At 46.5% G+C, this 54,839-nt stretch carries 60 protein-coding genes and 2 tRNA genes (2 of these 62 cut by a window edge); 41 read left to right on the forward strand and 21 right to left on the reverse strand.

Annotated elements, in window-relative coordinates; all coding sequences use genetic code 11:
- A protein-coding gene (locus ICN34_RS08775) for a DNA/RNA non-specific endonuclease (protein WP_216122074.1) crosses the window boundary here: on the reverse strand, positions 1-375 show its start. The gene continues 648 nt to the left of window position 1, outside the view; 375 of the gene's 1,023 nt are visible here — the first part of the coding sequence; its start codon is at positions 373-375; its stop codon lies beyond the left edge, outside the window.
- A gap of 508 nt (positions 376-883) precedes the next feature.
- Between ICN34_RS08775 and ICN34_RS08780 the strand changes: the two genes are divergently transcribed.
- Positions 884-1,876, forward strand: coding sequence for a transglycosylase SLT domain-containing protein (locus ICN34_RS08780; protein ID WP_072583985.1), 993 nt, complete (start codon positions 884-886; stop codon positions 1,874-1,876).
- Positions 1,877-1,956: 80 nt separating this feature from the next.
- Here the strand turns inward: ICN34_RS08780 and ICN34_RS08785 are convergent, their stop codons facing one another.
- A complete protein-coding gene (locus ICN34_RS08785) occupies positions 1,957-2,304 on the reverse strand; it encodes an FKBP-type peptidyl-prolyl cis-trans isomerase (protein WP_072583173.1) in 348 nt (115 codons plus the stop codon).
- Between the two features lie 87 nt (positions 2,305-2,391).
- Here ICN34_RS08785 and ICN34_RS08790 point away from each other — a divergent pair, with 87 nt between their 5' ends.
- Positions 2,392-3,408 carry a DUF6352 family protein gene (locus ICN34_RS08790; protein ID WP_072583172.1) on the forward strand — a complete coding sequence of 339 codons (1,017 nt, stop codon included), beginning with the start codon at positions 2,392-2,394 and terminating at the stop codon, positions 3,406-3,408.
- Positions 3,409-3,431: 23 nt separating this feature from the next.
- On the opposite strand, the gene ICN34_RS08795 is transcribed toward ICN34_RS08790, so the two are convergent.
- Positions 3,432-4,601, reverse strand: a complete 1,170-nt coding sequence (locus ICN34_RS08795) for an MFS transporter (RefSeq protein WP_216122076.1) — start codon at positions 4,599-4,601, stop codon at positions 3,432-3,434.
- Between the two features lie 236 nt (positions 4,602-4,837).
- Here ICN34_RS08795 and ICN34_RS08800 point away from each other — a divergent pair, with 236 nt between their 5' ends.
- The 5 genes from ICN34_RS08800 to ICN34_RS08820 all read left to right on the forward strand — a co-directional run bounded on the left by ICN34_RS08800 (position 4,838) and on the right by ICN34_RS08820 (position 10,103).
- Positions 4,838-7,072: an NADP-dependent isocitrate dehydrogenase gene (locus ICN34_RS08800; protein ID WP_216122078.1), complete on the forward strand. Its 2,235-nt coding sequence runs from the start codon at positions 4,838-4,840 to the stop codon at positions 7,070-7,072.
- Between the two features lie 100 nt (positions 7,073-7,172).
- The gene (locus ICN34_RS08805; RefSeq protein WP_216122080.1) at positions 7,173-7,580 is read left to right on the forward strand and encodes a BLUF domain-containing protein; all 408 of its coding nucleotides are present in this window, start codon (positions 7,173-7,175) and stop codon (positions 7,578-7,580) included.
- Positions 7,581-7,635: 55 nt separating this feature from the next.
- Positions 7,636-8,598, forward strand: coding sequence for a protein-methionine-sulfoxide reductase catalytic subunit MsrP (gene msrP, locus ICN34_RS08810; protein ID WP_216122082.1), 963 nt, complete (start codon positions 7,636-7,638; stop codon positions 8,596-8,598).
- A 2-nt stretch (positions 8,599-8,600) separates the two neighbouring features.
- Positions 8,601-9,161, forward strand: coding sequence for a lipocalin family protein (locus ICN34_RS08815; RefSeq protein ID WP_216122084.1), 561 nt, complete (start codon positions 8,601-8,603; stop codon positions 9,159-9,161).
- Positions 9,162-9,179: 18 nt separating this feature from the next.
- Positions 9,180-10,103, forward strand: coding sequence for an MBL fold metallo-hydrolase (locus ICN34_RS08820; RefSeq protein ID WP_216122086.1), 924 nt, complete (start codon positions 9,180-9,182; stop codon positions 10,101-10,103).
- A 29-nt stretch (positions 10,104-10,132) separates the two neighbouring features.
- Here the strand turns inward: ICN34_RS08820 and ICN34_RS08825 are convergent, their stop codons facing one another.
- Positions 10,133-10,930, reverse strand: a complete 798-nt coding sequence (locus ICN34_RS08825) for a hypothetical protein (RefSeq protein ID WP_255538623.1) — start codon at positions 10,928-10,930, stop codon at positions 10,133-10,135.
- 56 nt (positions 10,931-10,986) lie between these two features.
- Here ICN34_RS08825 and ICN34_RS08830 point away from each other — a divergent pair, with 56 nt between their 5' ends.
- The gene (locus ICN34_RS08830; protein WP_216122088.1) at positions 10,987-11,757 is read left to right on the forward strand and encodes an SDR family oxidoreductase; all 771 of its coding nucleotides are present in this window, start codon (positions 10,987-10,989) and stop codon (positions 11,755-11,757) included.
- Here the strand turns inward: ICN34_RS08830 and ICN34_RS08835 are convergent.
- A complete protein-coding gene (locus ICN34_RS08835; RefSeq protein WP_216122089.1) occupies positions 11,754-12,296 on the reverse strand; it encodes a DUF2889 domain-containing protein in 543 nt (180 codons plus the stop codon). The two genes, ICN34_RS08830 and ICN34_RS08835, sit on opposite strands and share 4 nt — an antisense overlap.
- Positions 12,297-12,396: 100 nt before the next feature.
- Between ICN34_RS08835 and ICN34_RS08840 the strand changes: the two genes are divergently transcribed.
- Entirely contained in the window at positions 12,397-13,122 is a 726-nt protein-coding gene (locus ICN34_RS08840) for a pseudouridine synthase (RefSeq protein ID WP_072583162.1), read from the forward strand.
- A 12-nt stretch (positions 13,123-13,134) separates the two neighbouring features.
- Complete coding sequence (locus ICN34_RS08845) at positions 13,135-13,425, forward strand: 4a-hydroxytetrahydrobiopterin dehydratase (protein ID WP_083564246.1); 291 nt, start codon at positions 13,135-13,137, stop codon at positions 13,423-13,425.
- Here ICN34_RS08845 and ICN34_RS08850 read toward each other — a convergent pair whose 3' ends face one another.
- Entirely contained in the window at positions 13,426-13,641 is a 216-nt protein-coding gene (locus ICN34_RS08850; protein WP_072583161.1) for a hypothetical protein, read from the reverse strand.
- Positions 13,642-13,783: 142 nt separating this feature from the next.
- On the opposite strand from ICN34_RS08850, the gene ICN34_RS08855 reads away from it, so the two are divergent.
- From ICN34_RS08855 to ICN34_RS08870, 4 genes are all read left to right on the forward strand, one after another.
- Positions 13,784-14,281 carry a (2Fe-2S)-binding protein gene (locus ICN34_RS08855; RefSeq protein ID WP_072583160.1) on the forward strand — a complete coding sequence of 166 codons (498 nt, stop codon included), beginning with the start codon at positions 13,784-13,786 and terminating at the stop codon, positions 14,279-14,281.
- 10 nt (positions 14,282-14,291) lie between these two features.
- Positions 14,292-16,523 (forward strand): molybdopterin cofactor-binding domain-containing protein, encoded by a 2,232-nt coding sequence (locus ICN34_RS08860; protein ID WP_216122091.1) that lies wholly within the window; start codon positions 14,292-14,294, stop codon positions 16,521-16,523.
- A gap of 82 nt (positions 16,524-16,605) precedes the next feature.
- Complete coding sequence (gene msrQ / locus ICN34_RS08865) at positions 16,606-17,211, forward strand: protein-methionine-sulfoxide reductase heme-binding subunit MsrQ (RefSeq protein WP_072583158.1); 606 nt, start codon at positions 16,606-16,608, stop codon at positions 17,209-17,211.
- Positions 17,212-17,241: 30 nt separating this feature from the next.
- Positions 17,242-17,568, forward strand: coding sequence for a hypothetical protein (locus tag ICN34_RS08870; RefSeq protein ID WP_255538624.1), 327 nt, complete (start codon positions 17,242-17,244; stop codon positions 17,566-17,568).
- On the opposite strand, the gene ICN34_RS08875 is transcribed toward ICN34_RS08870, so the two are convergent.
- Positions 17,565-18,185, reverse strand: coding sequence for an SOS response-associated peptidase (locus tag ICN34_RS08875; protein WP_216122093.1), 621 nt, complete (start codon positions 18,183-18,185; stop codon positions 17,565-17,567). The genes ICN34_RS08870 and ICN34_RS08875 overlap by 4 nt on opposite strands.
- A gap of 84 nt (positions 18,186-18,269) precedes the next feature.
- Between ICN34_RS08875 and ICN34_RS08880 the strand changes: the two genes are divergently transcribed.
- Positions 18,270-19,112 carry a peptidylprolyl isomerase gene (locus ICN34_RS08880; RefSeq protein WP_255538625.1) on the forward strand — a complete coding sequence of 281 codons (843 nt, stop codon included), beginning with the start codon at positions 18,270-18,272 and terminating at the stop codon, positions 19,110-19,112.
- Positions 19,113-19,158: 46 nt separating this feature from the next.
- Here the strand turns inward: ICN34_RS08880 and ICN34_RS08885 are convergent, their stop codons facing one another.
- The 4 genes from ICN34_RS08885 to fdxA are packed head-to-tail and all read right to left on the reverse strand — an operon-like array spanning position 19,159 to position 21,889.
- Positions 19,159-19,647, reverse strand: coding sequence for a dihydrofolate reductase (locus ICN34_RS08885; protein WP_216122095.1), 489 nt, complete (start codon positions 19,645-19,647; stop codon positions 19,159-19,161).
- Positions 19,648-19,658: 11 nt separating this feature from the next.
- Positions 19,659-20,453: a thymidylate synthase gene (locus ICN34_RS08890; protein WP_072583155.1), complete on the reverse strand. Its 795-nt coding sequence runs from the start codon at positions 20,451-20,453 to the stop codon at positions 19,659-19,661.
- 45 nt (positions 20,454-20,498) lie between these two features.
- Positions 20,499-21,545, reverse strand: coding sequence for an FAD-dependent oxidoreductase (locus ICN34_RS08895; RefSeq protein WP_216122097.1), 1,047 nt, complete (start codon positions 21,543-21,545; stop codon positions 20,499-20,501).
- 20 nt (positions 21,546-21,565) lie between these two features.
- Complete coding sequence (fdxA, locus tag ICN34_RS08900) at positions 21,566-21,889, reverse strand: ferredoxin FdxA (RefSeq protein ID WP_216122099.1); 324 nt, start codon at positions 21,887-21,889, stop codon at positions 21,566-21,568.
- A gap of 119 nt (positions 21,890-22,008) precedes the next feature.
- Between fdxA and ICN34_RS08905 the strand changes: the two genes are divergently transcribed.
- A complete protein-coding gene (locus ICN34_RS08905; RefSeq protein ID WP_216122100.1) occupies positions 22,009-23,022 on the forward strand; it encodes a D-glycerate dehydrogenase in 1,014 nt (337 codons plus the stop codon).
- Between the two features lie 65 nt (positions 23,023-23,087).
- Here ICN34_RS08905 and ICN34_RS08910 read toward each other — a convergent pair whose 3' ends face one another.
- The 5 genes from ICN34_RS08910 to ICN34_RS08930 all read right to left on the reverse strand — a co-directional run bounded on the left by ICN34_RS08910 (position 23,088) and on the right by ICN34_RS08930 (position 29,146).
- The gene (locus ICN34_RS08910) at positions 23,088-23,381 is read right to left on the reverse strand and encodes a hypothetical protein (protein WP_072583151.1); all 294 of its coding nucleotides are present in this window, start codon (positions 23,379-23,381) and stop codon (positions 23,088-23,090) included.
- Positions 23,382-23,393: 12 nt separating this feature from the next.
- On the reverse strand, positions 23,394-24,710 hold the full coding sequence (gene glp / locus ICN34_RS08915; RefSeq protein WP_216122101.1) for a gephyrin-like molybdotransferase Glp: 1,317 nt from the start codon (positions 24,708-24,710) through the stop codon (positions 23,394-23,396).
- Positions 24,707-25,312 (reverse strand): molybdenum cofactor guanylyltransferase MobA, encoded by a 606-nt coding sequence (gene mobA, locus ICN34_RS08920; RefSeq protein ID WP_216122102.1) that lies wholly within the window; start codon positions 25,310-25,312, stop codon positions 24,707-24,709. Before mobA ends, glp begins: the two co-directional genes overlap by 4 nt.
- Positions 25,312-26,427, reverse strand: coding sequence for a GTP 3',8-cyclase MoaA (gene moaA / locus ICN34_RS08925; RefSeq protein WP_072583148.1), 1,116 nt, complete (start codon positions 26,425-26,427; stop codon positions 25,312-25,314). The genes mobA and moaA overlap by 1 nt, the downstream gene beginning before the upstream one ends.
- Positions 26,428-26,521: 94 nt before the next feature.
- A complete protein-coding gene (locus tag ICN34_RS08930; RefSeq protein WP_216122103.1) occupies positions 26,522-29,146 on the reverse strand; it encodes an Rne/Rng family ribonuclease in 2,625 nt (874 codons plus the stop codon).
- A 463-nt stretch (positions 29,147-29,609) separates the two neighbouring features.
- Here ICN34_RS08930 and ICN34_RS08935 point away from each other — a divergent pair, with 463 nt between their 5' ends.
- Genes ICN34_RS08935 through sppA form a run of 3 tightly spaced genes read left to right on the forward strand, consistent with a single transcriptional unit; the run spans position 29,610 to position 32,275 of the window.
- Complete coding sequence (locus ICN34_RS08935; RefSeq protein WP_216122104.1) at positions 29,610-30,626, forward strand: RluA family pseudouridine synthase; 1,017 nt, start codon at positions 29,610-29,612, stop codon at positions 30,624-30,626.
- A gap of 8 nt (positions 30,627-30,634) precedes the next feature.
- Complete coding sequence (locus ICN34_RS08940) at positions 30,635-31,315, forward strand: HAD-IA family hydrolase (protein ID WP_072583145.1); 681 nt, start codon at positions 30,635-30,637, stop codon at positions 31,313-31,315.
- A gap of 12 nt (positions 31,316-31,327) precedes the next feature.
- A complete protein-coding gene (gene sppA / locus ICN34_RS08945) occupies positions 31,328-32,275 on the forward strand; it encodes a signal peptide peptidase SppA (protein ID WP_072583144.1) in 948 nt (315 codons plus the stop codon).
- Positions 32,276-32,310: 35 nt separating this feature from the next.
- Here the strand turns inward: sppA and ICN34_RS08950 are convergent, their stop codons facing one another.
- Together ICN34_RS08950 and ICN34_RS08955 are read right to left on the reverse strand one after the other, a co-directional pair.
- A complete protein-coding gene (locus tag ICN34_RS08950) occupies positions 32,311-33,081 on the reverse strand; it encodes an SAM-dependent methyltransferase (RefSeq protein WP_072583143.1) in 771 nt (256 codons plus the stop codon).
- Positions 33,082-33,122: 41 nt separating this feature from the next.
- Positions 33,123-33,731, reverse strand: a complete 609-nt coding sequence (locus tag ICN34_RS08955) for a Maf family nucleotide pyrophosphatase (RefSeq protein WP_072583199.1) — start codon at positions 33,729-33,731, stop codon at positions 33,123-33,125.
- Between the two features lie 42 nt (positions 33,732-33,773).
- On the opposite strand from ICN34_RS08955, the gene ICN34_RS08960 reads away from it, so the two are divergent.
- The 17 genes from ICN34_RS08960 to nagZ all read left to right on the forward strand — a co-directional run bounded on the left by ICN34_RS08960 (position 33,774) and on the right by nagZ (position 49,112).
- A complete protein-coding gene (locus tag ICN34_RS08960) occupies positions 33,774-34,349 on the forward strand; it encodes a DUF177 domain-containing protein (RefSeq protein WP_216122105.1) in 576 nt (191 codons plus the stop codon).
- A 105-nt stretch (positions 34,350-34,454) separates the two neighbouring features.
- Positions 34,455-34,634, forward strand: a complete 180-nt coding sequence (rpmF, locus tag ICN34_RS08965; protein WP_011902241.1) for a 50S ribosomal protein L32 — start codon at positions 34,455-34,457, stop codon at positions 34,632-34,634.
- Positions 34,635-34,717: 83 nt separating this feature from the next.
- A complete protein-coding gene (gene plsX / locus ICN34_RS08970; protein WP_072583198.1) occupies positions 34,718-35,731 on the forward strand; it encodes a phosphate acyltransferase PlsX in 1,014 nt (337 codons plus the stop codon).
- Complete coding sequence (locus ICN34_RS08975) at positions 35,728-36,714, forward strand: beta-ketoacyl-ACP synthase III (protein ID WP_072583141.1); 987 nt, start codon at positions 35,728-35,730, stop codon at positions 36,712-36,714. Before plsX ends, ICN34_RS08975 begins: the two co-directional genes overlap by 4 nt.
- A gap of 59 nt (positions 36,715-36,773) precedes the next feature.
- Positions 36,774-37,709 (forward strand): ACP S-malonyltransferase, encoded by a 936-nt coding sequence (gene fabD / locus ICN34_RS08980; protein WP_216122106.1) that lies wholly within the window; start codon positions 36,774-36,776, stop codon positions 37,707-37,709.
- A gap of 26 nt (positions 37,710-37,735) precedes the next feature.
- Complete coding sequence (gene fabG, locus ICN34_RS08985) at positions 37,736-38,479, forward strand: 3-oxoacyl-ACP reductase FabG (protein ID WP_215359376.1); 744 nt, start codon at positions 37,736-37,738, stop codon at positions 38,477-38,479.
- Positions 38,480-38,580: 101 nt separating this feature from the next.
- Positions 38,581-38,820 carry an acyl carrier protein gene (acpP, locus tag ICN34_RS08990; protein ID WP_011902246.1) on the forward strand — a complete coding sequence of 80 codons (240 nt, stop codon included), beginning with the start codon at positions 38,581-38,583 and terminating at the stop codon, positions 38,818-38,820.
- Between the two features lie 21 nt (positions 38,821-38,841).
- Positions 38,842-40,089: a beta-ketoacyl-ACP synthase II gene (fabF, locus tag ICN34_RS08995; RefSeq protein ID WP_216122107.1), complete on the forward strand. Its 1,248-nt coding sequence runs from the start codon at positions 38,842-38,844 to the stop codon at positions 40,087-40,089.
- Between the two features lie 51 nt (positions 40,090-40,140).
- Positions 40,141-41,589 carry a DegQ family serine endoprotease gene (locus ICN34_RS09000; RefSeq protein ID WP_216122108.1) on the forward strand — a complete coding sequence of 483 codons (1,449 nt, stop codon included), beginning with the start codon at positions 40,141-40,143 and terminating at the stop codon, positions 41,587-41,589.
- Positions 41,590-41,725: 136 nt separating this feature from the next.
- On the forward strand, positions 41,726-43,531 hold the full coding sequence (lepA, locus tag ICN34_RS09005; RefSeq protein WP_072583136.1) for a translation elongation factor 4: 1,806 nt from the start codon (positions 41,726-41,728) through the stop codon (positions 43,529-43,531).
- A complete protein-coding gene (gene lepB, locus ICN34_RS09010) occupies positions 43,531-44,337 on the forward strand; it encodes a signal peptidase I (protein ID WP_216122110.1) in 807 nt (268 codons plus the stop codon). Before lepA ends, lepB begins: the two co-directional genes overlap by 1 nt.
- 5 nt (positions 44,338-44,342) lie before the next feature.
- Positions 44,343-45,134 carry a ribonuclease III gene (gene rnc, locus ICN34_RS09015; protein WP_072583134.1) on the forward strand — a complete coding sequence of 264 codons (792 nt, stop codon included), beginning with the start codon at positions 44,343-44,345 and terminating at the stop codon, positions 45,132-45,134.
- 44 nt (positions 45,135-45,178) lie between these two features.
- Positions 45,179-46,072, forward strand: coding sequence for a GTPase Era (gene era / locus ICN34_RS09020; RefSeq protein ID WP_216862561.1), 894 nt, complete (start codon positions 45,179-45,181; stop codon positions 46,070-46,072).
- 5 nt (positions 46,073-46,077) lie between these two features.
- Positions 46,078-46,812: a DNA repair protein RecO gene (gene recO / locus ICN34_RS09025; RefSeq protein WP_072583132.1), complete on the forward strand. Its 735-nt coding sequence runs from the start codon at positions 46,078-46,080 to the stop codon at positions 46,810-46,812.
- A 12-nt stretch (positions 46,813-46,824) separates the two neighbouring features.
- Positions 46,825-47,568 carry a pyridoxine 5'-phosphate synthase gene (gene pdxJ / locus ICN34_RS09030; protein ID WP_072583131.1) on the forward strand — a complete coding sequence of 248 codons (744 nt, stop codon included), beginning with the start codon at positions 46,825-46,827 and terminating at the stop codon, positions 47,566-47,568.
- A gap of 41 nt (positions 47,569-47,609) precedes the next feature.
- A complete protein-coding gene (acpS, locus tag ICN34_RS09035; protein ID WP_072583130.1) occupies positions 47,610-48,002 on the forward strand; it encodes a holo-ACP synthase in 393 nt (130 codons plus the stop codon).
- 30 nt (positions 48,003-48,032) lie between these two features.
- Complete coding sequence (gene nagZ, locus ICN34_RS09040) at positions 48,033-49,112, forward strand: beta-N-acetylhexosaminidase (RefSeq protein ID WP_072583129.1); 1,080 nt, start codon at positions 48,033-48,035, stop codon at positions 49,110-49,112.
- A gap of 67 nt (positions 49,113-49,179) precedes the next feature.
- On the opposite strand, the gene efp is transcribed toward nagZ, so the two are convergent.
- Both efp and earP read right to left on the reverse strand, forming a co-directional pair.
- Positions 49,180-49,740, reverse strand: a complete 561-nt coding sequence (gene efp / locus ICN34_RS09045; protein ID WP_072583128.1) for an elongation factor P — start codon at positions 49,738-49,740, stop codon at positions 49,180-49,182.
- Positions 49,741-49,827: 87 nt separating this feature from the next.
- Positions 49,828-50,898, reverse strand: coding sequence for an elongation factor P maturation arginine rhamnosyltransferase EarP (earP, locus tag ICN34_RS09050; protein ID WP_216122112.1), 1,071 nt, complete (start codon positions 50,896-50,898; stop codon positions 49,828-49,830).
- Between earP and uvrC the strand changes: the two genes are divergently transcribed.
- The 5 genes from uvrC (at position 50,897) to ICN34_RS09075 (ending at position 54,286) form a co-directional block, all read left to right on the forward strand.
- Entirely contained in the window at positions 50,897-52,807 is a 1,911-nt protein-coding gene (gene uvrC / locus ICN34_RS09055; protein ID WP_216122114.1) for an excinuclease ABC subunit UvrC, read from the forward strand. The genes earP and uvrC overlap by 2 nt on opposite strands.
- Positions 52,808-52,840: 33 nt before the next feature.
- Entirely contained in the window at positions 52,841-53,416 is a 576-nt protein-coding gene (gene pgsA, locus ICN34_RS09060; protein WP_215359402.1) for a CDP-diacylglycerol--glycerol-3-phosphate 3-phosphatidyltransferase, read from the forward strand.
- A 116-nt stretch (positions 53,417-53,532) separates the two neighbouring features.
- A tRNA-Gly gene (locus ICN34_RS09065) sits at positions 53,533-53,608 on the forward strand.
- 49 nt (positions 53,609-53,657) lie between these two features.
- A tRNA-Cys gene (locus ICN34_RS09070) sits at positions 53,658-53,731 on the forward strand.
- 93 nt (positions 53,732-53,824) lie between these two features.
- Positions 53,825-54,286: a hypothetical protein gene (locus tag ICN34_RS09075; protein ID WP_072583124.1), complete on the forward strand. Its 462-nt coding sequence runs from the start codon at positions 53,825-53,827 to the stop codon at positions 54,284-54,286.
- Between the two features lie 69 nt (positions 54,287-54,355).
- Here ICN34_RS09075 and lexA read toward each other — a convergent pair whose 3' ends face one another.
- A protein-coding gene (lexA, locus tag ICN34_RS09080) for a transcriptional repressor LexA (protein ID WP_216122116.1) crosses the window boundary here: on the reverse strand, positions 54,356-54,839 show its 3' portion. The gene runs 236 nt beyond the window's last position; only the last 484 of its 720 coding nucleotides appear in the window; the start codon falls outside the window, past its right edge — the gene reads right to left on this strand; the stop codon is at positions 54,356-54,358.

Here is a 54,839-nt window from a genome sequence, read left to right on the forward strand (position 1 = left end):
TTGAGCCATTGAGCGTTCGTTACTCATGTCGCCTGCTGGGGCGTTATGACCCCTATCAAAGCCGCTTCCGCGGTAATCTGAGAGCAGGGCCCGTTCGGAGAAGGGTAGTCTGGCTTCTTCGTAAAACTGATTACCTCTGCGCGGGTGCGGGGCGGAAAGCTGCTCCCGATTAAGCTTCTCAACGGTATAGATTGGCTTTTTATCCTGAGGAGAGTAGTAGATGGCAAAACTATCAAAGCATAGGTCATGCCCAGCTTGTGGACTTGTGGGTATTTGCTGGGCCGGAAATAGATCCTTGCAGTCTTCAAAAGCCGCAAGCGCATTTAATGAGGCGCAAATTGCTACAAGTGCAAGAAGGTTACGGATGAATTTCATGGGCTCTTAGTGTATGACCTCCACCTCCCATGAGCCCATATTTTTCATCTTGGGCTAGCTCCACAGCTAATAAGAATCAGAACTCTTGCGATATTTTTTTGTATATCAAAGTGCATGTTTTCTTGAAGAAGGTCTTGTAAATACTGTCTTGCAATAACATCTGCCTTGCCACTACCCCTAGAAAATTACAGACATGAAAGCACTAGATATATGATTTTTTGGTTTGAATTTTTGGCCAAAAACACAAAAAAGTCCTGTTTAAGCCAATTTTTTATAGAGTGAAATTAGTGCCCCCTAACTTACATAAGCTATTGATTTTATTGACTTATATATGTCTTTAGCTATCTGTATACGGGATCTCCCGGATTCCTAGATCAATAAGTTATTGATTTCCACTTCTTTATTCTTGACTTGATATAAGAAACTTCTTAGGATGACCCATGTTTTTTAAATATTGCAATGCAGCATAAAACGGTAGTCTAGTTTTTTGAGGCCTTGCAAACAATGAATGAGTAAATGTTTAGTTAACAATTTGAGCGATATGCAGAATGCACAGTCAAGCGCTTTGACTGCTAAAGAGCTGCTGGCGCACGCCATGTCTCCGGTCTATAGAGTCATTAATGGCCTACTCGTTTTAACTGTGTTCATGGTTGTTGGTTTTTGGCTTTCAGGCAACGGTACTAATGCCGGCGCTTTTGATCTTGCACGCATTCTTGTTCCCGATGAGGCGCGCCATATGGTTTGGAGCAGCGGCTTTGGCATACTCAATCAATACAAAGAATCTAATGAGGTAGCAGCCGCACAAACCGCTGATACTGAGATTGCCGCAGTAATCTATGGCAAGTCTAAGATTCCTGCTTCAATTGGTTTGACTAGCGCCAAGCAGCAGACCGTAGCTTTGTTAATGCCCTCTGTGGCGCAAATGCAGGTGAAATCGATTTCTCATCTGTCTGACCGCATCCCAACATCAAAGATGGACCCCCAGGCTTTAGATAGCAACTTAATGGGTTCGATTCAGAATCAACGTGCCGTAGCTGACTTCTTTGAGAAGAAATACAGTCTTGATCGTTCGAAGATTGAGGAGTATGTTTCAAACACGATTTTGATTGCAAAAGAAGTCAACATCGACCCAGTGCTTTTGTTGGCAGTAATCTCGGTGGAATCTAATTTCAACCCAAACACTAAGAGTCACGCCGGTGCTGAAGGTCTCATGCAAGTAATGACTGCAGTACATAAAGATAAATATGCAATCTTTGGCGGAACTTCTGAGGCTGCTAAGCCAGAAGTCAACATCCGTGTTGGCGCCTATATCTTGAAATACCTTATCGCTACAGCTGGTTCATTGCGTAATGGTCTGAAGTACTACGTTGGTGCTGCGAATGCCGAGGATGATGGCGGCTACGCGGACAAAGTGATGGCCGAAAGAAATCGTCTGATTGGTTTATGTCAAAATCGTTCGTCTAATCGCTTGACATTGAACGGCAAGGATCTGCGCTCTTAAGTTTTTAGATCTTAAGTAGATCAAAGTATATAAAAAGCCACCCAAGGGTGGCTTTTGTTTTGCTGCCGAATACGCGCGTCTTAGTTAACGCCGTGGAGCTCCACATCAAATACCAGGGTGGCATTTGGAGGAATAACGCCACCCGCACCGCGAGGACCGTAGCCCATCTCAGAAGGAATGATGAGTGTGCGTTTGCCACCAATTTTCATGCCAGCTACGCCTTCATCCCAGCCTTTGATCACATGACCAGCACCCAAGGGGAAGCTAAAGAGTTGGCCACGATCTAAGGAGCTGTCAAACTTTTGACCTTTATGGTCAGCAGCCTTCTCGTCATAAAGCCAGCCGGTGTAATGCACATCCACATGATTGCCTGCGGCAGCTTCTTTGCCTTCGCCCACAACAGTATCGATTTTTTTGAGTTCACTCATGATGTTTTCCTATTTCACACAAATTGATTGGCTAGTATATTCTGAGCTCTGTAAATCTCTTTGGTAATGATGCTTTAGCTAAAACGTATGACAAATTATTGGCCAAATTCTGCATATAGCACCCTGACCATCAGTTCTGATGATCAGTTGTTGGTGACGGATGACTTTTTGCGTACTTATATGGAGAGGCCGGAGCTCAAGCTGGTTCCCGAATCTTGCGCTATCGAACGTTCACTCCATCAGCGTTTAACTGACAACCCTCGTACAGATGTTGCTGATGATGAAATCTCGGCGATGGCTGATGAGGATATTCAGGAGAACTATCGCGTTTGGCTGCGCTACCGAAAGCGTTTATTAGCGGCAAGCTCCCTAGAGAACTTTTATATGAGTTTATTTAAAGGTGAGGGAGTGGACGTACCGCCTTTATTTATTGCTCAACTCGCCCAAATTTTCATTAGACATATCCTGGGTAACGATGCGCATCCACTAGAAGCCCGTATGGGCGAGCTCTTTTTCAGAACTCAGAAGATTACTGTTATCGAGGATGGCATCGTGATGGGCGCGGACGATGAAGTAGTTGCGCGCAATGCTCAGGCTAGCGATACGGGCAACATTATGGATTTGCTTAAAGGCAAGTCAATGACGATGCGTTCAGCTGATCTAGATGTGCTGCATGAAGACAATGCTGATACCTATTGGACTCGAAACGAAGATTTTGATTTAGCGGTTCAGCTCAATTTTGGGCATGAGCCTATTAATCATTTTTGTCGCGTTTTAGAGAAATGGATCAAACATTTCCTCGGAGTGAGTGTGCGCATTACCCCCATGCAGCAAATTACGGATCCTAAGTGGTCATGGCATGTTGGCTTAGATGCAGCCGCTACTGAAATACTGAATAAGCTTTACAACAAAGAGTTGGTAGAGGCAGATGAGTTGCAAAAGGTGATTTGTTTATTTCGCTTAGACTTTATCGATGAGGCTGCTGTAGCTCAAGCGCAGGCTGGTAAGCCGGTATATATGGCTATTGCCATGAACGACCAGCAGCAGCTGAAGTTAAAGCCACAAAACCTTTTGTTTAACTTGCCGCTAGCTAAAACTTCTTAGGCCGTCACTCGAGATTTTCTCCGTTACTGAGCAAGCCAGAAAATTGCCAGACCGCTCACTACAACAGGGATGAGTGATCCCCAATTGAGGATGCTCCAACCATGTGAGGTGACTAGGGCACCTGACCCAAAAGAAGTGAAGGCCATAGTTCCGAAGACGAAGAAATTAATGGCAGCCTGTGCTTTGTCTCGCTCATTGGGTTGATAGGCAGTCATCGCTAGAGAGGTGGCGCCAGTAAATAAAAAGTTCCAACCAACACCGAGTAAAAATAAAGCGATAAAGAATTGATGGAGATCGGTTCCGGTAAGCGCGATTGCAATGCAGATGAAGTTCAGAAGCACCCCAGTCCCCATCACTTTTAATACCCCAAATCGTTGGATGAGTGATCCTGTAAAAAATCCGGGAGCAAACATGCCAATCACATGCCACTCTAGAACTAAAGCGGTGTCCGAAAATGGTAGCCCACAGATTTGCATTGCCAAAGGTGTGGCGGCCATGAGTAGATTCATGACCCCATATCCCAATGCTGCACCAATGATGGCAACCATAAAGACTGGCTGCTGGAGAATGATTTTCAGTGGGCGTCCATCAGTAAGGGCATGCTGAGTCTTTAGCTCTTGTGGAAACTGAATGAATTGCATCACGAAGATGCCGATGAATCCGGCAATGGATAGAGTGAGATAGGCCCCTAGAAAGGCGGTATCAAACAGATCTCGAGTCCAGGAGGCTAGATTGGGTCCAATGACTGCACCGAGGATGCCGCCAGCAAGCACCCAAGAGATCGCCTTATCGCGTTGACTCTGTTCTGTCAGTTCTGCTGCGGCAAAGCGATAGAGCTGCCCATTAGCGCTGTAATAGCCTGCAATAAAGGTCCCCAAGACCAACAGCCAAAAGTTTCTCGTGATGGCGGCGTAGGCGCATAGCAGTGCTGAGAGCATTGCTACTAGCAAGCCCAATTGGAATGAAACTCTGCGCCCAAAGTAGTTTTGAGATTTAGCCACAATGGAGGTAGAAAAGGCGCCCCCGACAACATAACCCATGACGGGTAGGGTAGCCATCCAGCTGGCTGGCGCAAGGCTGAGCCCAACCAGCCCATTGATAGCGATAAAAGTGACGTTATTGGTGAGGAATAGTCCCTGACAAATGATCAGCAGCACCAGATTTTTGTTGAGTAGAGGATGTTTGCTGGTCATGGCTTGCAGTGTACGGTGAATTTGAGGTCGAAGTTGTCTCGGTGGATTCCCTTAAATTGCCCTTTATTAGGCGCTTTAGGGTGCAAAACCACCATTTTTGCCAAGTCCGATGATTTAAAATGGAAAACTCGCCTCATTGGCAAAAGATGCGCTAAAAGCGACTTGCAAAATGTGGATTTGAGGGCGACAGGGTAAAAACCTGACTCTGTAATTTTTTCAATATTGAGGAAACATTCATGGCTTCAGAGAAATCAAAGATTATTTATACGCTGACAGATGAGGCGCCACTTTTGGCTACTCGCGCATTTCTGCCAATTATTCGTACTTTTGCAGCTCCTGCTGGCGTGGAGATCGTGACGAGTGATATTTCAGTTGCCGCTCGTATCTTGGCTGAGTTTCCTGAATGCTTGACCCCTGAACAGCAAGTTCCTAATAACTTGGCTGAGCTAGGCAAAATGACTTTATTGCCTGATACCAACATTATTAAACTGCCAAATATTAGCGCCTCTATTCCTCAGTTACTCGCAGCCATTAAAGAGTTGCAATCCAAAGGCTACAAGATTCCTGATTTCCCTGAAGATCCAAAAACGGATGAAGAAAAATCCATTCGCACTCGCTATTCCAAATGCTTGGGAAGCTCAGTAAATCCTGTATTGCGCGAAGGTAACTCTGACCGCCGTGCTCCCCCTGCTGTGAAGCGTTACGCTCGTAAAAATCCACACTCGATGGGGGAGTGGAGTCAGGCGTCACGCACTCACGTATCTCATATGCATGGCGGCGATTTTTATGCTGGCGAGAAGTCCATGACCTTGACTAAGGCTTGTGATGTGAAGATGGACTTGGTGACAAAGAGCGGTAAGACTATCGTCCTTAAACCAAAGGTCTCTTTATTAGCTGGCGAAATTATCGACAGCATGTACATGAGCAAAAAAGCGTTATGCGAGTTCTATGAGAAAGAAATCGAAGACGCTTATAAGACCGGCATGATGCTGTCCTTGCACGTCAAGGCAACCATGATGAAGGTTTCTCACCCAATCGTGTTTGGTCATGCGGTAAAGATTTTCTATAAAGATGCTTTTGAAAAGCATGCCAAGCTGTTTGAAGAGTTGGGTGTGAATGCTAATAACGGTATGAGCAGTCTCTACGAAAAGATTAAAACTTTGCCAGAATCTAAGCGCGAAGAAATCATTCAAGACTTGCATGCCTGCCACGAGCATCGTCCAGCATTGGCGATGGTGGACTCTGCTAAAGGTATTACCAACCTTCATTCTCCAAGCGATGTGATCGTAGATGCTTCTATGCCTGCAATGATTCGTGCTGGCGGAAAAATGTGGGGTGCTGATGGTCGTTTGCATGACACGAAGGCAGTGATTCCAGAAAGTACCTTTGCCCGCATCTATCAAGAAATGATTAATTTCTGTAAGACACATGGCAACTTTGATCCAACGACGATGGGTACAGTGCCTAACGTCGGCTTGATGGCCCAACAGGCTGAAGAGTACGGTTCACATGACAAGACTTTTGAAATCCCAGAAGCTGGTGTAGCGCGCATCGTTGCCGATGATGGCACTGTATTGCTTGAGCAACATGTGGAAGAGGGCGATATCTGGCGTATGTGTCAGTGTAAAGATGCGCCAATTCGTGACTGGGTCAAGTTGGCCGTAAATCGCGCGCGTCTTTCTAATACTCCAGCAGTATTCTGGCTCGATGAGTACCGTCCGCACGAAGCTGAATTGATCAAGAAGGTGCATACCTACCTCAAGGATTACGATCTCACTGGTGTAGATATTCAAATCATGTCCCAGACTCGTGCAATGCGTTACACCTTAGAGCGCGTGATTCGTGGCAAGGACACGATTTCTGTGACGGGCAATATTTTGCGTGACTATCTCACTGACTTATTCCCAATTATGGAATTAGGTACTAGTGCAAAGATGTTGTCCATCGTGCCTTTAATGGCTGGCGGCGGCTTGTTTGAAACTGGTGCTGGCGGATCAGCTCCTAAGCACGTTCAGCAATTGGTGGAAGAAAACCACTTGCGTTGGGATTCACTTGGTGAGTTCATGGCTTTAGCTGTATCTCTTGAGGATATCGGCGATAAAACTGGCAACAACAAGGTAAAGATCTTAGCCCGCACTTTGGATGAGGCGACTGGTAAGTTGTTGGATAACAATAAGTCACCTTCGCCACGTACTGGTGAGTTGGATAACCGCGGTAGCCAGTTCTACTTAGCAATGTACTGGGCTGAAGCATTGGCCGCTCAAACAGAAGATAAAGAATTGCAAGCGCACTTTGCCCCTTTGGCAAAATCTTTACTTGAGAATGAGCAAAAAATTGCGGATGAACTTAAGGCGGTTCAAGGTAAGCCAGCAGATATTGGTGGTTACTTTATGCCCGATTCTGAGAAGTTTGAAGCAGTAATGCGTCCTAGCGCCACTTTGAATGCAGCTTTGAAGGCGGCAAACGCATAATAGGTATAAGCGGTAAGTATTTAAATTTTAAAATAGCTTTAGTATTTAAAGGCAAACCTTCGGGTTTGCCTTTTTTATTTATTAATTCCATTTCTAAGTGATGCCTAAACCAAAAGACCTGGTTGAATTGAGTTATCTGAGTGAAGCTATCTCGGATATGTCTTTTCTTGGCTTAATGCGCTTGCTCGAGTCGGCGCGCGCGTTTAATCAAAAAAATGGTGTTACCGGAATTCTCTTTTACGATAACCAGCAGTTTGCTCAGGTGATTGAAGGTGAGCGTGCCAACATTATGAAGGTATGGAAGAGAATCCAGGATGATAAACGGCATCATCGTATTGAGTTGTTAGAAATTCGTGAAATTACTGAACGCAACTTCCCGGATTGGTTGCTACGCTTTTATGGCGGAGAGACCCTCACTCGAGACTATCCGGCCCTCGCTGATATGGTTGGGGGTATGGATAAGCATAGTCTAGCTTTAATGAACAAAATGCGCGCAAGCCTATCTTAAGCAAGAAATTCCCATCGGTAGCAAAATAGGTTTATTACATTCATGGGAGCGCAACATGCGTTTTACTGATACGAGCATTCTGACGAGTGATATCACTCCAAAAACTGTATTTGAAAACCGCCGTAACATTATCAAGACTGCTGCTGCAGGGGGTTTTGGAATGGCGCTGGCGCCCTGGTTCTCTAGAGAGGCTCTTGCTGCCAACCCAGAAAAGCTGGTAGCTACATTGAATCCCGCCTATGCAAATAAGGATGATTTGACTGCCCTGAAGTACGTCACCAGTTACAACAATTTTTATGAGTTCGGCACTGATAAAGCTGACCCAGCTGCGTATGCAGATACCTTGCAGACAAGGCCATGGACTATCTCAATCGAGGGCTTGGTAAAAAAACCAATGACGCTCGATATCGATGCGCTACTCAAGTTAGCTCCAATGGAGGAGCGAATTTATCGGATGCGCTGTGTTGAGGGTTGGTCTATGGTCATTCCGTGGGATGGTTACTCGCTCTCCAAGCTCATTAATAAAGTAGAGCCACTCGGGTCTGCAAAGTATGTGGAATTTATTTCCTTGGCAGATCGGAAACAAATGCCCGGAGTGAAGAGCAATATTATTGATTGGCCTTATCGTGAAGGCTTGCGCATGGACGAGGCGATGAATCCATTAACACTGCTGACTTTCGGCTTATATGGAGAAGTCTTGCCAAAGCAAAATGGCGCCCCAGTTCGCATAGTGGTGCCTTGGAAGTATGGCTTTAAGAGCGCAAAGTCGATTGTCAAAATTCGCTTTACAGAAGAGATGCCTAAGACCAGCTGGAATCAGTTCGATGCACGTGAGTATGGGTTCTATTCCAATGTCAATCCTCAGGTGGATCATCCACGTTGGAGTCAGGCGGTTGAGCGTCGTATTGGTGATCCCAAAGGAATGTTTGCACCCAAGATTAAAACCCAAATGTTTAATGGCTACGGTGAGCAAGTGGCAAGTATGTATACGGGGATGGATCTGAAGAAGTACTATTAGCAATGAACAAAATTTACCCGGTATTTTTTAGTGCCTGCATTTTATTGTTTCACTTTTCTGCTTACGGGCAGGGAAGTGAAACACCGCTAAGGACGATTCCATCTCTAGATGTGCAGCGTTATTTAGGTACCTGGTATGAGATTGCTAAATACCCTAATTGGTTTCAGAAGAAGTGCGTTAGCAATACCAAGGCAGTCTATACGGCTAGAGCCGATGGCACACTAAAAGTGTTGAACAGCTGCAAAACGGCTGAGGGCGATGTATCAGATGCTGAAGGTACTGCAAGGCAGATCGGGGCAAAAGACTCTCCTAAACTAGAAGTACGATTTGCACCCGCGTGGTTGGCTTTTATCCCTTTGGTATGGGGCGATTATTGGGTGATTGATCTAGATGCTCAGTATCAAGTGGCTGTCGTGAGTGACCCTCGCCGTGAATATCTTTGGATTCTGTCCAGAACGCCAGAGTTAGACAAAAAAGTCTATGAAGATACCTTGGCGCGTATACAGACGCAGCAGTTTGATGTGCGTAAGTTAGAGCTAACTACTCAAGCAACTACAAAGTAAGTACAAAGCAACTCAGTTATGACTACGCATTTGCTGCCTCCTGGGATTGAAGTCTTTGAAAGGGGCTGGCTCTCCGCCAATAATATTTTTCACTTTGGTGAAAGTGATGTTTCCTTGGTGGACTCGGGATATTGTGCTCATCAAAATTTGGCTATTGGTTTAGTTCAGAATGCTTTGCAAAAGCATCGCCTACTGAAATTAAATAAGATGGTCAATACCCACCTGCATTCAGATCACTGTGGCGGCAATGCTGCTTTAGTTGAGGCTTTTCATTGCGAGGTATACATTCCAGCTGCTGAAGCGATAGCAGTTAAAAACTGGGACAGCACTTTATTAAGTTACGACAACTTGGGACAGGAGTGCCCACAGTTTCCGCATCACGGTGTATTAGTTCCGGGCGAGGAAATATTGCTAGGAAGATATCTTTGGAAGATATTGGCGGCACCAGGGCACGATCCACACTCTGTCATGCTGTATCAGGCGGATCATCGCATCTTGATTTCAGCAGACGCCCTATGGGAAGAGGGTTTTGGGGTGATTTTCCCGGAGCTCTGGGGAGAGGCGGGTTTTGAGGAGGTAGCGCATACCTTGGATCTAATAGAGACCTTGCCAGTCAATCTGGTGATTCCAGGGCACGGCGCACCTTTTGTAGATGTTTCTAAATCTCTTGCCACAGCAAGATCAAGATTGGATTACTTGGCATCTGATCCAGATCGTAATGCCCGCCACGGCGCTAAAGTATTGCTGAAATATCGTCTCTTGGAATGGCGCAGTCGTGATCTTGCGCAAGTGAATGAATGGATTGTGAAAACGCCGGCGTTAATGAGCGCAGCAAAAATGCTCAATATGAATATAGATGAATTTACGCAGTGGCTACCTAAGGCCTTGGTCAAATCTGGCGCAGCAAAAATAGAGAATGAGATCTTAATTGACCTTGGCTGATCTTGGCTAATCTTTTTTCATCACCCGCTTCAAAAGCTCAGTGAAATTTTTCCGTACACAGTCCAGTTGTAGAGTTGATACGTTTGCACAACTTGTTTAGCTCCACCAATGGCGATGAGAAGGTTTTTGTTAATGCGTTGAGTCACCATAGCGTCGATTGGTACAAACCAGCCGCCACCTGCTGAGTTATATACAGCGCCATTTTCATCCCAGAAGCGAAGCTGGGTGCTAGAGCTCAAGTTTAGACCTACCGTTGGATAAAGCTCAAGATGATTATCAACTGGAGGCAAACTAGCACTGGTGGGCGCCTTACGATTGAAGCCCATCATGTATCTGGCTAGAGGCGAAATATCCGAAAGAATGTTTTGGCTGCCACCTGCGGGTTTAAAGGAGGTGCTTACCTGAGGCCCTGCTAGCCATTGACCCGTGTTGCCGAGCGGGGCTAATATCCTGGCTCCCACATTTGCAAACCAATCAGCTTGACCACCCCAAATTGTGAGCATTGCATTGTTGGGTGAATAGGTGCCGGTGGATTGTGCGGCAAGCGTTGGCCCATAGACGGCGGTATATGCAGTATCTAACCTCATCGTGCCATGCCAGCTACCAAGATTTAAGGGGTTGTAATAGCGTAATTTAAGCGTATCAGCATAATTTCCGGCTCCCTGGGCAGCATGGTAGTCCCAGAACTCCAGTATGTGATCTTGAGATCTTTCCTGGGATGCATTAACAAGCCCTAAAATAGGTGTGGAAGGGGGTTGCTCCGTGGCGCACGCTAGAGCGGTAGGAATGCATAGCAAGGAGAAGGTGAGTGCACGCAGGAATACCATATAGGCATTAATATTAAATTACAAAACACTATTTACTAAAGATTTGAAGAGGAAGTATGGAACATACCGTATTAGTTACTGGTGCAACCGCTGGATTTGGAGAGGCAACAGCCCGACGTTTTTTGGCTCATGGCCACAAGGTGGTTGCAGTTGGCAGAAGAGTGGATCGATTAGAAGCTCTAAAGAACTCTTTGCCTGCTGAGCAGCAGAAAAAACTTCTCACCATGGTAGTCGATGTATGCAAAAGCGATCAGGTCGATTCTCTGGCGAGTGCGCTACCAGCAGAATTTTCAAAGGTAACTGTTTTGGTAAATAATGCCGGACTCGCTTTGGGGTTAGAGCCTGCCCACAAAGCATTTTTGACTGATTGGGATCAAATGATTGATACCAACATCAAAGGACTCGTTCATATGAGTCGCGCCTTCTTGCCGGGTATGGTGGAGCGTAAATGTGGTCATGTGATTAATTTGGGTTCTGTTGCCGCAAATTATCCTTACCCGGGTGGCAATGTATATGGGGGCACCAAAGCATTTGTTAAACAATTTAGTTTAAATTTGCGCGCTGATTTGATTGGTACGCCAGTGCGAGTGACTTGTATAGAGCCTGGTATGTGCGCTGGCACAGAGTTCTCTAATGTTCGCTTTAAGGGCGACGATGACAAGGCGGAGAAGGTTTATACCGGAGTTCAGGCTTTAAGTGCCGACGATGTGGCTGAGGCAATTTATTGGTCAGCCACTCTACCAAGTCATATGAATATTAATGTCTTAGAGGTGATGCCAGTTCAGCAGGCATTTAATGCGTTTAATGTGCACCGCGGAGAATTTTAAGTTTTAGCTTTATTCCACTGATAAAACTTGGGATACACGCGCATCACTACAGGGCCATCAAAGTCCCAAGATTTGCAGGTGCCCAAGTACAGTGGCGGCTTATCGCCATTCGGATCAAAGAATGCCCCCGGAATGGATTGATAAGCTGCAGTAGCAAGGTTAAAGAGAAGCTCTCGCAAATGCGTGCAGCCTTTGATTCCACCGAGATGGGTATCAATCGTTTTGCGCCAACCCTTACCTAGTCGCTCTCCAATCAGTGAGTCCATCGGTGGAATAGCTGCTGTGCATTCTGCATGGGGCTGTCCATCCATTACCGCTTCAATTGCCTTAATGACAAACTCTTTATCAAGCGTGACTCGAACCCACATGTCATGAAAGGCTTCGCCTGGTTGCCAGGTCTTTGCACTTGTTTGGAATGGGTTTGTTTTGAAATCTTTGAGATGACCCTCGATATCCCATAAACCATCTTCTCGTGTGTAACCCTGAAAAGTAATTTCTCGAGTATGTAATAAGGAGCGTGATTTTGGGGTGGATAGCATGGGGATAGGACTATTAATTAAGGTTATCTAATGATAATGAATTGCAGTACAAACAGGCCCAACTTCATGCGGACCCTCTCTGTAGTATCCTCTGCAGCATATGGCAAAACCTATTTCCCTAGAAAAAATTCTTTTTAGCCAAGGCTTTGGTACCCGTCGCTATTGCAGTGATTTGGTATACGCCGAGCTGGTTAAAGTAAATGGCATGTTAGCTGAAGATCCAGAAGAAAGAATTTCCACAGAAAATCTGATGCTGAACGTAGAGGGTAAAGACTGGGAGTATCACGAGAAAGCTTACCTTGCTTTTAATAAGCCAGCCAATTACGAGTGTTCACATAAAACGACACACCATCCCAGTGTCTATAGCCTACTACCTAGTCCCTTTGTTGAGCGAGGGCTGCAATGCGTAGGGCGCCTAGACTATGACACCACTGGGTTGCTCTTGATCTCAGATGACGGTCAGTTTATTCACAAGATGACAACCCCGAAGAAAAATATTGGTAAGGTCTATGAAATCACCACACCAGAGCCTATTACACAAAAACAAATCGATCATTTAATGAGTGGCGTTGTGCTCGATGATGATCCAAAGCCTTGCTATGCCACAGCATGCAAGCAAATTTCTGATCATGTGTTAGCGATGACAATTGTTGAGGGACGTTACCATCAGGTAAAGCGCATGATGGCGGCAGTTGGAAATCATGTTGCCAAATTACACCGCACTGAAATTGGCGCATACCAAATGCCTACGGACTTGGCCGAGGGAGAATGGCGCTGGCTCTATCCAGAAGATTTCAAGCAACTCTCCCAAAGCGTCTCCACTTAAAGGCAGTCCATCTTGATAGTTAATGGTTTTGATTTAGAAAAAGAAATTCCCTTATGGTCTTTAGAGCTTGAGAGTAAGGCAATAGCACGCAAGTTTGTTTTTGCGGACTTTCAGCAAGCTTTTGAATTTATGACGCTATGCGCACAGTACGCTGAAAAAATAGATCACCATCCTGATTGGTCCAACTCTTGGAATACGGTTTCAGTCAAGCTCACTACCCATTCAGCTGCTACCTTAACTACATTAGATATTCAGTTGGCAAAGGCAATGGATTCCTTTGCTTCCCAAGTGAAGCGCGACTAATTAGTGCTCTTCACCTTCGTGTTCTTCCTCATTCATGCTCATGAGGATGGTGGCTAGCAAGCCATAGACTACTTCGGTGGAGATCATCCCGTCTTCATCTAGATCATCAATTAAGTCATTTAGACGATCCTCGGTTGGCTCGTTAAGCAAGGTCATTGCGCACTCGCACCCATAGTCAAAATCTTCATCATTCTGGGTTTGGTTTTCTTCGGTCATATTTATCCTTAATTGAGCTTTCAGGATAGCAAATTACAGCCCAATTCGATAGGGTTTTGCCCTAGACCGAGACATTTATGTGCGAGCGCAAAAAGTCCAGAATGATTTATAGTCTTTTTAAAAGAAAACCATAGGAGACAACATGCAATTAGACATTAATGGTCAGGTTCAGAATATTGATGTGGAGCCAAATATGCCTTTGTTGTGGGCTATTCGGGAGGTGGTAGGACTCACTGGCACGAAGTATGGCTGCGGTATTGCGCAGTGCGGAGCTTGCACTGTCTACCTTAATGGCGAGCCAGTTCGCTCTTGTTCAATTCCAGTATCTGCGGTTGGTAAAGCCAAAATTACCACTATTGAAGCGCTCTCTAAAAACAATACACATCCAGTACAGCAAGCTTGGGTTGCACTCGATGTTCCTCAGTGCGGTTATTGCCAATCAGGTCAAATCATGGCAGCTGCCGCTCTCTTAAAGAGAAATCCAAAACCCACTGATGCCGATATCGATAATGCCATGGGTAATCTATGCCGTTGTGGAACGTACCAAAAAATTCGGGATGGAATTCATGTTGCTTCTGGACAAAAGAAATTGGCAGATGTCTTGGCGCAGTACAACGCTACTCCTGCGACACGTGGTTAAGGAGAAGAACATGACAACTATAAATTTAACTCCCAATTTAGAAAACACCTCCCGTCGTGATTTCATCATCAAAGGCACTATGCTGGGTGGCGGACTCATGCTGGGCATAGGCGCCTTGCCTGATTTAGCATTTGCTCAAGCAGGCTCTAAATACGATCCAAATACACCGCTGCAAGCAGGTGAAGCTGAAGTCAATGCTTGGGTCAGCATTAAACCGGACGATACCGTCTATATCAGAATTGCTCGCTCGGAGATGGGTCAAGGAACCCGTACGGGCCTTGCTCAACTGGTTACTGAAGAGCTCGAGTGCAATTGGAAAAAGGTAAAAACTCAGTCAGCTACTCCAGGACAAAGTTTGGCGCGTAAACGCGTGTGGGGTGAGCATGGTACTGGCGGTAGCCGCGGTATTCGAATCTCTGAGGACTATGTGCGCCGTGGCGCAGCAGCGGCTCGCATTATGTTGATGCAGGCAGCGGCCAATCAGTGGAATGTTCCTGTTGCAGAGTTGACAGTAGACAAGGGTGTGATCACTCATAAAGCAACGGGTCGCAAAACGACCTACGGCAAAGTAGCTGAGCTAGCATCTGCCTTAACTCCGCCTGATCCAAAGTCGATTACCCTGCGAGATCCTAGAGAATGGAAAGTTGCTGGACAGCCTTATGCGCGTATCGATACTGCCAATAAGGTTAATGGATCAAAAATATATGGCATTGATTTACAGTTTCCAGGAATGCTTTGTGCTTCTGTGAAGGCCTGCCCTGTATTTGGTGGCAAATTGGTTAGTTATGACGAAGCCAAAATTAAAGAGATACGTGGTGTAAAGGGTGTGGTTAAGATCGATGACAGCACTATAGCGGTAGTCGCTGATACCTGGTGGCATGCAAATACAGCGCTTAATGCGTTGCCTATTGTTTGGGATGAGGGTAAAGCGGCCAGCGTCTCCCAAGATGGCATTAATAAAATGTTGCGCGATGGTTTAGATGAGGAAGGTGACTTTTGGCAGCGTAAAGAGGGTGATGCACCTGCCGCCATCAATAGTGCCGCCAAGAAAGTGGAAGCTATCTATTACACGCCTTATCGGGCTCATGTCACGATGGAGCCTATGAATGCCACTGTCAAAATCACTGGTGATCGTGCAGAAGCTTGGGTGCCAACTCAAAATGGTGAGGGTTCTCACGCAGCTTTATCTGAAGCTACTGGCTTACCACTCGCAAATTGTGAAGTGTATAAATTAGATTCTGGTTGCGGTCTGGGTCGTCGTGGTTCTACGCAAGACTTCACAACCTTTGCTGCTAAAGTGGCGCAAAAATTTCCAGGAGTCCCGGTTAAAGTCATTTGGAGTCGTGAAGAAGATATGACTCATGATTACTATCATCCGATTGCTATGGCAAAGATGACTGCTGGTATTGACGGCTCTGGCAATGTCACTGGTATGCACATCAAGGTTGCAGGTCAGTCGATTAATGCCACATTAGCACCTCAGGCCATTAAAAATGGTAAAGATGAACGTCAGCTCCAAGGCTTCTATGAAAAGGGTCCTGATGCGCAACTTGGCTATACCTTCCCGACGCTCTTAACCGAATATGTGATGAAGAATACCCATGTGCCAGTTGGCCCATGGCGCGGCGTGAACACGAACCAAAATGGCATCTTCATGGAATGCTTTATGGATGAGTGTGCCAAGGCGGCAGGTAAGGATCCTGTGAAATTTAGGCAGGCCCTCATGCAAAGTCATCCAAAGCATTTAGGCGTACTGAATGCTGCTGCCAAAAAAGCGGATTGGGATAAACCATTGCCAGTAGGGACCTACCGAGGCGTTGCTCAGTTCATGGGCTATGCCAGCTACTCTGCTTGCGTTGCCGAAGTGACCGTGCAGAATAATGTGGTGAAGGTTACACGCTTGGTATTTGCCTTAAATTCTGGGCATGTTGTTAATCCCTACTTAACCCGAGAGCAAATTGAAGGTTCTGTAGCGATGGCATTAGGCGCAATCTTCTTGCCGGAAATCTCTGTAGAAAAAGGTCGCATCAAACAGCAGAATCTGGATGTCTACCCGCTGTTGAAGTTATCAGCTACACCAAGGATCGAAACAGTCTTGGTCCCTAGTTTTGATTTTTGGGGTGGAGTGGGTGAGCCAACAATCTGTGTAGTTGGCCCCGCTGTTGCGAATGCCATTTCTGCTGCGATAGGTAGACCGGTTCGAAATTTCCCGCTGAGCAAGGAGGGGCTGAGTTTGGCTTAGTCTTAGCTTAAGCACGAACCACACGGCAATTGATTAAACGACCCCATTGATTCTGAATCGATGGGGTCGTTTAATATGGCTTATGAATTTGATTAAGACATCGGTCTTCTTGTTTTCTTTACTGCCGCTAGCCCGCTTATTTTGGCTTGGCGACCATGAAGGTCTGGGTGCTAACCCAATTGAATTTATCACCCGATCGACTGGTACTTGGGCATTGGTTTTTCTGTGCATTACTCTGGCGATGACCCCTTTACGCTTGATGACGGGATTGACTGTTTGGATAAAGTTGCGTCGCATGTTAGGACTCTTTTGTTTCTTCTACGCTTGCATCCACTTTTCGATTTGGTTTTGGTTAGATCAGAATTTAAATCTTCAATCGATGTGGAATGATGTTGTAAAGCGCCCCTTCATTACGATGGGCTTTCTGACTTTGGTATTACTTGTCCCATTGGCAGTGACATCAAATCATTGGGCAGTTCGTCAGCTTGGCAGGCGTTGGGCTGTATTACACAAGCTTGTATACGTAATTGCATGCACTGCAATCGTTCATTATTGGTGGCACAAGGCGGGTAAAAATGATTTGGGAACAGTCTCGATTTATGGGGCAGTTATTTTTCTATTGCTGATCTGCCGTATCCCAGTCATCAGAAATATGCTTCAGGGTATTCGAAGTAATTTGCTTGGATGAGGGATAGGCTGCTGCCATACAATGAGTCTCATGAATACATTCTTTTCGAGGCTGAGCCTATTCCTGTTATTGATGGGCCTTGCAGCTTGCTCCCAAACCCCTCCTTTGCCCCCTGGGTCAACGACTTATTCCCCTTATACTCATGGGCAGGTTCAGGAATTCAATGGGCAAGCCTTGTCTCCGGTTGAAGGGCCGTTTGGTCCAGTAGATCCAAGAGCAGAAGATGCCCGTATAGCCAAAGAGCGTGCAATGGATTCAAAATTTTATAACCAGCCACAGGGTGAAGAGGAGGCTGAGGCTATAGAAACCCAGTCAGCTGACCCTTATCAGGCCACCAAGCCTGTTATTACTTTCTAGGCTAGCGTTAGCTCAGGAATAGAGTCTATTTGCAATAGCGCTTGCGCTTCCTCTGGTGTGGCATTGAGCCATGCTTTAAAAAGTTCAGGTCGCAAGGGAACCACAGTACGTTTCTCATCTTCGACTTTATGCATTCGTTGCATCACTGGGTGATCACTAGCATCGATAGTGAGCATAGAAAATGACACAATCAGCTCGCCAGTTTCTGGTTCAGTCCAGGTATCCCAGATAGAGGCAATGGCCATTGGTTCGTGATTGGCTTGCTTGATAGTAGTTCGGACTGCTTTTCCAGATCCATAACAAGGCTCATAAAAAGCATCCGCCAAGGCTAAGGCGTAATGTCGCTTAGTCCAGGCAAACTTGTAAGAGGGTTTTTCAGCTACTGTTTCTACTCTCGCGTTATAAGTTTTTCTGCCGAAGGTTTCTTCTTTAGCCCAGGATGGTAAAAGACCAAAGCGTGCTAAACCGATTGCGGTACGGTCAGTATTATGACTTTTGAGGATGATGGGTCCCGGATAGCTTGGGAATACATCATGAGCCATTGATATGGGTAATTCGAGGTCAAAGTGGGTTTTTACCCAATCAACATTTACGGTAGTGAGATATTGAACACACATAAAGCTATTTTACTGCGCCTTATTGCTGTTGGCCCCATGCCTGCTGGTAGTATTGAGGCTAAATTTTAGAAAGATATCTTCCTTATGAAACCTTTTGTCTCTGTTTTGAATCCAATGATCGTTCGTTTAATCGCTGCAGGCTTGTTGACCGGTGCACTTGTTGGCGGTGCTTATGCCCAGCAGAGTGGTTTACCCATTAATGCTGCAGCCTCTGTTAATGGAATCATTATTACTAATGATATGGTAGAGCAGGGAATTAAAGTGGCGCTTTCACAAGGGCAAAAAGATTCTCCAGAGTTACGCAAAGTGGTGATCGAGAAATACATTGAAGTACTACTGCTTTCACAACAAGCAGAAAAAGATGGTTTAGCAAACTCAGAAAAAGCCAATACACAACTGATGATGATTCGTCAAAATTATTTGGCAGATTTAGAGCTGTCAACTTATATGGCTAAAAATCCAATCACCGAAGCAGATGTTCAGGCTGAATACAACAAGGAGATTGCCTCCTTGGGCCCTCAGGGCATGATTGCCGAATATAAAGTGAGTGATCTTGCAGTAGCTAGCGAAGCCGATGCTCAAGCTGCCTTGGCACGTATTAAGAAAGGCGAGCCATTTGATAAGGTTGCCAAGAGTGTTTCATTGGCCCCAAACAAAGTACAGGGCGGTGCAGTGGGCTGGGTTCAGCCTGGTCAAGTGACTCCACAATTAGCTTCTGTATTGGCAACCCTTTCTAAGGGCCAGGTTTCACCAGCGCCAATTCAGATGCAACAAGGTTGGTATTTAATCAAGCTGGAAGATAAGAAATCAAGCAAGCCACCAACATTCGAGCAAGCTAAGGCGGGTATTCTTGCCGGCATGACACAAAGAAAGCAGTACGAATTCTTGGGCCAGATTGCAAAAGATGCAAAGATTGTGGTTCAGTAAAAGCGGCAATGCTTTAATGTGAAGAAGGACTCCAAGGAGTCCTTTTTTATTTCCGTTCTAGTGTAATGAAGCTAAAGTTAACATCACCTTCGGATCCAGGGGTGCGCTCTACTTCTTTCCAATCCGATTCATTGGGAACTTCAAAAAAGGTATCGCCACCCTCAATATCCATATCGATCTCAGTAATATAGAGTCGATCTGCTTTCGGAAAGGCCTGCGTGAAGAGTTGCTCACCGCCAATGACAAAAACACGTGGGAACTCACTTAAACTCTTTAAAGCTTCATCGAGTGATCCGACTAATTCGCCACCAGTAGCTTGATAACTTGCATTGCGGCTCACTACGATGTTGCGACGTCCAGGAAGTGGGCGTCCAATGGATTCCCAGGTCTTACGACCCATGATCACAGGGTGCCCCATGGTCACGCGCTTAAAGAACTGCAAATCAGCCGAGATCTTCCAAGGCATTTGATTGTCGCGGCCAATGACGTGATTGCGTGAGCGCGCAACAATCATAGAAATAGCAGGTTGAGTCATAAGTAGGATTCTTAAATGGCTACAGGAGCTTTAATGTGAGGATGAGATTCATAGCCGACGATTTCGAAGTCTTCAAACTCATAATCAAAGATTGAATCAGGCTTGCGCAAAATATTAAGCTTAGGTAAGGGGAAGAAGTTCCTCGATAACTGAAGTTCCACTTGTTCTAGATGGTTACTATATAAATGACAGTCACCACCCGTCCAAACAAAGTCACCCACTTCCAGGTTGCATTGTTGCGCCATCATATGCGTTAGCAATGCATAGCTGGCAATATTAAAGGGCACGCCCAAGAAGATATCCGCACTACGTTGATAGAGCTGGCATGACAACTTGCCATCGGCCACATAAAACTGAAAGAAGGCGTGACAAGGTGCTAAAGCCATGCGAGGAATATCAGCCACGTTCCAAGCAGAAACAATAATGCGACGCGAGTCTGGATTCTTTTTAATGGTCTCTACTACTTCTGAGATTTGATCGATATGCTGACCATTCGGCGCAGGCCATGAGCGCCACTGATAACCATAGATAGGACCCAAATCACCATCGGGTGCTGCCCATTCATTCCAGATGGATACGCCGCGTTCTTTCAGCCAGTTATTGTTCGTGCTGCCTTTGAGGAACCAGAGTAATTCATAGATGATTGACTTCAAGTGAAGCTTTTTGGTGGTCACCATGGGGAAGCCATCGGCTAAGTTAAAGCGCATCTGGTGGCCAAATACGGAGACCGTGCCGGTTCCGGTCCTGTCGGACTTTTGAACCCCCTTGGCGAGGACTTCTTTCATGAGATCGTGATATTGACGCATATAGATTGGCTAAAAGTGGTTATGTATTAATGAATTAAGGATAGCTTACTCGAATGTGGGCGACTTCACTCCCAAGGCTTTGTGAAGCTTGGGGGAGGTGGTTGTGTACTGGAGTTGAATCTGTTTTTCGGGGTTTAGGTATGCTGCCGCAGCAAAGGCGGCAAGAGCTGCCTCATGAAATCCAGACAGGATCAATTTTTTCTTACCGGGGTAGACATTGATATCGCCAACAGCGTAAATCCCAGGAGTACTGGTTTGAAATTTCTCGGTATCAACGCAGATTTGTTTGCGATCGATATTTAGACCCCATTCGGCGATCGGGCCTAACTTAGGAGAGAGTCCATAAAATACCAAAAGATCATCTAGGGGAATATGTCTAGATTCGCCACCAATGTTGGTGAAGACTATTTCAGTGAGACGACCCTCTTTTGCTTCGAAGCCGGTCACTTGTCCGATGAGAAGGTGCAGCTGTTTATTAGCGCAAAGTTCGCGCATTCTAGCAATCGATTTTGGCGTAGCCTTGAAGTCATCACGACGATGAATTAAGGTAACGCTAGCCGCAATTTCAGAAAAATGAATTGCCCAATCTAAAGCCGCATCTCCACCACCACAAATCACAATTCTTTTCCTCGCAAATTGCTCGGGATTTTTAACGTGATAGAAGAGTTGTTTGTCCACAAAGGCATCAATGCCCTCAAGGTTGATGGTACGTGGCTGAAAGGCCCCAACACCACCAGCAATGAATACAGATCTACTTAGAAAGTGATTGTCTTGCGAGGTGCTAATGAGAAAGCGGCCATCGGCTTGGGGTTCAACCTTGGTAACCTCTTGACCCAAATGAAATTGAGCGCCAAAGGGTGCAATTTGCTTTAGTAAATTGTTGGTGAGTTCGCGACCAGTACAGACTGGTATCGCAGGAATATCGTAGATGGGTTTATCTGGGTATAACTCAATGCATTGACCACCAACCTCTAGGAGTGAATCAATCACATGAGCTTTAATTTCTAAGAGGCCTAATTCAAAAACCTGAAAGAGACCCACAGGACCGGCGCCAATGATGACGGCATCAGTTTCTATAGGTTTATTCGACACCAATTTCTTTGGCTAGAAAATTACTTTACTAGCTGATCAAGTTTGTTTTTAACATCTTTCCATTCTTCGGCATCCGGAAGAGCTGCTTTGGACTTAGTAATCGAAGTCCAAGAAGGGGAAAGTTCAGCATTGAGTTTGATGAATGCCTGTTGGTCACCAGGGACATCATCTTCAGCGTAAATAGCGTTAACAGGACACTCTGGAACGCAAACTGCGCAATCGATGCATTCATCTGGATCAATCACTAAAAAATTAGGACCTTCGCGAAAGCAGTCAACTGGGCAAACATCAACGCAGTCGGTGTATTTGCAACGGATACAGGCTTCGGTAACAACGTAAGTCATGGTGGTTTTGTTTCAAGAGCCCCAAAAAGCCGGGTGCTGAGTTATAAAACCTCAATTTTAGCTGAAATAGCCTATTTTTCAGGCGAAAGGGTCTATTTAGTTGAGGTAAAGTTCCCACTATGAATACACAGCCCAATAGCCTAGTTAATCAGCAAAAACCCAAGATTTTGGTGGCAAGAGCCATTTTTCCAGAGGCATTAGCCAAATTAGAGGAATCTTTTGAGGTGAGATCCAATCAGGAGGATCGGATTTTTAGTCCTGAAGAGTTACAAAAAGAACTCTCTGGGGTTGTAGGGGCTTTAGTTGCAGGTAGTGAAAGAATTGATGCAAACGCCTTAATGCATGCCAAAGGTCTGAAAATTGTGGCCAATATTTCTGTGGGATATAACAATTTTGATGTGCCAGCAATGACTGCTGCTGGTGTGTTGGCAACGAATACGCCAGATGTTTTAACTGACACAACAGCTGACTTTGGCTTTGCTTTATTGATGGCGACCGCAAGGCGTATAACTGAATCTGAGCACTGGGTGCGGGCAGGACAGTGGGACAAATGGTCGATTGTGAATAATCCCCTTGGCATGGATTTGCATCACAGTACAGTAGGCATTATTGGTATGGGCCGAATTGGTCAAGGCATTGCAAAGCGCGCATTGGGTTTTGGGATGAATGTGATTTACCACAATCGCAGTCATTTATCAGAAGCTGATGAAAAAGCCTGTGGCGCTACATATGTTTCTAAAGAAGAATTGCTTCGCACCGCTGATCACGTAGTTCTGGTGTTGCCTTATAGCGCCGAGAGTCATCATACGATTGGCGCCAAAGAAATTGCCCTTATGAAACCAACGGCAACCCTGATAAACATTGCCCGTAGTGGCATTGTGGATGATGCGGCTCTGGCTCAAGCTCTCAAGGAGAAAAGAATCTTTGCGGCTGGCTTAGATGTATTCGAAGGCGAGCCCAAAGTGCATCCCGAGTTATTGAAATTGAATAACGTAGTACTTGCTCCACACATTGCTAGCGCTACAGAAAAAACACGTAGAGCGATGGTGGATTTAGCGGTAGATAATTTACGTGCAGTGCTTGAAGGAAAAAAACCACCCAGTCTTATTAATGCAGAAGTCTACAAAGCTTAGTAAAAAAAATAAAGCCGAGCATTACTCGGCTTTATTGCTTGGAAATAGCTCCGAATATTGAATTTTTACTCGGCGTCAATTTCTTCTGGCAATTCGCGTAACGCTAATTCAATGCCGCCGAATTTTCCAGCAACCCAGTTATAGACTTTGCAGGCAATCCACAACAATCCAAACCCGAGCAGGGCATTGAGAATAAGTGCGGACAACACAGTAAATCCTGGGATAGCACCGTCACGAATGAAGGCTACAAATAGAGCCAACAATACAATCGGTACAGAGAAGCAGAGGTAAACCAAAACTAAGGTTTTGGCGGTATGCATTGGGTCTAGAAAGACGAGTTCTTTTTTGCTAAGTTTCATGATGACGCAATCTTAAAGCAGTCCATCAAAAAGTGCTATATCTACCCAGTCTCCAGCGGCAACATTTCCCTGTTCGTGAGCTAGGATCACAAAGCAATTAGCTTCACTCATCGAGCGCAAAATCCCAGCGCCCTGGCTGCCAGTCAGAAGTACCGTTGGCTTGCCATCGGCTCCACGCCCCAGAATAGCGCGCTGAAATTCTGTTCGGCCTGGCTTTTTCCGAATGGGTGCTTCGGCAATAGCCTGGGTAAGAGGTGGTTCAGTTTGATTGGCACCATTGAGCTGTAAAAGTGCTGCTCGAACAAATTGATAGAAGGTCACCATGACCGCCACTGGATTTCCGGGTAAACCAAAGAAGAGTGTTTTGCGAGCAGGGAATTTTCCAGAGACTGGTTTGAGAACTCCAAACGCCATAGGGCGTCCTGGGCGCATAGCGATTTTCCAGAAACCGACATCACCCAACTCTTGCATGATCTGTTTCGTGAAATCTGCTTCACCAACCGAAACGCCCCCAGAAGAAATCAATACATCTGCTTTGCTAGCTGCCTCAATAAAGGCTTGCTTCAAAGAGACGGGATCATCGTGCACAATTCCGCAGTCAATGATCTCTAAATTCAGGCGATTGAGTAAACCAGTAAGACTGTAGCGGTTGCTGTCATATATGCTGCCTGCATCTAATGCTTGGCCTGGCGCACACAATTCATCACCGGAAGACAAAATGGCTACTTTGAGTTTGCGCTTTACTGGTAAGGAGGCAATACCAAGTGATGCAGCTAGACCTAGATCAGAAGGGCGCAGTAAGCGACCCGCAGCAATTGCAGGTTTACCCTTTTTAAGATCCTCGCCACGTAGGCGTCTGTTCTCACCTGGTCTTAATTGATCTTGTTTGAATTCAATTACATTCTCATCTTTGGCGCTTGTGAATTCTTGTGGAATGACGGTATCACAGCCAGCAGGCATCACGGCACCCGTCATGATCTTTAGGCATTCCCCAGGACCAATGCTGCCTTCAAAGGGTTTGCCAGCAAGCGCCGTACCAACTACTCTTAGGGTGATGGCCGTGCTGTTGGTGTCGAGACATTTGCCATCAAATGCAAAACCATCCATAGCTGAATTGTCTGCAGCCGGAACATCAATAGGTGAGAGTAAATCGGCTGCCAATATCCGATTAATCGCTTGATCCAATGCAGCAGTTTCAACATCTGCAGGATCATTAATCGTCTTAGATTCTTCAATGAGATCTTCTACCAACGCAGCAATTGCCTTGCGTGCATCATCAACATGTAGTGACGAGGTCAAGAGAATTGCTTGGTTTGGAGAGTGACTCATGCCGATACTTCTTCTAGTGACTTTAGCTCTTCAGGAGTATTTACATTGGCAAATAGTTGAGGGTCATTAAAAATGACTGTGCTGCTGTGCAACTCTTTAAACCAGCGATCAATTTTGAGATCCCCTTTTTGGAGAAATTGATTCAATGAATCTTGCAAGTTACTGCGCATAAGGCAAAAAACAGGCTGTGCCCATACTTTGCCATCTGCCTCTTTGGTGGAGGCGTACACCAATTGAAAGTCACCTCGCCCCATCTCGGCAATTAATAACTCTGCGAGATTATTGGGTAGCAAGGGGGAGTCGCAAGGTGAGGTAAGGAGATAAGCCGTCTTGCAAGACTTCAGTCCTACAGAGAAGCCCGCTAATGGCCCTGAAAAATCTGGCGTTTCATCCATAATCACTGGATACCCATAGCTCGCATACTTTGTGATGTTGCGGTTGGCATTAATCATAATAGTTTGCACCTGGGGCTTGAGCTTTGTGATGGCTGACTCAATGAGCGGTTTGCCATGGAAAGGAATAAGACCTTTATCAATGCCACCCATGCGTTGCGCACGTCCACCAGCAAGTATGAGTCCAGTAATGTCTTTAGTAGAGATCATTAACCACCAATGTAAGACATTTCAACCTTGCGGTTACCAGATAACAGATTCGCGGTATGCGAACCCCGAATTTCTGAATAGTGATCGTCGCGAGTTGACCAGGTATTCATTACCGCATTAGCGATTTCTAAATCACTCTTGCCAGAGCGCAATAGGGTTTTGAAATCAAAACCTTCATTGGCAAAAAGACAAAGATACATTTGCCCATCTGTCGAGATGCGCGCTCTAGAGCATTCGTGACAGAAAGTTTGAGTAACACTGGAGATCACGCCAATCTCGCCAGAGCCATCGACATAGCGCCAGCGCTGTGCAACTTCGCCGGTATAGTTGGCTTCAACAGGCTCCAGAGGAAAAGCTTCATGAATTCTGGCAATGACTTCTTTGGATGGAAGAACCTGCTCCATATTCCAGCCATTAGAGCTGCCCACATCCATAAATTCAATAAAACGCAGAATGACGCCGCTACCTTTAAAGTGCTTAGCCATTGCAATAATCTCATGATCGTTGGTACCTTTTTTCACCACCATATTTACTTTGATGTTCTGGAAGCCTGCTTCTTGTGCTGCGGCAATTCCGTCAAGTACATCGGCAACTGGGAAATCGACATCATTCATTTTCTTAAAGATCGCGTCATCCAAACCATCAAGACTCACTGTCAATCTTTGCAGGCCGGCTGTTTTTAAAGCAACGGCTTTCTTGCGCAAGATGCTACCGTTAGTAGTCAGAGTAAGGTCCAGCGCTTTATCTTCTGGTGTGCGCACTTTGGCCAACATCTCAATCAGCACTTCTAAGTTCTTGCGCAGCAAAGGCTCGCCACCGGTTAATCTAATTTTTTCAACGCCTAATGTGGCAAAGATAGAAGTGAGGCGAGTGATTTCTTCAAAGCTCAGTAATTCTTTATGAGCTAAGTAAGGATAGTTTTGGTCAAACACTTCCTTGGGCATGCAATAGGTACAGCGGAAGTTACAGCGATCAGTCACTGAGATACGGAGATCTCTTAGGGTACGTCCCCGAGTGTCTTTCGTATGACCGTGAGGAGTGACGAGTTCGACACCAATGGGTGGCGTTAGGCCTTTGCCTTCGTCTATTCGGATGGGGATTACTTTTTCAACCATATACGTAATTATGGCTGTGAAACGGGGTTTCTGCCAAACCGCCAAATATCCTTTTGGGATAAATGGCAGTCTGGAGAAAAAGCTTCAATAAGCGTTAAACCGTTTTTTCTTGGCCGCCGGTTTCTACTAAAACCATTGGACCATCGTGAAGACTAACGGCCGGTTTAGGTGCCCTACCCAAGTTATCAGCAACAGGCTCTGCCTGAATCTGACTTTGAGCATCAGCATGCTTTGAAGAGTCGGTAGCGACCCAAATCATGCCGGCTGATTGCACAACGCTGTGCAATGGAGTTTCTTCAAGCGCCTGGAAGGCAACCTTAGGAAGCTCTGGTGCAGGTTTGGCAATTACTTCTAACGGGGCAGCCGCAACAGCAACTGGTGCTGGAGTAGATGCGGGAGCAGAGTTTTGTGCAGGACGATTTGATTGACGTGGAGCACGTGGTGCGCGCTCTTGTCTTTCTTGTTTCTCTGCTACAGGTTTTGCGTTACCAAAGCTGTTCGCAATGTTCTGAATAGGCATGCTTGCAGATGCACCAGCCATACCTACTGGAGGGCCTGCAAATGGGCTTGCTGCCACAGCTGTTGCTGGTGTATTAGCAACATCATTGCCACCTTCAGTACGCTCGCCACGTTGACCACGACCACGACCACGACGGTTGCGACCACGACCGCGACGCTCTTCACCCTCAGCGCCTGGAGTAGTTTCGCTACCAGGAGCGGCTTCAGTTGCAGGCGTTACTGCTGCTGGATTAGCTTGATTGCGGTTCGCATCTTGACGTTCTGGCTTCGGACCATTTTGATTGCCCTGGTTACGATTGCCGTTAAGGTTGTTGCGGTTGCGATTGTTGTTAGCACCTTCTGTTGGAGTACCTTCAGCTGCAGCCGCTGCTGGGCGCTCAGTACGCTCGCCACGACGGTTGCGACCACGATTGCGATCGTTACCATTGCGGCCTTGATTACGGCCACGCGGGTTGCTTGGTGCAGGCTTCTCTTCAACTGCTGGGGATGAGGAGAACAGCTTCTTGATAAATCCAAAGAGACCGCCAGAACTTTCAGTCACCACTTTTTCAGTACGTGCAGGACGTGGCTGACTGACTGGTGCGGGTTGTGTCGGAGTGATGCCTTTAACCGCTGCTTCTGGACGTACTTTTACATCCGCATCTTTTTTGCTAACTGTTGTGTCTGTCTCGAGTTCGCGAGCAGCTTCTTCCGCCATTACATAGCTAGCCTTTTGGTCATCAAGACGTGGGTCGTCATGGCGCAAACGCTCTAGTTTGTAATGTGGAGTTTCTAAATGCTTGTTAGGAACCATCAAGACGTTCACTTTGAAGCGAGTCTCGATCTTGATGACTTCAGCACGTTTTTCATTCAGGAGGAAGGCAGCCACTTCGACTGGTACCTGTGTATGAATCGCTGCTGTGTTTTCCTTCATCGCTTCTTCTTGGATGATGCGCAGAACTTGCAAGGCAGAAGATTCAGTATCGCGAATGTGGCCAGTGCCGTTACAACGTGGGCAGGTGACATGGCTACCTTCAGATAGCGCAGGGCGCAAGCGCTGACGAGACATTTCCATCAAGCCAAACTTGGAGATTTTACCCATCTGAACACGAGCACGGTCATGACGCAGAGCATCGCGTAAGCGATTCTCAACATCTTTCTGGGCCTTGCTCGATTCCATATCAATGAAGTCGATCACGATCAAGCCACCCAAGTCACGTAAACGTGCTTGACGGGCAATTTCATCAGCAGCTTCTAAGTTGGTACGAGTTGCAGTCTCTTCGATATCAGAGCCACGGGTTGCACGTGCTGAGTTGACGTCGACTGAAACCAAGGCTTCAGTATGGTCGATCACGATTGCGCCGCCAGATGGCAATGGCACAGTGCGTGAGTAAGCAGTTTCAATTTGATGCTCAATTTGGAAGCGAGAGAACAAAGGCACATCGTCTTGATAGCGCTTTACTCGTGGCAAATTGTCAGGCATCACTACAGACATAAATGCTGCAGCTTGTTCGTAGATGTCATCGGTATCGATGAGGATCTCACCAATATCAGGCTGGAAGTAATCCCGAATCGCACGAATCACTAAGCTAGATTCGAGGTAGATTAGCAATGGAGCAGAGTTGCCTTTAGCAGCTTCATCAATTGCTTTCCACAATTGCATGAGGTAACTTAAGTCCCACTGCAATTCAGTAGCATCACGACCAATACCAGCGGTACGAGCAATGATGCTCATGCCATCTGCTACTTCTAATTGAGCCATCGCTTCGCGGAGTTCTTGACGGTCTTCACCTTCAATACGGCGGGAAACGCCACCTCCACGTGGGTTATTCGGCATGAGAACCAAATAACGACCTGCCAAGGAGATAAAGGATGTGAGGGCTGCGCCTTTTTGGCCGCGCTCTTCTTTTTCTACTTGAACAATGATTTCTTGACCTTCGCGCAAAGCATCCTTAATGGAAGCATTGCGGACGTCGATACCTTCTTTAAAGTAACTGCGAGCTACTTCCTTAAACGGCAAGAAGCCATGACGCTCTTCGCCGTAATTAACAAAGCAGGCCTCAAGTGAAGGTTCAATACGGGTAATGACACCTTTGTAGATATTGCCTTTGCGTTGTTCACGGCCGGCAGCTTCGATATCGATATCAATGAGTTTTTGACCATCAACGATGGCAACTCGCAACTCTTCTTGTTGAGTTGCATTAAACAACATGCGTTTCATAACACTCTCCTATGGGGGAGGGCGTCGTTGCGCGCTGCGTTAGGGGACAAGTTAGATACCACTCGGGACTAAGCCCAAGGCGGTTTATGAGTGTGGATCATGCAAATCTAGACATTTTTTGCCTAGTTCACCAGCTTAACTGTTGGTTAATTTGGTGCCACACCTGACAATCGCCGCAGAGACCTCCTTTAGGTCATCAATGCAGGCGCGCGCCTGAAAACTGTCTTCTAATCGCGGGTCGCGGCATACGGCACACCAACCCTGCGCCTCATTAAACGGGGGAGGGGCAACCCCGGGAGTCTTTTAAAGGGCGACTCCAAGCTCCACGATTCAAACCTGACTTCAGGCTGGTCTCGGGCCAATAAATTGGCTAGAGCGTTGATTATACGGCACAAGTTGCGTGACAATGGGGTATTGTTGAGTCCCTTGTCATCCCCTGGTGGGGTCACAAGAGAGATAAATCATGAAATCCGAACCCATTTCCAAGCCCTTAAAGGCGAAAACACCCACTACTGCAGCGCCTGCTGCAGTGCATCTTCAGACCATTGGTCCCGAAGAGGCCGGTCAACGCCTAGACAACTATTTGTTGCGTTGGGCTAAAGGAGTTCCCAAAAGCCATGTTTACCGAATTATTCGATCTGGCGAGGTCCGAGTCAATAAAAAGCGAGCTGAGCCAACAGCCCGTCTGATTGAGGGGGATGTGGTCCGCCTCCCCCCAGTTCGAATTGCTGAACCTGCCCAAATGGCTGCTGTCAATAGCGCTCAAACCAAATCTCGGGCACATGGCTACTCAGACAAAATGCCGATTCTTTTTGAAGACGAAGCACTCTTAATAGTAAATAAGCCAACGGGTCTAGCGGTGCATGGTGGCTCAGGCATCGCACTTGGTGTCATTGAGACCCTGCGTATTACCCGTCCAGAGCTCAAGTTTTTGGAATTAGTTCATCGCTTAGACCGTGACACATCAGGCGTTTTACTCTTGGCTAAAAAGCGGAGCGCTTTGGTGGAGCTGCATCGTCAAATTCGTGAGGGTCAAACGGATAAGCGCTATTACTTGCTTGCACATGGTGAAATTGTCCAGGGCGCTCAAACTATGCAACTCAAATATCCGCTGCATAAATATCTTCTGCCTAATGGCGAGCGTCGCGTTCGCGTTGATCCAGATGGATTACCAAGCCATACTTCTTTAAGAGTGACTAAAGTGCTCAAGCACGAGGGCGCATCAATTACCCTCGCTGAGGCGCAACTCAAGACGGGGCGCACTCATCAGATTCGGGTGCACTTGCAAAAATTGGGTCACGCAATTTTGGGTGATGATAAGTATGGCTTTGAAGATTTGGATAAAGTAGTTAAATCCAAACGCTTATATCTACACGCTCATCTGGCTGGTTTTACTCATCCGCGTACTGGCGAAAAGATGCGGATTGAGTCCCCATTGCCAGCAGAATTTACCGCCATGATGAAAACTTTTGAGCGGTAAATATCAGAATGTCTCAAGCAAATAAATCGAATCGACCCTATGACCTGATTGTGTGGGATTGGGATGGAACCATCATGGATTCCACACCAACCATCGTGCATTGTATTCAGCAAGCCTGTCGCGATTTGGGCTTTAAAGCGCCTGACGACACATTAGCGAGTTCAGTCATTGGTTTGGGAATTCAGGATTCATTGCGAAGAGCTGTGCCTTGGATAGAACCAGCCCATTTCCCAAGGCTGACTGAGCGTTTTCGTTATCACTACTTAGCCAAAGATCATGAGCTCGATTTGTTTGTGGGCATTCGAGAGCTCTTAGAGGAGCTGCATGCTAAACAGTATTTACTAGCTGTTGCCACTGGAAAGTCGCGTGTCGGATTAGATCGCTCGCTTGGCCATCATCAGATCGGCCATCTCTTTCATGAGACTCGTACAGCGGACGAATCTTTTTCTAAGCCTCATCCAGGAATGTTGCTTGAGCTATCTGATGTGACTCAAGTGCCGACTCGTCGCATGCTGATGATTGGCGACACAACCCACGACCTCGATATGGCAGCAAATGCTGGGGTCGATGCGGTAGCTGTGACTTATGGCGCTCACCCACCTGATACTTTAAAAGCTTCACCATCATTAACGCATGTGGATGATGTCGCGCAACTCTCGCAATGGCTTAAAAATAACCTGCAACACTAAGGAAGCAAAAAGATGGAAAACAACCCAAACCCGAATTGGGAACGTCAAGCTCTCGAACATCTCTTGTTGGAGAATTTAAAAGAAACTCGTAAAGCACGTCGTTGGAAAGCGGTACTGCGAGTACTCACCTTGCTAGTCATTGTTGGCGCTCTGCTTTCGATATTTGACTTTCACCTTCCAGGCAAGGGTATGGGGGTAGAAAAGCACACTGCATTGGTAACGCTTGAAGGAGAAATTTCTTCCAGCTCGATGGCTAATGCGATGGATATCAATTCATCCTTACTATCTGCATTCGAGAATGAACACAGTGCTGGGGTTGTGTTGCGCATTAATAGCCCTGGGGGCTCGCCAGTTCAAGCCGGCATGATCAATGATGAGATCCACCGCTTGCGCAAGCTCTATCCCAAAAAACCGTTTTATGTCGTTGTCGAAGACATCTGCGCATCTGGTGGTTACTACGTGGCAGTCGCTGCGGATCAAATCTTGGTTGATAAAGCCAGCTTAGTGGGATCCATTGGCGTGATCATGGAAGGTTTTGGTTTTACAGGCCTCATGGATAAGTTGGGGGTTACTCGTCGCATGATTACCTCGGGCTCCAATAAGGGCATGATGGATCCGTTCAGTAAAGAGAATCCAAAGCAAGTCGAAATGGTTAAGACCATGATTGATGAGATTCACCAGCAATTTATTGCAGTGGTGAAAGAGGGTCGTGGCGATCGCTTAAAAGACGTGCCAGATTTATTTTCTGGCCGCATCTGGAATGGCGAGCAAGCAGTCAAGATTGGTTTGGCTGATGGGTATGGCACGGTAGATACCGTTGCCCGCGACATCTTTAAGGCACCGGATATTCTCGACTACACCATGAAAGAGAATTTCGCTGAGCGTGTTGCTAAACGCTTTGGTGCTGAAGCTGGAACTGCTGCTGGCAAGGCGTTGGTAAAGACATCTGACCTTAAATAGAAATAAGAAAAAAGCAAAACTAAAGCATTGAAGACTTAGGCCAGCAGTAGAAATACCGTTGGCCTATTTTGTAATGATGCACAAGCAGATTCATTCGGATAGCGTTTACGCCAATCTGCAATTGAAAGGGTGGTAATCATTTCTGATGGCAGGCTAAGGTCCACACCGAGGCATAGCAGACTTTGCGGCGCCAACGAATGGATACAGGCCATGAGCATGGCACTATTGCGATAGGGTGTCTCAATCCAAATTTGAGTTTGTTGTAATTTACGAGACTCAACTTCGAGTTGCTTAAGTTTGGCAGTGCGCTCATGGGTTTCATGAGGCAAGTACCCCTGAAAAGCAAAGCGTTGGCCATTGAGTCCGCTTGCCATCAGGCCTAACAAGATAGAGCTCGGTCCAACCAGTGGCTTCACTTGGGCGCCTAGCTTATGTGCCGCTAGCACTAACTCTGCACCGGGGTCTGCAACGCCAGGGACCCCTGCTTCAGACATCAAGCCCATATCGTTTCCGGCAAGCAAAGGCTTGAGTAAATCGGCTGGCTTGACCGCATCGCCATACTTTGCATTACGCGCAGCACCACGCCATTCACTCATTTGCATTTCTTGAATAGTGCATGCCAATGGAGAGACAGAATCGATTGCCTTTAACAACGCCCGCGCCGTCTTGGCATCTTCAACAATCCAGTGCCTTAGCCTGGCTGTTTGTGTAATCGTTTCAGATGGAAGAACCCAAGGCAATTGCTCAACACGACCATCATCACCCAAGGTATTGGGAACTAAATACAAGGTGCCGAGTTTGCTCATGAATTATTTTTTTCTAATGAATCTAGTTATTAATTTTTGCTTTATTTTTTTGATGGAATTGCATAGCCAGCATCGCGTAGCATGCTGGTTAATGCAATCAGCGGCAAGCCAATTAAAGCGGTTGGATCATCGCTCTTGATCGACTCTAGCAGGCTGATGCCTAGGCCTTCTGACTTGGCGCTGCCAGCGCAATCATAAGGCTCTTCAGCCAGTAGGTAAGCCTCTAGGGTGCTGTCTGGAAGTTTGCGAAAAGTCACTTCAGTAGGAACACATAAAGTGGTTTGGGTATCACCCTTCATCAAACATAGCGCCGTTTGAAAGGTCACCACTTGACCACGCATGAGTTGTAGCTGCGCTAAGGCTCTTTCAAAATTACCAGGCTTACCAATCGCTGCACCACAAAGATCGGCGACTTGATCGGAGCCAATGACCCAAGCATCGGGATGCTCTTTAGCAACTGCAGCTGCTTTTGCTTGAGCAAGTCGTAGTGCCAAATCAAGAGTGCTCTCTCCAGTAAGTGGGGTTTCATCTACCTTTGGTGAGATGATTTCAAAGGGGATGCGTAGGCGTTCTAAAAGTTCACGTCGGTACACCGAAGTGGATGCCAAGATGAGTCTTGGATTTTTAGGTGTATTTGTGGATGTACTCATTTTTGCTGTGCTTTCTAAGGCGCCTTCATTTAGACTGATGCCATGAATCGTAATCAAGTTTTACCTCAAGTCGAACTATCTCCCGAGCCTAGCGCCTTAAAGAGGGTAGATTTTTGTGCCCCCCAATCTTATGCAGGCACCGGTTTTTTAAGCTTGTCAGATATGCCAAGGGTGGCCGAGGAGGCGTCAACCGTTAACCCAGCCGATGGCTTTAATTGGTCTGTGAGGACCCATTTTGAGGATTCCCCGGGGAGTGAACCCCATCAAATCCTCGAATTAGGGCTAAAAGGACGTCTGCACCTGGTTTGTCAGCGCTGTTTGCAAGATTGCGCGGTGGATTTGGACGAAAAACGTCGATTTATTCTGGTTTTGACAGATTCTGAAGCAGATGAATACCCTTTGGAGGATGAGGAGCAAGATCCTCTGGTCGTAAATCAGCACTTCAACCTCCTGGAAACGATGGAGGATGAGGTTTTGCTGTCTTTTCCCCTGATTCCAAAGCATCCAGATGGGTTTTGTGAACCTCATGCATCTACCTTTGGGGATGAGGCTGATGAGGAGCCGTCAAATGAGCGGGAAAACCCCTTTAACATATTGAAAAATATGAAGAAAAACTGAAATTAGGGGCCTGATTTCAGTTGTTGTTTTAAGTATCTTTTGTCAATAAATCAAGCATTTAGGCGCATTTCCATGCTAGAATATCGCCTTGCTTAGGAGTTCAATATGGCCGTTCAACAAAACAAAAAATCACCTTCCAAACGTGGCATGCACCGTGCGCACGACTTCTTGACCGCACCTGCTACGGCTGTTGAAGCCACAACTGGTGAGGCTCATTTGCGCCACCACATTTCACCTAACGGCTACTATCGTGGTCGTAAAGTTGTTAAAACTAAAAACGACTAATTTTTTAGTCTAAACAGATAGAAGCGGCTCCAGTAAAAGCCGCTTTTTTCTTGGATAAATCACTTGCAGCAATCAATGAGCTTATGAGCGTTACTCTTGCTATTGATGCCATGGGCGGAGATCATGGAGTCGTCGTGACGGTTCCGGCTGCCTGCGATTTTTTAGAAAAACACGCTGACGTGAAGATTACCCTCGTTGGTGATCCCGATTTAATCAAGCAAGTCTTGAGTAAATCTCCTAAAGCTCCTATGGAGCGAATTCAAATTATTTCCGCTAGCGAAGTTGTCTTAATGGATGATCCCATTGAGATTGCTCTGCGTCGCAAAAAAGATTCGTCTATGCGTGTTGCCATTGAGCAAGTTAAAGAGGGTGCTGCTGATGCTGTAGTTTCATCAGGCAATACTGGCGCACTCATGGCGATCTCTCGCTACATTCTCAAAACGCTTGATGGCGTTGATCGCCCTGCGATTGCTACCGCGATCCCCAATGAATTAGGGCGCGGGACAACTATGCTGGACCTCGGCGCAAATGCCGACTGTGAACCAATGCACTTGGTGCAGTTTGCTCAGATGGCAAACGTGATGGTGCAAGTGGTGGATGGCAAACAAAACCCTTCAATTGGCCTTCTCAATATTGGTGAGGAAGTGATTAAAGGGAATGAAGTTGTTAAGCAAACCAGTGAGTTACTTCGTCAAACCTCTTTAAACTTTTACGGCAACGTAGAAGGCAACGATATTTTCAAGGGTACTACGGATATCGTGGTGTGCGATGGTTTTGTTGGCAACGTCGTTCTGAAAGCCAGTGAAGGCTTGGCAAAAATGATGAGTGGTTTGATTCGCCAAGAATTTAATCGCTCATGGCTTACCAAGTTAATGGCGATCTGTGCAATGGTGCCATTGCTAAGAGTACGTAAGCGTGTTGATCATCGTCGTTATAACGGCGCAGTATTGTTGGGTTTACGTGGTTGTGTAATTAAGAGCCATGGTTCTGCTGATCGGTTTGCTTTTGGCTTTGCCTTGGATCGCGCCTATGAGGCGGCTAAGAACCGCATGGTGGAGCGCATTGCTGCAGCCTTTGTAGTGGAGACAAAAGTATGAGTATTTTTGCAAGAGTAGCGGGTACCGGAAGTTATCTTCCTGAGTTGCGCTTAACTAACCAAGACTTAGTGGAGCGTCTTGCTAAAACTGGCTTAGAGACCAGTGATGAGTGGATTAAAACGCGTAGCGGTATTTCCGCACGTCACTTTGCCGCTGAAAATGAGTTAACTAGTGATCTGGCTGCCAAGGCGGCACAAGCTGCATTAACTAGTGCCGGCATTACCTCTGAAGATTTGGACCTCATCATTTTGGCCACTTCTACTCCAGATCATTTGGGTGGTTTTCCAAGTACCGCTTGCGTTGTACAAGACAAATTGGGCGCACACACTGCTTGTGCTGCTTTTGATGTGCAAGCAGTGTGTGCTGGTTTTACTTATGCGCTTGCCATTGCAGATGCATTTATTCGATGTGGCTCATACAAAAAAGTATTGGTCATTGGCGCAGAAACATTCTCCCGTATTCTAAATTTCCAAGACCGTGGCACTTGCGTCTTGTTTGGCGATGGTGCTGGAGCTGTTGTACTTGAGGCTTCTAAAGAAGCCGGCATTCTCTCTACTGCATTACATGCCGATGGTAGTCAACGCGATATTTTGTGTGTTCCTGGGCGTGCAGGTAATGGCGAAGTGCATGGTTCCCCATTTATGACTATGGATGGTCCAGCGGTCTTTAAGCTTGCTGTGAAGGTCTTAGAGCAGGTAGCTCACGAGGCGCTCGAAAAAGCGAACCTCAAGGCTGAGCAAATCGACTGGCTAGTACCGCATCAAGCCAATATTCGCATCATGGAAGGCACGGCTAAGAAGATGGGCATGTCCATGGATAAAGTCATTGTTACTGTGCATGAGCATGGCAATACTTCGGCTGCATCCATTCCGTTGGCATTAGATGCTGGCGTGCGCTCTGGGCAGATTCAGCGTGGACAACATCTCTTGCTAGAGGGTGTTGGCGGCGGGTTCGCTTGGGGTGCGGTTGCGATTAAATACTAAGAGCGGCACACTATTTTTATTCATTCATCTCTTTAATTTCTTTTCAGCGAATTAATCACATGACATTTGCATTTGTATTTCCTGGTCAAGGCTCTCAATCCGTTGGCATGCTCAATTCCATTTCTGAGCGTCCAGAAGTACGCGCAACATTGCAAGAGGCTTCTGAGGCATTAGGTGAGGACGTTGCAAAGCTGATTTCTGAAGGCCCTGCAGAGGTGCTGTCATTAACCACGAATACTCAGCCTGTGATGTTGACTGCAGGCGTTGCTTTTTATCGAGCCTGGCTGGCAGCAGGTGGATCTGCGCCTAAGGTAATGGCAGGTCATAGTCTTGGTGAGTACACTGCCTTGGTTGCATCTGGCGTTATTTCTTTTAAAGATGCTGTTCCATTGGTGCGCTTTCGTGCTGAAGCAATGCAAACTGCTGTGCCGGTAGGTGCAGGCGGCATGGCTGCGATTCTCGGCTTGGATGATGCAATCGTGATTCAGGTGTGTGCTGAAGCAAGTGCTGTTTCTGGTGGTGTTGTTGAAGCCGTCAATTTCAATGCCCCCGGCCAAGTGGTGATTGCTGGTGCAAGTGATGCCGTTACTAAGGCATGTGAATTATTAAAGGCTGCTGGCGCTAAGCGTGCCTTGCCGTTGCCAGTATCTGCACCATTTCATTCTTCTTTGCTGCAGCCAGCCTCTGAAAAATTGAAAGGCTACTTAGCCAGCATTGAATTTAAAGCACCAACCATTGCTGTGATTAATAACGTGGATGTTCAAATCTTGAATGACCCGATTGCAATTAAAGATGCCTTAGTGCGTCAAGCTGCTAAGCCTGTACGTTGGCAAGAAACCGTTCAGGCTATGGCCTCTCAAGGCATTACTCGGGTAGTAGAGTGCGGTCCTGGCAAAGTATTGGCAGGCCTTACCAAGCGCATTAATGATCAGGTCACTGGTGTGCCGGTATTTGATGAAGTCAGCTTGAATGAAGTTCTGGCAAGCTTTCAATAAAACAAACGTTATAGCGGAAGATAAAAATGAATCTCGACTTAAGCGGACAAATTGCTTTAGTAACTGGCGCCTCACGCGGTATTGGTCAGGCAATCGCGGATGAGCTAGTCAAGTGTGGCGCCAAGGTAATTGGAACGGCTACATCCGAGAGTGGAGCTAAAGCGATTGATGAGCGTTTAAAAGCTTCAGGCGGTGCTGGCAAAGTATTGAATGTGACTGCCCCAAATGCTTGTGAAGAAATTATTGATCTGATCGTCAAAGAGTATGGCGGCATCAACATCTTGGTGAATAACGCCGGCATCACTCGTGACAATTTAGCAATGCGCATGAAGTCTGAAGAGTGGACTGATGTGATTGATACCAACCTCAGTTCAGTCTTCCGTCTTTCTCAAGCAGTAATGCGTCCCATGATGAAGGCCCGTGGTGGCCGCATTATTAATATCACTTCAATTGTTGGTCATATGGGTAATCCTGGTCAGGCAAACTACGCAGCTGCAAAAGCAGGCGTTTCTGGAATGACCCGTGCCTTAGCCCGTGAAATTGGTAGCCGCAATATCACTGTGAATTGCGTAGCTCCTGGATTTATCGACACTGATATGACCCGCGCCTTGAGCGAAGAACAGCAAAATGCCCTAAAAGTGAACATTCCTTTGGCGCGTTTGGGTAGTCCTGAGGATGTTGCCCAAGCGGTGGCCTTTTTGGCCTCTCCAGCGGCTGGCTACATTACGGGTAATACCCTGCACGTCAATGGCGGACTCTATTTAGCCTAACGGCAAAGCCAGGATTTGGTCATTTTTAGGCGAATTTGCTAATTCGGTCCGCCAAACTGATAAAATCCTTTCATCGTTTTTTACAACCCCTGGGGAAATTAATGGACAACATCGAACAACGCGTTAAGAAAATCGTCGCTGAGCAATTAGGCGTCGCAGAAGGAGACATCAAGAATGAATCTTCTTTCGTGAACGACTTGGGCGCTGACTCTCTTGACACTGTTGAGCTGGTTATGGCCTTGGAAGATGAATTCGGCATCGAAATTCCTGATGAGGAAGCTGAAAAGATCACCACAGTTCAGCTCGCGATCGACTTCGCTACATCAAAAGCTCAGGGTTAATTCCCTAGCCTAGGTATTACTGTGTCAGCATCAAATGGCCGACGCCGGGTAGTAGTCACCGGCCTTGGCCTTATCTCACCTGTTGGTAATTCAGTTGATGTAGCTTGGTCTAATTTGCTTGCGGGCAAATCAGGTATTGCTACCATCACTAAGTTTGACCACACTCCGCTTAGCGTTCATTTCGCTGGAGAGGTGAAAGATTTCAATGTCGAAGAATATGTTTCTGCCAAAGAAGCGCGCCACATGGATACCTTTATCCATTACGGCATTGCTGCTGGTACACAAGCCATTCGCGACAGTGGTTTAGAGATCACCGAACAAAACGCTGAGCGCATTGGCGTCATGGTTGGTTCCGGCATCGGTGGCTTGCCAATGATTGAAGAAACGGGTGCTGAGTTATTGGCTCGTGGTCCTCGTCGTATCTCCCCTTTCTTTGTTCCAGGCTCCATCATCAATATGATTTCTGGCCACCTCAGCATCTTGTTTGGTCTCAAAGGTCCAAACGTGGCTGCGGTAACAGCTTGTACAACGGGTTTACACAGCATTGGATTGGCTGCACGCTTAATTCAGTACGGTGATGCTGATGTCATGGTTGCTGGCGGTGCTGAATCGACTATCTCCGCATTAGGGGTTGGTGGCTTTGCTTCTGCAAGAGCGCTTTCTACTCGCAATGATGATCCTGCAACTGCATCACGCCCTTGGGATAGAGACCGCGATGGTTTTGTTCTGGGTGAGGGCGCAGGCGTAGTGGTGATTGAAGAGTATGAGCACGCTAAAGCCCGTGGCGCAAAAATCTATTGCGAATTACTGGGCTTCGGCATGAGTGGTGACGCTTATCACATGACTGCCCCAAATATGGATGGCCCCCGTCGTTGCATGCTTAATGCAATGCGCGACGCAGGCCTAAATGCTGATCAGATTCAATATATTAATGCTCACGGCACTTCCACGCCTTTGGGTGATAAGAATGAAACTGGCGCTATTAAGGCTGCTCTTGGCGACCACGCTAAGAAGACTTTAATTAACTCCACCAAGTCTATGACTGGTCACCTCTTGGGCGGTGCAGGTGGCCTGGAGTCTGTTTTCACGATTTTGGCTCTTCATAACCAAAAATCACCACCTACTATCAATATTTTCAATCAAGATCCTGAGTGCGACCTGGACTACTGCGCCAATACCGCTAGGGATGTGAGGATTGACCATGCAGTCAAAAACAATTTTGGCTTTGGGGGTACTAACGGTACCTTGATTTTTGGCAAACTGACCTAATATTCTTAATATCTTCATTGTTGGTTTTCACCAAGTAGGTTCTATAGCATCATGAAAAAGTACTTCATTGCACTCTTGGCTATATTTAGTCTGGGACAAGTCGCCTTTATTCCATTTGCTTCTGCGCAAAATCCCCGGGTCACGATTCCTGACTTTGCGGATTTGGTTGAACGCGCAAGTCCTGCAGTTGTCAATATTCGTACCACTGAAAAAGTAGTAGTGCAGCAAGCGCAAGGTGGCATTCCGGGAATCCCAGAAGATCAGGCGGAATTTTTCCGCCGTTTCTTTGGTGTACCAATTCCAGGAATCCCAAATGGACCTAAACCAGCGCAACCTAATTTAGGCAAGCCGCAAGAAGCGGATCGTGGAGTAGGCTCTGGTTTCATTATCGAATCCAATGGTCTGATTTTGACTAACGCTCACGTTGTTGAGGGTGCCACCACTATTTATGTAACCCTGACTGATAAGCGCGAGTTCAAAGCAAAGTTACTTGGCATGGATAAGCGTACCGACGTTGCAGTCGTCAAAATTGAAGCGCGTGATTTGCCAAAGCTACCTTTAGGTGATTCATCGAGGGTGCGAGTAGGTGAATGGGTGCTTGCAATTGGTTCCCCGTTCGGCCTTGAGAACACGGTGACTGCAGGTATTGTGTCGGCGAAGAGTCGCGATACAGGCGACTACTTACCTTTTATTCAGACTGACGTTGCTGTGAATCCAGGAAACTCTGGAGGGCCGCTTTTAAATACGGCTGGTCAAGTAATTGGTATCAACTCACAAATCTTTAGTCGCTCTGGTGGGTATATGGGTATCTCCTTTGCGATCCCGATTGATGAAGCAATGCGTGTTGCAGATCAATTGCGTACATCCGGAAAGATTTCTCGCGGGCGTATTGGTGTTGCTTTGAGTGAGATGACGAAAGAGGTAGCTGAGAGTCTTGGTTTAGGAAAACCTCGTGGCGCTTATGTGCGCAATGTTGAACCAGGTGGCCCTGCAGCCGCCGGTGGAATTGAGGCGGGCGATGTGATTCTGAGCTTCAATGGCAAAGATATTTCTAAGTCCACCGATTTGCCTAGAGTCGTAGGTGAAACCAAGCCAGGTACTTCTGTGCCTGTGCAAGTTTGGCGTAAAGGCGGAACCCGTGATTTAACGGTTACCGTAACTGATACCGAATCCGGTCAGGTGGTCAACAAGAAGCCTGATGCACCCGCAACCAGTGGCAATAGCGTCAATACCCTTGGAGTTGTTGTAGGCGAGTTATCGGATGGCAAAAAGAAGGACTTAAATATTAAAGGTGGAGTTGAAGTGACTGGTTTAGGTGATGGCCCCTTGGCAAAAGCGGGGATTCGACCAGGTGACGTCATTATTCGGGTGGCGGATGCCGATATTACGAGCGTTAAGCAGTTTGAGGCTCTAGTTAAGGGTTTGGACGCCAATAAGGCTGTACCGGTCTTTATCCGTCGCGCTGACAGCACTTTAGTCTTTCCCGTAAGGCCTAAATAACCCCATTTTGCGCCTAAAAAAGGGGTTTGGCGCCTTTTAGGCGCCACCCATTACAATCACTTTAAGACGACTTTTTGCAGCGCATCATCGTGGTGCGTTCTGACAAGGCGTTTTTTGAATGACCTATTAAGACGCTATGGATTTAATCCGCAATTTTTCTATCATCGCCCATATCGATCACGGCAAATCGACGCTTGCTGATCGCATTATTCAGCTCTGTGGCGGTCTCTCCGATCGTGAAATGGAAGCCCAAGTTCTAGACTCAATGGATATTGAGCGTGAGCGCGGCATCACTATTAAGGCGCAAACCGCAGCTTTAAATTACAAAGCCAAAGACGGCAAGATTTACCATATCAACCTGATTGACACCCCGGGACACGTCGACTTCTCTTATGAGGTCAGTCGCTCTTTGTCTGCCTGTGAAGGTGCGTTGTTGGTCGTAGATGCGAGTCAAGGTGTTGAGGCGCAAACGGTTGCCAACTGTTACATGGCGCTTGAGTTGGGCGTTGAGGTTGTACCAGTGCTCAATAAGATTGACTTACCTCAAGCCGATCCTGAGCGTGCTAAAAAAGAAATTGAAGACGTCATTGGTATCGATGCTTCTGAGGCCGTCACCTGCTCAGCCAAAACAGGTTTGGGTGTTGCAGATGTCATCGAGGAAATGATCGCCAGAGTGCCGCCGCCAAAGGGTAATGCAGAGGATCCATTGCAAGCCTTGATTATTGACTCCTGGTTTGACAATTATGTAGGCGTTGTCATGTTGGTGCGCGTTGTGAATGGCACTCTAAAACCAAAAGAAAAAATTACCTTGATGGCTAATGGTTCAAGCCATTTAGTCGAGCATGTAGGCGTGTTTAGTCCGAAGTCATTAGATCGTCCAGAGCTATCTGCTGGTCAAGTGGGTTTTGTGATTGCCGGCATTAAAGAATTAAAAGCTGCCAAGGTTGGCGACACCGTGACACATACTCCTGGGCAGCAAGGGCGCGTTCCTGCGGCTGAGCCACTACCTGGTTTTAAAGAAGTGAAGCCCCAAGTTTTTGCTGGCTTATATCCAGTAGAGGCGAGTGAATACGATCAGCTGCGCGAGTCCCTTGAAAAGCTCAAGTTAAATGACGCCTCACTCTTATATGAGCCAGAGGTTTCACAGGCTCTAGGTTTTGGATTCCGCTGCGGCTTCTTGGGTTTGCTCCACATGGAGATTGTGCAAGAGCGTTTAGAGCGTCAGTACGGCATGAATCTCATCACGACCGCTCCAACGGTGGTGTATCAAGTGGAGCAGTCTGATGGCACGCTCATGATGGTGGATAACCCGTCGAAGATGCCCGAGGCTAGCAAGATCAATACCATTCTTGAGCCGATTGTGACGGTCAATTTATACATGCCGCAAGAGTATGTAGGGGCGATGATTACTTTGTGCGTAGGTAAGCGCGGCATTCAGATGGACATGAACTACTTAGGTCGTCAGGTCAAACTCACTTATGAGTTGCCGATGGCCGAGATTGTTTTGGACTTCTTTGACAAAATGAAATCCATCTCACGCGGATATGCCTCAATGGATTACGAGTTCAAAGAATATCGCCCGGCAGACGTAGTTAAGGTCGACATCCTCATTAATAGTGAGCGGGTTGATGCCCTCTCAGTGATTGTTCACCGCAGTAATAGTCAACATCGTGGGCGCGAAGTAGTTGCCAAGATGCGCGGCATTATTCCTCGTCAAATGTTTGATGTAGCGATTCAGGCGGCAATTGGTAGCAATATCGTTGCGCGTGAAAACGTCAAAGCTTTGCGTAAAAACGTTTTGGCTAAGTGCTACGGTGGTGACATTTCCCGTAAGCGTAAGTTATTAGAGAAGCAAAAAGAAGGTAAGAAGCGTATGAAGCAAGTCGGTAACGTAGAAATTCCACAAGAAGCCTTTTTGGCCATTCTGCAGGTGGAGGATTAATGAACTTTGCTTTAGTCCTTTTTATCTTGGTGATTGTTTCTGGAATCGCTTGGGTTGCTGACAAATTACACTTTGCCCCGCAAAGACGTTTGGTTGGTATTGACCGTATGCCTTTGTGGCTTGAATACACAGCAGGTTTCTTCCCAGTAATTTGTGCCGTATTTGTATTACGCTCTTTTATCGCTGAGCCTTTTAAGATTCCTTCTGGCTCAATGATCCCTACATTGCAAATCGGCGACTTCATTTTGGTTAATAAATTTGCCTATGGAATTCGTTTACCGGTGCTCAATCAAAAAGTCGTTGACTTGGGCTCACCCAAACGCGGTGATGTTGTTGTGTTTCGCTATCCACGTGATGAGTCGGTGGATTACATCAAGCGCATAGTGGCCTTGCCAGGTGACGAAATCACTTATGAAAATAAGCGTCTGACTATTAATGGTCAGCCTCTGCAATATAGCGGTGGCGAGCCGTATCTCGATCCTGAGAATATGCGCTATGCCAAACGTTTCACAGAGACTTTCCCAGCAGACTTGGGCGGTAATCGTCATGACATCTTGAATGACCCTGATCGTCCGGCTACTGTATTTCCGACTGAGCGTTTTCCGGGTTCTGAGTTCTGCCAGTACCAGCAGTCTGGCGTGACTTGCAAAGTACCTCCAGGGCATTACTTCGCGATGGGCGATAACCGTGACAACAGTGCAGACTCACGTTATTGGGGCTTTGTACCGGATAAAAACATTGTCGGTAAGGCCTTCTTTGTGTGGTTGAACCTGGGTAATCTTGGCCGCATTGGCGGATTCGAGTAAATATTATGAATGCGCGCGCCGTTATCGAAACTGGACCGCTGCAAGAGCGCCTCGGCTATACCTTCAAGAAGCCGGAGCTACTAAATCAAGCCTTGACTCATCGCAGTCATAGTAAGAAAAATAACGAGCGCTTGGAATTTTTGGGGGACTCTATTCTGAATTGCGTTGTTGCTGAAATGCTCTATGAGCGTTATTCAGACTTAGATGAGGGCGACCTCTCTCGCGTACGTGCAAACTTAGTAAAGCAACAAGCTTTATACGAAATTGCCCAAACTTTATCCTTGTCGGATTACTTGCGCTTGGGTGAAGGTGAGTTGAAGAGCGGTGGCTTTCGTCGCCCTTCTATTCTTGCTGATACCTTAGAGGCAGTGACTGGCGCAATCTTTATGGATGGTGGTTTTGAAGCGGCTAAGGCCAGTTTACGTAAGCTGTATTCCATTATCTTGGCAAACGTAGATCCTAAAACCTTAGGTAAGGACGACAAAACTTTATTGCAAGAATGCTTGCAAGGCTATCAATTGCCATTGCCGACCTATAACGTTACCGGCACTACTGGTGCTGCACACAACCAGCAGTTTGAGGTGGAGTGCTTGATCCCTAGCCATAAAGTGGCGGTCAAAGGTGAGGGTGCTTCGCGTCGTGCTGCTGAGCAAGCCGCGGCAAAGTTAGCCTTGATTGCTATGCTCAAGGCTTTGCCGCAAGAATCTCGTAAACCCAAGAAGACTCGGTCGGCTAAAAAGAAGGCAGCCAAAAAAGAAGTGACCGAAGAGCAGTTCAATCTTAAGCTGAAGGGCTAATCGTGTTTAGATGCGGCACCATCGCCATTGTTGGGCGTCCTAATATGGGTAAATCAACTCTTCTGAATGCGTTGGTTGGTCAGAAGATCAGCATTACCTCTCGTAAGGCGCAAACTACACGCCATCGTATTTTGGGAATTCAGAATCGCGAAGAAGCGCAGTTTATCTTTATCGATACCCCAGGCTTTCAGACGCGTTTAATGAATACATTAAACAAGGCGTTAAATCGTACTGTCACCACTGCCTTACAGGACGTGAATGTCGCTTGCTTCGTGGTTGAGGCTGGGTACTTTGGTGAAGATGATAAAAAGGTATTAAAGCTACTGCCAGATGACTTGCCGGTTGTACTGGTTTTAAATAAATTAGATTTGTTTAATAGTCGCTTTCAGACTCCATCAGAACGTGACCAAGCACTCCTTAGCTTCATTAAAGAAATGGCTCGCCCTTGGTGCGAACTAGGTGGCCATGAAGATCAGAAGTGTGAGTTTGCTGAGATCGTGCCGATGAGCGCCAAGAGTCCTGGTGATATTGAAAGATTGTTAGATGTTCTTGAGGGCTACCTGCCTGAGGCTGAGGCTGTCTATGATGGCGACACTATTACCGATCGCAGCGAGCGCTTCTTAGCTGCTGAGATTCTGCGTGAAAAAGTATTCCGCTTTACCGGTGAAGAACTGCCTTACACCAGCACGGTAGTAATCGACCAGTTCAAGATGGATGGCAAGATGCGTCGTATTGCGGCAACCATTTTGGTTGATCGCGATAGTCACAAGGCAATGATCATTGGTCAAAAGGGTGAGCGTCTCAAGAAGATTTCGACAGATGCCCGTATTGATATGGAAAAACTCTTTGATGGCAAAGTCTTTTTAGAGACTTGGGTCAAAGTGAAGCGCGGCTGGGCGGATGATCGTGCTGAATTGCGGGCTCAGGGTCTGGAATAAGTTTCATGGCCTCGATTCGTATTGCTGACGAGCCTGCTTTTGTATTGCATAGCATTCCCTATAAAGAGACCAGCTTAATTCTGGATGTCTTTACTCGGCAATATGGCCGCATGGCTTTGATTGCTAAAGGCGCTAAGCGTCCACACTCCACTCTAAGACCAGTATTGCAGCGCTTTCAACCGCTCCTCGTTTCTTGGAGTGGTAAATCAGAGCTCCGCACTTTAACGAAGTCAGAGTGGGTGGGGGGTACACCTTCTTTGGTTGGCGATGCTTTGCTCTGTGGCTTTTATCTCAATGAGTTGCTCGTCAAATTTTTAGCACGTGAAGATGATTACGAAAAACTCTACGATCGCTATTCTGAGACTATTAATGCTTTATCGAATCTGGAGTTTGAGTCTAAGGGCTTAGAAGAGATTTTGCGTCCATTTGAGTTATCACTCTTGCAAGAGACGGGTTATGCGGCTGCCTTGGATCGCTGCGTTGAAACCAATGAGGCGCCCATGGCTCAAGAGCAATACATCTATCAACCAGAGCGGGGTGTTCGCCCAGTTCAAGCGGATGATCCAGGACATTGGCCCGTTCTTACCGGTAAATCCCTTTTAGCGATTGCAGCGGGAGATTTCTCAGACCCTGAGACGCTTTCTGAGAGTAAGCAATTAATGCGTTTTCTTCTTGGCCTACACTTGCAGGATCAGGTATTGACGACTCGCCAAATTTTGATTGATTTAAAGAAAATCTAGTAATCTACAGAGATGAGCAGCCATCCAAGCCTTGAACTGGGTATCAATATCGATCACGTCGCCACTTTGCGTAATGCACGAGGCACCATCTACCCTGATCCGTTAAGAGCGGCAACGTTGGCTGAGGAGGCGGGTGCAGATCTCATTACGTTACATCTGCGCGAAGATCGTCGCCATATTAAAGATGCCGATTTATTGGCACTTCGCCCACTCATCAAAACCCGTATGAATTTAGAGTGTGCGGTAACGCCTGAGATGATTGATATTGCGTGCCAAGTAAAGCCGCACGACGTCTGTTTAGTCCCAGAGAAACGTGAAGAAGTTACTACTGAAGGTGGTTTGGATGTCTTAGGGCATTTTGAGGCGGTGAGGGCTGCCACAAAAAAATTAGTTGATGCTGGTATTCGGGTATCTCTATTCATTGATCCAGAAGAAAAACAAATTCAAGCGGCCAAAGAAGTTGGTGCAACTGTAGTGGAATTACATACCGGTCGTTACGCGGATTTATCTGGAGCTGATCAGGCGGTAGAGCTTGAGCGTATTCGTAAGGCGGCGATATTTGGAAAAAGTATTGGCCTGAGAGTCAATGCGGGCCATGGTTTGCATGAGGGTAATGTCAAACCAGTAGCAGCCATTGTTGAATTATCCGAGCTCAATATTGGCCATGCCATTGTTGCTGAGGCTTTGTTCAAAGGGTGGCAAAAAGCAATCATCGATATGAAAGCCTTGATGGATCAGGGCAGAGCCAGTGCTTAAGTATTAATAACGGCAAATAACAAAAAGCCATTACAGTAAATATGATCATCGGCATAGGCACAGACATTCTGCAGATTGAGCGCTTACAAGCGGCTTACGATCGCACTAATGGCCGCTTAGCTGAAAAAATTCTGGGGCCAGACGAGATGCTGGTATTTCAGCATCGCCTTGCCAGAAACCATAAGCGGGGCATTGCGTTCTTGGCCACACGCTTTGCAGCCAAGGAGGCCTTCTCAAAAGCGATTGGCTTGGGAATGAGAATGCCTATGACTTGGCGTTCACTCCAAACCCTAAATGAGCCTAGTGGCAAACCAATTACTTCTTACTTAGGAGCTTTGGCGCTATTTATGATAGAAAAAAATTGGGAAGCTCACGTTACTGTGAGTGATGAACAGGATATGGCAATTGCGCATGTCATCGTTACTCAAAAGTAAATAAAAAATACAGTTGAAATAGAGGAAGAAATGAGTAAGTCAACCATGGCCCCCGGCCCAGTCACTCTGGATGTAGTTGGTCTGGAATTAAATGCCGAGGATCGTCGACGCATCTTGCATCCCCTGACTGGTGGCGTTATTTTATTCGGTAGAAACTTTGCTAATCGTCAGCAACTCATTAAATTAACTGCTGCCATTAAGAAGCTGCGCCCTGATGTGCTTATATCCATTGATCATGAGGGTGGTCGAGTGCAGCGTGCAAGAACAGACGGCTTTACCCACTTACCAGCTATGCGTAAATTGGGTGAATTGTGGAGTGCTAAAAATAAATCAACTCATGCTGCAGAATCTGCTGCTATCGCAATGGCTGCAGCAACAGCTTGTGGATATGTGCTTGCTACTGAACTGCGTGCTTGTGGAGTTGACTTCAGTTTTACTCCGGTGCTGGATTTAGATTTTGGCAGAAGCGGCGTGATTGGCGATCGATCTTTTAGTCGTGATCCACAAATAGTCTTTGCTTTGTCGAAAAGTTTGAACGAAGGTTTGCGTCTTGCTGGCATGGCCAACTGCGGCAAGCATTTCCCTGGGCATGGCTGGGCTGAGGCTGATTCACACGTGGCCATCCCAGTGGATGAGCGTCCTTTAAAAGAAATCTTGAATGATGATGCCAAGCCTTACGAGTGGTTAGATCTAAGTCTGGCATCAGTAATGCCTGCACATGTAATTTATCCAAAGGTAGATAAGAACCCAGCAGGATTTTCTAAGATTTGGCTTCACTCCATTCTGCGTCAAGAGTTGGGTTTTGAAGGCGTGATCTTCAGCGACGACCTATCCATGGAAGGTGCAAGCGTTGCAGGATCGGTAGTGAAGGGTGCAGAAATGGCGCTAGAGGCTGGTTGCGATGCGGTATTAATCTGCAATCGCCCAGACCTTGCAGATCAGCTATTAAGTAAGCTAAAGGTATCAAAAGCTAAGCAGGAAGAGTCAAAAGCGCGTTTAAATAAGTTAATGCCGACAGCGCTTGCATTGGGTTGGGATGAATTGCAGAACGAGGCTCAGTACCAGCACGCTAAAGGCCTGCTTGTGCAGTTAGGTTTGATTGCTGAGTAAGTTAAATTCATTTGTAGAAATAAAAAAGCCCGGCATGCCGGGCTTTTTAACATCTGTAGCCAGCTAATTAGTTAGCGCGGCTACGATATTCGCCGGTGCGAGTATCGATCTCGATCTTGTCACCAGTGTTGCAGAACAAAGGAACTTGCAATTCATAGCCAGTTGCTAATTTTGCGTTCTTCAATACCTTACCTGAGCTGGTATCACCTTTAACTGCTGGCTCTGTGTAAATGATTTCACGAACCAATGAGTTAGGCATTGCTACTGAGAGTGCTTTACCTTCGTAGAACACTACTTCACATGGCATGCTTTCTTCGAGGTAGTTCAATGCATCACCCATGAACTCAGCTTCCACTTCATACTGGTTGTATTCAGTATCCATAAATACATACATTGGATCTGCGAAATAAGAGTAAGTACATTCTTTCTTATCAAGAATCACAACATCAAACTTGTCATCCGCTTTGTAAACGCCTTCGTTCGGTGCACCAGTTAACAAATTCTTAAATTTCATTTTCACAACAGAGGAGTTGCGGCCAGAGCGGCTATATTCGGCCTTTAAAACGACCTGGGCATCGGTGCCGATCATCACTACGTTACCAACGCGGAGTTCTTGTGCTGTTTTCATCTTGCTATTCCTGGGGGCAGAGCTAATTTTCTGCGGTTTTTATCAAAAACAAGATTGTAACCGCCCGCAAGCCTTTATTGCTTGGGATTAGGCGACAAAGCGGATTAAACGCGCTGGCAAGCCGCCATCTGCTTGTTTTTCAAGTAAATGGGTGCGCCAGTGCTTGGCATGCGCATTCCAGCGGTTTAAGTCCCTAAACCATTCGCTGGGCATAGCCCAAGTCATGGCGGCAATCGTAGCTAGCCTCAATTCTTGGTTGGCCTCTCCCAGATAGAGATCCAGAAAAGCTGCTAATTTCACTTCATGGGCGCGGTCTTCTTGAGGGTAGATATGCCAAATAAATGGTTTGCCAGCAAGTTGAGCGCGTACAAAAGAGTCTTCCCCTCGAACAATGTTGAAGTCGCATTGCGATAGCGCCCAGTCATATTCATCCTGAGATACAAATGGCATTGAGAGCAGTTGGAGATTGTTGGGTAGAGAGATGGGGTTCTCTCCATAAAGACTGAGTTGCTCAGCATGACCATGGGCAAGCAAGACATCAACATCTTCACCAAGACGGCCTAAGTCAGCTAGCCATTTTTTAAGTGGCGCACCTGGGTAGCAAAAGATGCTGATCCGTTTTGCACCAGGACGTAACTTGGACCATGTAGCCTTCAGATCGTCAGGAATATTTTTTGCCACAAGATGGCCTTCTGCTGGAATGGGGTCCAGCAATAGCCCACCCACCTCATCCTGAAAGCCGGGAAAGAAAAAATATTTCGGAATGCCGTGTGACTGAGGTGACGCTTTACCATGAAAATCAATTACCCAGGGCTCTGCGCTCAAGTATTCCAAGTTAATGATGATAGGTTTGACCGGGGCGATAAATAGGCCTGCCAAGTAACGTTCTGGTAATTCACAGCCAAAGGCCTCAATCACAACATCGGGTATTTGTACTGGGTGACGAGCATTAGCATGGCTAGCCTCCCATGGCTGCATATCAATTTTTTGCTTAATGGATGGGTCTACTCCAGATGCGAGTAAATTAAGGGTTGGCAGATCATCGCAAAAAATACGAACCTCTTGCCCATGAATGCTTGATAAGCTTCGGGCTAGACGCCAGCAAACACCGGCATCACCATAGTTATCGACGATTTGGCAGAAAATATCCCAACGCATGAGTAATTCGCTTTTTGAAACCCTTCAGCAGGATGTTAAACGGCTACCCGGATTACCGGGGGTATATCGCTTTTTTGATGAAGCGGGACATATTCTGTATGTAGGCAAAGCGCGCAACCTCAAAAAGCGTGTCTCTAGTTATTTCCAGCGCACCCAGTTATCACCGCGTATCGAGCTGATGGTGGGCAAAATTGCCCGCTATGAGACAACGGTAACACGGACTGAAACGGAAGCCCTCATTCTAGAGAATAATCTTATTAAAGAGTTGGCTCCCCCATTCAATATTCTCTTTCGTGATGACAAGTCTTACCCCTATGTGATGTTAACTGGGCATCAGTTCCCAAGGCTAGCCTCGTACCGAGGAAAAGTGGATAAGCGCAATCATTACTTTGGACCATTTCCGAATAGCTGGGCAGTGCGCAATAGCGTGCAGATTCTTCAAAAAGTATTCCGCTTAAGAACTTGCGAGGATTCTGTTTTCAAGAATCGCAGCCGTCCTTGCCTCTTGCATCAGATTCATCGCTGCAGTGCCCCATGCGTCGGTCGCCTTAGTGTTGAGCAGTATGGGCAAGATGTTGCTCAAGCTACCCGCTTTTTAGAGGGTGATCACAGCCGAGTGTTATCCGAGCTTGAAAAAGAAATGCACAAGCATAGCCAAGCAATGGAGTTTGAGATGGCTGCGGTGTTGCGAGATCGCATTGCTGACTTATCTAGTGTCTTGCAGCAACAGTCGATGGATACCGTTGCCGAAGGTGAGGGTGATGTGGATGTGATCGCTGTAGCACAAATGGAGGGTATGGTTTGTGTGAACTTAGCTATGATTCGTGGCGGCCGTCACTTGGGTGATAGAGCCTATTTCCCTAAAGGTTTGCGCTCCACTTCCGGCGAGTTGCCATCCCCAGCAGAAATACTAGAAGCCTTTATTACTCAGCATTATTTAGAAGAGCATGCCGATGAGACTGCTGCGAATTTAATTCCACCGGTTCTCGTTCTAAATCATGCCCTGCAATCAGCAAGTGATGATTTGACTCAACTCAATGAATCTCCCCCAGAAGATTTACACGAGTTATTAAATGCACAAGCTGGCAGAAAAATTACTTTCTTGCACCAACCTCAAGGTCAAAGACGTCACTGGCTTGGAATGGCAGAGGGAAACGCGAAGATTGCACTTACTAAACGCTTAGTTGAGACGGGTGGGCAGTTGGCTAGGGCACGTGCATTGGCTGATATCTTGAGCCTCGAATTGGAAAGTCTTGAGCAGCTGCGCATCGAATGTTTTGATATTAGCCACACCTCTGGTGAGGCAACCCAAGCATCTTGTGTGGTGTATGCCAAAAACGCAATGCAGTCGAGTGAGTATCGACGGTTCAATATTAATGACATCACACCAGGTGATGATTACGCAGCTATGCGCCAGGTCTTGCAGAGACGCTACGCTAATTTTCAAGAACTGCCTGTTGAAAAGATTCCTCAAGTGATTTTGATTGACGGCGGCAAAGGCCAGGTAGAAACGGCAAGACAAGTTCTTTCTGAATTTGGCATGGATGTTGGTTTGATTGTGGGCGTTGCTAAGGGTGAAGGCCGTAAGGTTGGACTGGAAACACTCATTTTTGCAGATGGACGTAAGGCGTTGGAGTTGGGTATAGATAGTGCGGCATTGCTATTAGTAGCTCAGATACGGGATGAGGCGCACCGCTTTGCGATTACTGGCATGCGAGCTAAACGCGCTAAGGCTAGGACAATCTCCCGTCTAGAGGAGATTGAGGGCATTGGTGCCAAGCGACGTCAAAAGTTGTTGGCTCGTTTTGGCGGCTTAAAGGGCGTCTCTAATGCCAGTATCGAAGAGATTGCCAGTGTTGAGGGTGTCTCCTTAACGCTCGCTGAACAGATATATCGTCAGCTTCACTAGGAGCATTGACCGTTCTTGGTTTATGCTTATCCAATGCCTTTTAATCTTCCGATCGCTCTAACCTGGTTGCGTGTTGCAGCCATTCCGCTGTTGGTAGCTATTTTTTATCTTCCCAATTCTTGGCTTACTCCGTTTGATAAGAATCTGATTGCAGCAATCATCTTTATCTCTGCTGCCATTACTGATTGGTTGGATGGTTTCTTGGCCCGCCGTTTAAAACAAGAGTCTGCATTTGGCCAATTTTTAGATCCGGTTGCAGACAAGCTGATTGTTGCAGCTGCACTATTGGTTTTATTGAATATGGATCGCGTTCAAGTTTGGGTTGCACTCATCATCATTGGTCGTGAAATCACGATCTCCGCCCTGAGAGAGTGGATGGCTTTATTGGGAGCCGGAAAAAGTGTGGCAGTTCATATGGTTGGTAAGCTCAAAACGACTGCTCAACTCGTAGCCATTCCCTTTTTATTGCTCAATGACACCTTATTTGGTTGGTTAAATTGTGCGCAAGTAGGTACCTGGTTAATTTGGATTGCCTCCTTTTTAACGCTTTGGTCGATGTTCTATTACATGAAAAAGGCCTTGCCTCAGCTCGCCGGAAAAATAGACTAAGTGTTGTAAAGCCCAGCCAGTTAAGCTTTTCAGGGGGATTGAATTCCCTTGGCTTTTAGGTTTTGCTGGGAATAATGCTTTCTTGCAGATTGTTTGTTAAACTACTGCCCTGTTATGCGGGAATAGCTCAGCTGGTAGAGCGATACCTTGCCAAGGTATAGGTCGGGAGTTCGAACCTCCTTTCCCGCTCCAAGTTCGATGGGAAGCCCTCAAAAGCTTCCCATTTTTGATTCAAGAGTATGGCGCGTTGGCCGAGTGGTTAGGCAGGAGCCTGCAAAGCTTCGTACGGGGGTTCGATTCCCTCACGCGCCTCCAGTAATTTGTCTTGACGAATTAGGTGCATCACCTAAAATACTTTTAACTATCGTAAGTAAAAAGTGTCAACCACCTTAATCAAGCACAACCCACATGATCACAATTCAAACTTTGAAAATCAGTGCCCTCGCATTATTTTTATCAGCACTCTTGGGTGCATGCGCTAGTTCGGGAGATTCTCCCACTGGTACAGCAGAAGAGATTCAAGAGGTGCAGTCCCAACTTTTGGGTGACATGCCTTTACCGCAAGGCGCACGACTGTCTGGTGGTGATTCCATCATTATTGGCCGTGGCAACGAATGGGTTGGTAGAGCGGTAGTCAATGCACTTCAAGGTGCAACTGATGTCTACGCATTTTTCCAATCAGAATATCCAAAGGGTGGCTGGACAATAGTGACTGCTGTGAAAGCAAAAACGAGTATTTTGGTTTTCACTAAAGGCGATAGAACTGCTACTGTTGAAATCGTGGATGGATCTCTTGGCGGTCCTAAGTCAGTCATCATCGTGACCTCTTCACCAAAGAACGCAAACGTAGTTGCTCCAACTCGTAAATGATTTGACTGAGTAACGTAGTAAATAAAAAAGGCCTCTAACCAAGAGGCCTTTTGCTTTAGGGGCTTGAGCTTAAAGCCCTTCAGCCCTTATCAAGCCAACTGCCTGGCCTTCAATGGCAAAGTTGGGCTGACGATCGTCAACCAAAATGTTTTTGAAGTCTGGGTTCTCTGCTTGCAATTCGATGACCATGCCGTTCGCAGTTTTCTTTTGTTGCCAACGCTTCACAGTCACTTCATCATCAAGGCGAGCAACAACAATGTCACCGTTGCGAACTTCGGTTGTCTTTCTTACGGCTAAATAATCGCCATCCAGAATGCCGGCATCGCGCATACTCATGCCTTTTACTTTTAATAAGTAATCAGCACCTTTGCTAAATAAATTTGGATCAACCGGAACATGCTTTTCAATATGTTCCACAGCCATGATTGGGGATCCAGCGGCAACACGACCAATTAATGGCAACGTGAGTTGTTGTAATGCGCCTGACGGTAAAGAAAGCTGGCGGTATTTATTGCTATTGTGCGATTGATTAAATCGTTGCGGAATCCGAATG

Origin of the sequence: Polynucleobacter sp. Tro8-14-1 (genome assembly GCF_018881655.1) — a bacterium.
Lineage (GTDB): Bacteria > Pseudomonadota > Gammaproteobacteria > Burkholderiales > Burkholderiaceae > Polynucleobacter.

Excerpts from the sequence above, each read along its gene's own strand:
- ICN34_RS08855 (WP_072583160.1), top strand. The coding sequence starts at position 13,784 with ATGCAATTAGACATTAATGGTCAGGTTCAGAATATTGATGTGGAGCCA.
- ICN34_RS08910 (WP_072583151.1), bottom strand. The coding sequence starts at position 23,381 with ATGAAACTTAGCAAAAAAGAACTCGTCTTTCTAGACCCAATGCATACC.
- ICN34_RS08830 (WP_216122088.1), top strand. The coding sequence starts at position 10,987 with ATGGAACATACCGTATTAGTTACTGGTGCAACCGCTGGATTTGGAGAG.
- recO (WP_072583132.1), top strand. The coding sequence starts at position 46,078 with ATGGCCTCGATTCGTATTGCTGACGAGCCTGCTTTTGTATTGCATAGC.
- acpS (WP_072583130.1), top strand. The coding sequence starts at position 47,610 with ATGATCATCGGCATAGGCACAGACATTCTGCAGATTGAGCGCTTACAA.
- ICN34_RS09000 (WP_216122108.1), top strand. The coding sequence starts at position 40,141 with ATGAAAAAGTACTTCATTGCACTCTTGGCTATATTTAGTCTGGGACAA.
- ICN34_RS08795 (WP_216122076.1), bottom strand. The coding sequence starts at position 4,601 with ATGACCAGCAAACATCCTCTACTCAACAAAAATCTGGTGCTGCTGATC.
- ICN34_RS08820 (WP_216122086.1), top strand. The coding sequence starts at position 9,180 with ATGACTACGCATTTGCTGCCTCCTGGGATTGAAGTCTTTGAAAGGGGC.
- earP (WP_216122112.1), bottom strand. The coding sequence starts at position 50,898 with ATGCGTTGGGATATTTTCTGCCAAATCGTCGATAACTATGGTGATGCC.
- nagZ (WP_072583129.1), top strand. The coding sequence starts at position 48,033 with ATGAGTAAGTCAACCATGGCCCCCGGCCCAGTCACTCTGGATGTAGTT.
- ICN34_RS08890 (WP_072583155.1), bottom strand. The coding sequence starts at position 20,453 with ATGCGTCAATATCACGATCTCATGAAAGAAGTCCTCGCCAAGGGGGTT.
- lepB (WP_216122110.1), top strand. The coding sequence starts at position 43,531 with ATGAACTTTGCTTTAGTCCTTTTTATCTTGGTGATTGTTTCTGGAATC.
- fabG (WP_215359376.1), top strand. The coding sequence starts at position 37,736 with ATGAATCTCGACTTAAGCGGACAAATTGCTTTAGTAACTGGCGCCTCA.
- era (WP_216862561.1), top strand. The coding sequence starts at position 45,179 with ATGGGTAAATCAACTCTTCTGAATGCGTTGGTTGGTCAGAAGATCAGC.
- ICN34_RS08850 (WP_072583161.1), bottom strand. The coding sequence starts at position 13,641 with ATGACCGAAGAAAACCAAACCCAGAATGATGAAGATTTTGACTATGGG.
- uvrC (WP_216122114.1), top strand. The coding sequence starts at position 50,897 with ATGAGTAATTCGCTTTTTGAAACCCTTCAGCAGGATGTTAAACGGCTA.
- ICN34_RS08825 (WP_255538623.1), bottom strand. The coding sequence starts at position 10,930 with ATGGTATTCCTGCGTGCACTCACCTTCTCCTTGCTATGCATTCCTACC.
- acpP (WP_011902246.1), top strand. The coding sequence starts at position 38,581 with ATGGACAACATCGAACAACGCGTTAAGAAAATCGTCGCTGAGCAATTA.
- ICN34_RS08935 (WP_216122104.1), top strand. The coding sequence starts at position 29,610 with ATGAAATCCGAACCCATTTCCAAGCCCTTAAAGGCGAAAACACCCACT.
- rpmF (WP_011902241.1), top strand. The coding sequence starts at position 34,455 with ATGGCCGTTCAACAAAACAAAAAATCACCTTCCAAACGTGGCATGCAC.
- msrQ (WP_072583158.1), top strand. The coding sequence starts at position 16,606 with ATGAATTTGATTAAGACATCGGTCTTCTTGTTTTCTTTACTGCCGCTA.
- sppA (WP_072583144.1), top strand. The coding sequence starts at position 31,328 with ATGGAAAACAACCCAAACCCGAATTGGGAACGTCAAGCTCTCGAACAT.
- plsX (WP_072583198.1), top strand. The coding sequence starts at position 34,718 with ATGAGCGTTACTCTTGCTATTGATGCCATGGGCGGAGATCATGGAGTC.
- ICN34_RS08870 (WP_255538624.1), top strand. The coding sequence starts at position 17,242 with ATGAATACATTCTTTTCGAGGCTGAGCCTATTCCTGTTATTGATGGGC.
- ICN34_RS08800 (WP_216122078.1), top strand. The coding sequence starts at position 4,838 with ATGGCTTCAGAGAAATCAAAGATTATTTATACGCTGACAGATGAGGCG.
- ICN34_RS08905 (WP_216122100.1), top strand. The coding sequence starts at position 22,009 with ATGAATACACAGCCCAATAGCCTAGTTAATCAGCAAAAACCCAAGATT.
- pgsA (WP_215359402.1), top strand. The coding sequence starts at position 52,841 with ATGCCTTTTAATCTTCCGATCGCTCTAACCTGGTTGCGTGTTGCAGCC.
- ICN34_RS08875 (WP_216122093.1), bottom strand. The coding sequence starts at position 18,185 with ATGTGTGTTCAATATCTCACTACCGTAAATGTTGATTGGGTAAAAACC.
- pdxJ (WP_072583131.1), top strand. The coding sequence starts at position 46,825 with ATGAGCAGCCATCCAAGCCTTGAACTGGGTATCAATATCGATCACGTC.
- ICN34_RS08790 (WP_072583172.1), top strand. The coding sequence starts at position 2,392 with ATGACAAATTATTGGCCAAATTCTGCATATAGCACCCTGACCATCAGT.
- ICN34_RS08960 (WP_216122105.1), top strand. The coding sequence starts at position 33,774 with ATGAATCGTAATCAAGTTTTACCTCAAGTCGAACTATCTCCCGAGCCT.
- lepA (WP_072583136.1), top strand. The coding sequence starts at position 41,726 with ATGGATTTAATCCGCAATTTTTCTATCATCGCCCATATCGATCACGGC.
- moaA (WP_072583148.1), bottom strand. The coding sequence starts at position 26,427 with ATGGTTGAAAAAGTAATCCCCATCCGAATAGACGAAGGCAAAGGCCTA.
- ICN34_RS09075 (WP_072583124.1), top strand. The coding sequence starts at position 53,825 with ATGATCACAATTCAAACTTTGAAAATCAGTGCCCTCGCATTATTTTTA.
- ICN34_RS08950 (WP_072583143.1), bottom strand. The coding sequence starts at position 33,081 with ATGAGCAAACTCGGCACCTTGTATTTAGTTCCCAATACCTTGGGTGAT.
- ICN34_RS08835 (WP_216122089.1), bottom strand. The coding sequence starts at position 12,296 with ATGCTATCCACCCCAAAATCACGCTCCTTATTACATACTCGAGAAATT.
- ICN34_RS08880 (WP_255538625.1), top strand. The coding sequence starts at position 18,270 with ATGAAACCTTTTGTCTCTGTTTTGAATCCAATGATCGTTCGTTTAATC.
- ICN34_RS08940 (WP_072583145.1), top strand. The coding sequence starts at position 30,635 with ATGTCTCAAGCAAATAAATCGAATCGACCCTATGACCTGATTGTGTGG.
- ICN34_RS08885 (WP_216122095.1), bottom strand. The coding sequence starts at position 19,647 with ATGACTCAACCTGCTATTTCTATGATTGTTGCGCGCTCACGCAATCAC.
- ICN34_RS08975 (WP_072583141.1), top strand. The coding sequence starts at position 35,728 with ATGAGTATTTTTGCAAGAGTAGCGGGTACCGGAAGTTATCTTCCTGAG.
- fabD (WP_216122106.1), top strand. The coding sequence starts at position 36,774 with ATGACATTTGCATTTGTATTTCCTGGTCAAGGCTCTCAATCCGTTGGC.
- efp (WP_072583128.1), bottom strand. The coding sequence starts at position 49,740 with ATGAAAACAGCACAAGAACTCCGCGTTGGTAACGTAGTGATGATCGGC.
- ICN34_RS08860 (WP_216122091.1), top strand. The coding sequence starts at position 14,292 with ATGACAACTATAAATTTAACTCCCAATTTAGAAAACACCTCCCGTCGT.
- ICN34_RS08840 (WP_072583162.1), top strand. The coding sequence starts at position 12,397 with ATGGCAAAACCTATTTCCCTAGAAAAAATTCTTTTTAGCCAAGGCTTT.
- ICN34_RS08780 (WP_072583985.1), top strand. The coding sequence starts at position 884 with ATGAGTAAATGTTTAGTTAACAATTTGAGCGATATGCAGAATGCACAG.
- ICN34_RS08930 (WP_216122103.1), bottom strand. The coding sequence starts at position 29,146 with ATGAAACGCATGTTGTTTAATGCAACTCAACAAGAAGAGTTGCGAGTT.
- mobA (WP_216122102.1), bottom strand. The coding sequence starts at position 25,312 with ATGATCTCTACTAAAGACATTACTGGACTCATACTTGCTGGTGGACGT.
- msrP (WP_216122082.1), top strand. The coding sequence starts at position 7,636 with ATGCGTTTTACTGATACGAGCATTCTGACGAGTGATATCACTCCAAAA.
- ICN34_RS08955 (WP_072583199.1), bottom strand. The coding sequence starts at position 33,731 with ATGAGTACATCCACAAATACACCTAAAAATCCAAGACTCATCTTGGCA.
- fdxA (WP_216122099.1), bottom strand. The coding sequence starts at position 21,889 with ATGACTTACGTTGTTACCGAAGCCTGTATCCGTTGCAAATACACCGAC.
- glp (WP_216122101.1), bottom strand. The coding sequence starts at position 24,710 with ATGAGTCACTCTCCAAACCAAGCAATTCTCTTGACCTCGTCACTACAT.
- ICN34_RS08805 (WP_216122080.1), top strand. The coding sequence starts at position 7,173 with ATGCCTAAACCAAAAGACCTGGTTGAATTGAGTTATCTGAGTGAAGCT.
- ICN34_RS08815 (WP_216122084.1), top strand. The coding sequence starts at position 8,601 with ATGAACAAAATTTACCCGGTATTTTTTAGTGCCTGCATTTTATTGTTT.
- ICN34_RS08785 (WP_072583173.1), bottom strand. The coding sequence starts at position 2,304 with ATGAGTGAACTCAAAAAAATCGATACTGTTGTGGGCGAAGGCAAAGAA.
- rnc (WP_072583134.1), top strand. The coding sequence starts at position 44,343 with ATGAATGCGCGCGCCGTTATCGAAACTGGACCGCTGCAAGAGCGCCTC.